This window comes from Kitasatospora albolonga (genome assembly GCF_039535905.1).
Lineage (GTDB): Bacteria > Actinomycetota > Actinomycetes > Streptomycetales > Streptomycetaceae > Kitasatospora > Kitasatospora albolonga.
Genome location: NZ_BAAAYB010000146.1, coordinates 1 through 40,689 on the forward strand (window position 1 = coordinate 1; position 40,689 = coordinate 40,689).

Annotated in this window: 29 protein-coding genes and 2 pseudogenes; 7 read left to right on the forward strand and 24 right to left on the reverse strand. The window is 71.6% G+C overall.

Translation table 11 applies throughout. The features are described 5' to 3' along the window. Positions 1-1,070 precede the first annotated feature (1,070 nt). Positions 1,071-2,960: a flavin monoamine oxidase family protein gene (locus tag ABD946_RS36010; protein WP_345289902.1), complete on the forward strand. Its 1,890-nt coding sequence runs from the start codon at positions 1,071-1,073 to the stop codon at positions 2,958-2,960. Positions 2,961-3,130: 170 nt separating this feature from the next. Then, complete coding sequence (locus ABD946_RS36015; protein WP_345289903.1) at positions 3,131-3,646, forward strand: hypothetical protein; 516 nt, start codon at positions 3,131-3,133, stop codon at positions 3,644-3,646. 41 nt (positions 3,647-3,687) lie between these two features. Here ABD946_RS36015 and ABD946_RS36020 read toward each other — a convergent pair whose 3' ends face one another. Next, positions 3,688-4,080, reverse strand: a complete 393-nt coding sequence (locus ABD946_RS36020) for a hypothetical protein (RefSeq protein WP_345289905.1) — start codon at positions 4,078-4,080, stop codon at positions 3,688-3,690. A 171-nt stretch (positions 4,081-4,251) separates the two neighbouring features. Between ABD946_RS36020 and ABD946_RS36025 the strand changes: the two genes are divergently transcribed. Then, complete coding sequence (locus ABD946_RS36025; protein ID WP_345289906.1) at positions 4,252-4,818, forward strand: hypothetical protein; 567 nt, start codon at positions 4,252-4,254, stop codon at positions 4,816-4,818. Between the two features lie 78 nt (positions 4,819-4,896). Here ABD946_RS36025 and ABD946_RS36030 read toward each other — a convergent pair whose 3' ends face one another. The 9 genes from ABD946_RS36030 to ABD946_RS36070 all read right to left on the reverse strand — a co-directional run bounded on the left by ABD946_RS36030 (position 4,897) and on the right by ABD946_RS36070 (position 16,966). Next, positions 4,897-6,657 carry a glycoside hydrolase family 16 protein gene (locus ABD946_RS36030; RefSeq protein ID WP_345289907.1) on the reverse strand — a complete coding sequence of 587 codons (1,761 nt, stop codon included), beginning with the start codon at positions 6,655-6,657 and terminating at the stop codon, positions 4,897-4,899. A gap of 158 nt (positions 6,658-6,815) precedes the next feature. Next, positions 6,816-7,580, reverse strand: coding sequence for a bestrophin-like domain (locus tag ABD946_RS36035; protein ID WP_345289908.1), 765 nt, complete (start codon positions 7,578-7,580; stop codon positions 6,816-6,818). A gap of 100 nt (positions 7,581-7,680) precedes the next feature. Beyond that, the gene (locus ABD946_RS36040; RefSeq protein WP_345289909.1) at positions 7,681-8,463 is read right to left on the reverse strand and encodes an SGNH/GDSL hydrolase family protein; all 783 of its coding nucleotides are present in this window, start codon (positions 8,461-8,463) and stop codon (positions 7,681-7,683) included. A 70-nt stretch (positions 8,464-8,533) separates the two neighbouring features. Beyond that, a complete protein-coding gene (locus tag ABD946_RS36045; RefSeq protein ID WP_345289910.1) occupies positions 8,534-9,748 on the reverse strand; it encodes a mannosyltransferase family protein in 1,215 nt (404 codons plus the stop codon). Positions 9,749-9,955: 207 nt separating this feature from the next. Continuing rightward, positions 9,956-10,669, reverse strand: a complete 714-nt coding sequence (locus tag ABD946_RS36050) for an MIP family channel protein (RefSeq protein ID WP_345289912.1) — start codon at positions 10,667-10,669, stop codon at positions 9,956-9,958. A 216-nt stretch (positions 10,670-10,885) separates the two neighbouring features. Further along, positions 10,886-12,937: a DUF11 domain-containing protein gene (locus tag ABD946_RS36055; RefSeq protein ID WP_345289913.1), complete on the reverse strand. Its 2,052-nt coding sequence runs from the start codon at positions 12,935-12,937 to the stop codon at positions 10,886-10,888. A 50-nt stretch (positions 12,938-12,987) separates the two neighbouring features. After that, a complete protein-coding gene (locus ABD946_RS36060; protein WP_345289914.1) occupies positions 12,988-15,105 on the reverse strand; it encodes a lectin-like domain-containing protein in 2,118 nt (705 codons plus the stop codon). A 26-nt stretch (positions 15,106-15,131) separates the two neighbouring features. Continuing rightward, positions 15,132-15,629 (reverse strand): LPXTG cell wall anchor domain-containing protein, encoded by a 498-nt coding sequence (locus ABD946_RS36065; protein WP_345289916.1) that lies wholly within the window; start codon positions 15,627-15,629, stop codon positions 15,132-15,134. Continuing rightward, positions 15,626-16,966 carry a hypothetical protein gene (locus ABD946_RS36070; RefSeq protein WP_345289917.1) on the reverse strand — a complete coding sequence of 447 codons (1,341 nt, stop codon included), beginning with the start codon at positions 16,964-16,966 and terminating at the stop codon, positions 15,626-15,628. Before ABD946_RS36070 ends, ABD946_RS36065 begins: the two co-directional genes overlap by 4 nt. A 712-nt stretch (positions 16,967-17,678) precedes the next feature. Here ABD946_RS36070 and ABD946_RS36075 point away from each other — a divergent pair. Together ABD946_RS36075 and ABD946_RS36080 are read left to right on the forward strand one after the other, a co-directional pair. Then, positions 17,679-18,809, forward strand: coding sequence for a C40 family peptidase (locus ABD946_RS36075; protein ID WP_345289918.1), 1,131 nt, complete (start codon positions 17,679-17,681; stop codon positions 18,807-18,809). A gap of 484 nt (positions 18,810-19,293) precedes the next feature. Further along, positions 19,294-19,881 (forward strand): annotated as a pseudogene (locus tag ABD946_RS36080) (PP2C family protein-serine/threonine phosphatase); the annotation flags it as partial. On the opposite strand, the gene ABD946_RS36085 reads toward ABD946_RS36080, so the two are convergent. The 14 genes and pseudogenes from ABD946_RS36085 to ABD946_RS36150 all read right to left on the reverse strand — a co-directional run bounded on the left by ABD946_RS36085 (position 19,822) and on the right by ABD946_RS36150 (position 36,699). Then, positions 19,822-21,339, reverse strand: a complete 1,518-nt coding sequence (locus tag ABD946_RS36085) for a glycosyltransferase family 87 protein (RefSeq protein WP_345289919.1) — start codon at positions 21,337-21,339, stop codon at positions 19,822-19,824. The pseudogene ABD946_RS36080 and the gene ABD946_RS36085 overlap by 60 nt on opposite strands. 103 nt (positions 21,340-21,442) lie before the next feature. Next, on the reverse strand, positions 21,443-22,120 hold the full coding sequence (locus tag ABD946_RS36090; protein ID WP_345289920.1) for a UDP-N-acetylglucosamine 2-epimerase: 678 nt from the start codon (positions 22,118-22,120) through the stop codon (positions 21,443-21,445). 55 nt (positions 22,121-22,175) lie between these two features. Then, positions 22,176-22,538 (reverse strand): annotated as a pseudogene (locus tag ABD946_RS36095) (UDP-N-acetylglucosamine 2-epimerase); the annotation flags it as partial. Between the two features lie 158 nt (positions 22,539-22,696). Further along, positions 22,697-25,171 carry an SdrD B-like domain-containing protein gene (locus ABD946_RS36100; RefSeq protein WP_345289922.1) on the reverse strand — a complete coding sequence of 825 codons (2,475 nt, stop codon included), beginning with the start codon at positions 25,169-25,171 and terminating at the stop codon, positions 22,697-22,699. A 52-nt stretch (positions 25,172-25,223) separates the two neighbouring features. Further along, the gene (locus ABD946_RS36105) at positions 25,224-25,601 is read right to left on the reverse strand and encodes a hypothetical protein (RefSeq protein WP_345289923.1); all 378 of its coding nucleotides are present in this window, start codon (positions 25,599-25,601) and stop codon (positions 25,224-25,226) included. Positions 25,602-26,084: 483 nt separating this feature from the next. Beyond that, a complete protein-coding gene (locus ABD946_RS36110; RefSeq protein ID WP_345289924.1) occupies positions 26,085-27,449 on the reverse strand; it encodes an XrtP-associated glycosyltransferase in 1,365 nt (454 codons plus the stop codon). Next, positions 27,449-28,054 carry an exosortase/archaeosortase family protein gene (locus ABD946_RS36115; protein ID WP_345289925.1) on the reverse strand — a complete coding sequence of 202 codons (606 nt, stop codon included), beginning with the start codon at positions 28,052-28,054 and terminating at the stop codon, positions 27,449-27,451. Before ABD946_RS36115 ends, ABD946_RS36110 begins: the two co-directional genes overlap by 1 nt. Before the next feature lie 104 nt (positions 28,055-28,158). Then, the gene (locus ABD946_RS36120; RefSeq protein ID WP_345289927.1) at positions 28,159-31,266 is read right to left on the reverse strand and encodes a hypothetical protein; all 3,108 of its coding nucleotides are present in this window, start codon (positions 31,264-31,266) and stop codon (positions 28,159-28,161) included. 307 nt (positions 31,267-31,573) lie between these two features. After that, on the reverse strand, positions 31,574-32,320 hold the full coding sequence (locus ABD946_RS36125; protein ID WP_345289928.1) for a hypothetical protein: 747 nt from the start codon (positions 32,318-32,320) through the stop codon (positions 31,574-31,576). Between the two features lie 37 nt (positions 32,321-32,357). Further along, complete coding sequence (locus ABD946_RS36130) at positions 32,358-33,653, reverse strand: right-handed parallel beta-helix repeat-containing protein (protein ID WP_345289929.1); 1,296 nt, start codon at positions 33,651-33,653, stop codon at positions 32,358-32,360. Between the two features lie 133 nt (positions 33,654-33,786). Continuing rightward, the gene (locus tag ABD946_RS36135; RefSeq protein ID WP_345289930.1) at positions 33,787-34,707 is read right to left on the reverse strand and encodes a Dyp-type peroxidase; all 921 of its coding nucleotides are present in this window, start codon (positions 34,705-34,707) and stop codon (positions 33,787-33,789) included. Between the two features lie 252 nt (positions 34,708-34,959). Next, the gene (locus ABD946_RS36140) at positions 34,960-35,118 is read right to left on the reverse strand and encodes a hypothetical protein (protein ID WP_345289932.1); all 159 of its coding nucleotides are present in this window, start codon (positions 35,116-35,118) and stop codon (positions 34,960-34,962) included. Between the two features lie 266 nt (positions 35,119-35,384). Next, entirely contained in the window at positions 35,385-35,855 is a 471-nt protein-coding gene (locus ABD946_RS36145) for an SsgA family sporulation/cell division regulator (RefSeq protein ID WP_345289933.1), read from the reverse strand. 100 nt (positions 35,856-35,955) lie between these two features. After that, positions 35,956-36,699, reverse strand: coding sequence for a hypothetical protein (locus ABD946_RS36150; RefSeq protein WP_345289934.1), 744 nt, complete (start codon positions 36,697-36,699; stop codon positions 35,956-35,958). A gap of 302 nt (positions 36,700-37,001) precedes the next feature. Here ABD946_RS36150 and ABD946_RS36155 point away from each other — a divergent pair, with 302 nt between their 5' ends. Then, on the forward strand, positions 37,002-37,394 hold the full coding sequence (locus ABD946_RS36155; protein ID WP_345289935.1) for a LuxR C-terminal-related transcriptional regulator: 393 nt from the start codon (positions 37,002-37,004) through the stop codon (positions 37,392-37,394). Between the two features lie 141 nt (positions 37,395-37,535). Next, complete coding sequence (locus ABD946_RS36160; RefSeq protein WP_345289937.1) at positions 37,536-37,817, forward strand: acyl carrier protein; 282 nt, start codon at positions 37,536-37,538, stop codon at positions 37,815-37,817. The last annotated feature ends 2,872 nt before the right edge of the window (positions 37,818-40,689 follow it).

A 40,689-nucleotide genomic window follows, 5' to 3' on the forward strand; every position in this document is an offset into this window, starting at 1 on the left:
GTGCGCGTGTGTGTGTGTGTGGGGTGTGGGGGTGTGTGAGTGTGGGTGTGTGTGAGTGGTGCGGGTGTGGGGTGAGTGTGCGTGGGGAGTGTGTGTGGTGTGTGCGTGTGGGGGGTGGGGTGTGTGGTGTGTGTGGGGTGTGTGTGTGTGGTGTGCGTGTGTGTGGGGGTGTGGGGTGTGTGTGTGTGTGTGGGGGTGTGTGTGGGGTGTGGGGGGGGTGGGGTGGGGTGTGTGTGTGTGGGGCGGTGTGTGTGTGTGGGTGTGTGGGGGTGTGGGGTGTGTGTGGGGGTGTGTGGTGTGTGTGTGGGGGGGGTGTGTGTGGGGTGGGGTGGGGTGGGGTGGGGGGGGGGGGGGTGGGGTGGGGTGGGGTGGGGTGGGGTGTGGGGGGGGTGTGGGGTGGGGTGGGGGTGGGGTGTGGGGTGGGGTGTGTGTGGGGTGTGTGTGGGGTGGTGTGGGGTGGGGGGGGGGGGGTGGGGTGGGGTGGGGTGGGGTGGGGTGGGGTGTGGGGGGTGGGGTGGGGTGGGGTGGGGTGGGGGGGGGGTGGGGTGGGGTGGGGTGTGTGTGGGGGGGGGGTGGGGGGGGTGTGGGGTGGGGTGGGGGGGTGGGGTGTGGTGGGGTGTGTGTGGGGTGGGGGGGGGAGCGGAGGGCAACGTGGCGCAGCGTGTGTGTGTGTGGGGATGCGTGTGGGGCGCGTGAGCCGCGCGCGAAGTGAGTGTGCGGGGCTCCCGCACCACTGCTCAGGCAGCCGACGAGCAGCACCGCCGCCACGGTCGCGCCGCATCGGCGCCGGACTGCGGCCTGGCTGTCGCGGCGCACTTCGGCACCTTCTCGGCAAGCGATCACCCCGCCATGCTTGCCCGACCTCTCCCACGGCCCGGCGCCCCGACGCTCCGAGCAGCGCCAGATTGACTCGATCGGCTCAGACAACTGTTCGCCCACGTCTGAAATGGGCACCCCACAAGGCCTCCGAATCGTCCGTCCCGGGCCCCGCTCCGGCATTCGGATGACAGTGGGTCGCACCGATGCCCGTCTCCCCATCGGCGCACCGAACGAGTGCCACCCTGACGTTCGTGATTTCACGACGAAAGCTTTTTGCCGTCTCCGGCGCCACCCTTGGCGCCGCCGCACTCCCGGCCGTCTCCGCCGCGACCGCAACTGCCGTCGCCCACAAGGCCGGTGACAGAAGTCCGCACACCACCGATCCGGCCCGTTGGGAGGCGGCCCTGGTCATGGCCCGGCGGATCCTGCTCACCGACGAGCACCACGACGACCTGACGCTGCGTTACTTGAAGCTGCTGACCGGACGGACGGCACTGACCCCCGGCCGAAAACGGGACGTGATCGTCGTGGGTGCCGGCGTGGCCGGGATGGTCGCCGCCCGGGTCCTGCTGGCCGCAGGCCACGAGGTCCGGCTGCTGGAGGCGAACCGGAACCGGGTCGGCGGCCGGGTCAAGACCTTCCGCGGCGAGGTCTGGCAGGACCCGAGGCTGCACGCCGAGGCCGGCGCCATGCGGATCCCGTCCAGCCACGTGCTCACCCTGGCACTGGCCGACCATCTCGGTGTCCGGCGCCGGCCGTTCCACCTGGTCGACGTCCCCCCGGCGCCGGACGCCGTCTCCGGGGACAGCCAGGTGGTCTACCGCTCCTGGACGGGTGAGGAGTTCGCCACCGGTGGGCGCCAGGCCTACCGGGCACCGAGGGGGTGCGGAGGCCGGCTGATCCACGTCAACGGGCAGACCGTCACCAAGGCCGCCTACGAGAACGACCCCGGGCCGGTGAACAAGAGCTTCGGCTGGGACAGCGGCAGCACCGCCGCTCAGGCCTTCGACGAGGCACTCGCCGCGGCCCGCTCCTACACCCAGACCCTTGGCAGCGACGGCAGTTGGACCGACAAGCCGATCGACCAGCGGGTCGAGGGCATGGCCCGGCTGCTCTACGAGCTGGACGACTACTCCCTGCTGCGCTATCTCTCCGAGAAGGCGGACTGGGGCGACGCCCAGCTCCAGGCGGTCGGCACCCTGGAGAACTTCACCAGCCGGCTCTCCTACGGCTTCCTCCACACGGCCTTCGACGTCGCCGACATCAACCCGGCCGTGACCTACTTCGAGTTCGAGGACGGGACCGACGCCCTGACCACGGCGCTCGCCGAAGGACTGGACATCGAGCAGGACCGGGTCCTCACCGAACTGACCGTCAGGGACGGCCGGGTCACCGTCGTCACCATGCCGGAGACCGGTTCCGAGGACGAGGCGTGCGAGGGTTCGACCGGCGGTGAAGCGAGGACGTACGAGGCGGACGCCGTGGTGCTCGCCGTCCCGTTCGCCGCCCTGCGCCACGTGGACTTCGAGCCGATCCTGCCCTACGGCAAGCGCCGGGCGATCAACGAACTGAACCACGACACCGCGCACAAGGTCCTGGTGGAGTTCACCGAACGCTGGTGGGAGTGGGACGAGCCCACCTGGCGCGACCGGCTGGGCGCGGACTACCACCCCGCCCCGCACGGCGACGCCGAGCCGGCGGTGGGCGGGGGCTGCGTCTCGGACCAGGCCAGCCGGTTCGTCTACTTCCCCTCGCACCCGAGCGACCACGGCGCACCGGGCGGGGTCGTCCTCGCCGCGTACAACTGGGCCGAGGACGCGCTGCGCTTCGACGCCCTCACCCCGGCCGACCGCCACACCGAGGCGCTCGACCACCTGGCCGACCTGTTCGGCGACCGCATCCGGCGCTACGCCACCGACCGCCACGTCTCGCAGTCCTGGCTCCGCAACCGCTGGGCGCTGGGCGAGGCGGCGATCGAGACCCCGGGGCAGCTGATCAGCCTCGGCCCGCACGTCGCCACCCCGGTGGACGGCCGGATCTACTTCGCGGGGGACCACTGCCAACCGCGCTACCACGCCTGGATCGCGGGCGCGATCGCCTCCGGCGTCGAGGCGGCCGTCCAGCTCAGCGCCGACGCCTGATCCGACGGACCGTCACGGATCCACTCCCTCGGTGGTGGTCGGCTCCGTGGGGAGCCGACCACCACGCGGATCAGGGGCTCGAACGGTCGGCAGGATCGTTTCCTTCGGCTGTTCGGGGGCCTCTGGGCGGCACCGCACCGCCGGCCCGGCCCGTCCCTCGTTGACCGGGCATGACTACCCTCCCCCCACCCGGCACGCTCACCCCGGACCGCACGCAGGGACGGATCGCCGCGTTCGACCTGGTCCTGGCCGTTCTCGCCCAGGACGGCCAGGCGGTCACCACCGTCATCCGCCACCTGCGCACCACCGCCGACCCGGGCCGGTACGCGTACTCCTGTGAGCAGCAGCTGAACGAACTCCTCGCCGACGCACTGACCCAGGTCGGCCTGCTCTCCGGCGGACCGGCCGCCACCGCGCGTCCCCATCATCTCCTCGCCGAGCACCTCGCCCGACCCGGCGTCCTGCACCACCCGCCCGAGACCACGCAGGCCGTGGCCGCCCTCGCCGTCGGCGACCTCGGTCCCATGAGGCGCCTGCACGGCACGCCCGGGCTGCTCGCCCGGGCCGTGGCGATCGTCGGGCTCGGCCTGGCCGTACGGTCGCCGCACTGGTTCAGGGGTCTGCTGCGGGCCGACCGGGAGCAGCTGGTGCTCATTCCGAACGGGCGCAACTCCGAAAGGCCTTGATCCGCCCCGCCACACGGGACGGGCCGCGCCGGCGCCCGACCCTACGACCTCATAGGTACCGGGTCCGCCGGAACTCGGGTTGGCTGGGCACCGACGCCGGGACCGGGGTCCCCCACCGACCCCAACGGAGGCGGCTCCGGCGTCCGGCACTGCCGCGCCGGCGGCAGTGCCGTCCCGTCGAGACTCCGGAGGCCGAACCAGGCCACCAGCAGCGGCAGCAGCGTGCAGCTGACGCCCAGGGCCAGACCGATCACCAAGCCGGTGCTCAGACGGCCGTCGACCGCGTCCCCGACCCGCTGGGACCACCAGCGCGGGACGGTCGCCGCCAGGAGGAAGTAGGCCGCGACCAGGACGGCCAGCGCCACGGTGCCCAGCAGCAGCCGCTTGCCCCAGTCGGGGCCCGTGTCCGGCTCCCCGGCCCGATCGGATCTCATGCGTCGATGCTGGCATCCGCGTGCGCCGCGACGCCTGCCGCACTACTCGGTTCGGGCGAGCGCGCCGTGCCGCGGGGGTTCGGCAGCGGGAACCGGGAGGGACGTCTGTCTACGGTGGACGGGCTTTCGCACACCATTCCGGTGTCGTCCCGTCCCTGGGGAGTTGGTCCGATGATTCGTAGATTGGCGACGGTGGCAGCCGTCTGCTCCGTCCTGGCGACCGCGGTCGCCGCGGCGCCCGCCGCGGCGGCGCCCGACCGGCCGGGGGGTGGCGCGGCGGCTGCCGCGTTCCATCCCGCCGCGCACCACCCGGCGCCCCCGGCCCAGCGGGCCGGGGCGAGTCAGCTCAGCGTTCGCGTCCCCGAACCCCTCCCGGCCAGGGCCGGTGAGAAGACCAGCGTCCGGCCCGTGGTGAAGAACACCGGCGAGGACCGGAGCGCGGCGTTCACCGTGGTGGTCGTCCTCCCCGAGGGCGTGCTCCCCGAGGAGACCCTCCCCGACGACACGTTCTTCCCCGACAACTGCGAGGTGGACGTCCTCACGGTGGTCTGTCACTACCCCAAGGGCCTACTCCCGGGGAACACGGCGGTGGCCATCATTCCGGTCCGGATCGCCGCCAACGCCACCGGCGTCCTCAACGGCGGCATGGCCCTGGTCGGCGAGGACACCGTGCCGGACTCGGTCGACGTCGCGCCCTTCGACATCGCGGTGGCCGACACGGTGCTCACCGACGACTAGCCGCGGGCCGGCCGACACGTCGGCGGGGCGGTGACCCGGTGCCTGACGCCGCGTCACCGCCCCGCCGTCGTCCTGGGCTCAGCGGTAGACCCGGACGTAGTCCGAGGCGAAGCTCACCGTGCCGCCCCTCGGGCCCGGGTGGAAGTCACCGGAGCAGAGTGAGAGGTTCAGGATCAGGTAGGCCGTCCAGTTGGCGCCCACCCCCGCCTTGTCCTCGAAGACCTTCACGTCGTTGACGTACCAGTCCACCGTGTTGGCGCGGTAGTGGGTGCCGATGGTGACCCACTCCCCGGGCTTCACCGCCGAGTCGTCGTTCCAGTACTTCTGGGGCAGGGGCTTGGTCGAGACGACGTGGTTGGTCAGCTCCAGCAGGTTCGGGTTGTCGGGGTGGTACTCGAAGGAGTCGATCTCGTTGCCGCCCTGGTGCCAGGTCCACAGGGCCGGCCAGGCGCCCAGCTCCTTCGGCATCCGGATCCGGGTCTCGGCGTAGTCGCCGGTCTTCACCATGAACCGTTCGGCCGTGTTCTCGGTGGTGATCAGGCCGGTGTCCCAGGCCTTCTTGCCGCTGGGGAGGGTGAAGGTGCTCGCCTGGGCGCTGAAGACGGCCACGCCGTCGGCCACCGCGACCTTCTGCGGGTCGATCCGGTCGAGCTTGTCGTCGTCCGGGTTGTAGGTGCCGTACCGGTAGGCACTGCTGGTCGTCTTGTTCCACTTGGCCGCGGCGACGTCCGCGTCGAACTCCTCGCGCCAGATCAGCTTCTTGTCGGCCACCGGCGCCGCCGGGTCGGCGGTGGAGGAGCCGGTGACGGTGAAGGTCTGCTCGGGCAGGTTCCGCCAGGTGCCGTTCTGCTCCTGGTAGTACCCGAACAGCCGGTAGGTGCCGGCCGGGAACGACCGGGTGCCGGTCTTGATCGTCACGTCCTCGGTGCAGACCTGCTGGTTCGTCACCGCCCCGGGGAAGTCCAGGTTGTTGTCGGCCGCGTCCCGCACCCCGACGCCCATCACCGCCGCCGTGAAGCACTTCGACGCGTGCAGCGTCAGCTGCCCGGCCACCTGCGCGCCGGCCGCCGCGTCACCCGGGGCGGCCCGGTCCAGCGTCACCACCAACGGGGCCGCCGCCACCGTGAAGGTCTGCTCCGGCAGGTTCTTCCAGGCCCCGCTCTGCTCCTGGTAGTAGCCGAACATCCGGTACGTCCCCGCCGGGAAGGACCGCATGCCGGTCTTGACGGTCAGGCCCTGCGGGCAGATCTGCTGGTTCGTCAGGGCGCCCGGGAAGTCCAGGTTGTTGTTGGCCGCGTCCCGCACCCCGATGCCGACCACCGCCGCCGTGAAGCACTTCGAGGCGTCCAACGTCATCTGACCCGCCACCGGTGTGTTCGGCTCCGCGGTCGTCGGCCCCAGCCGGTCCCCCTTCACCACCAGCGGGGGCTCGGCGATGGTGAGCGTCTGCTCCGGCAGGTTCTTCCACCCGCCGCCGAGCTCCTGGTAGTAGCCGAACATCCGGTACGTCCCCGCCGGGAACGACCGCGTGCCCGTGGTGAGCGTCACCCCCTGCGAGCAGATCTGCTGGTTCGTCAGGCCACCGGGGAAGTCCAGGTTGTTGCCCGCGGCGTCGCGGATGCCCACGCCCAGCGAGGCCACCGTGACGCAGGCCGAGGACTTGACCGACAGCTGGGCCGCGACCGGGGTGTTCGGTGCGGCGGTGGTGGGCGTCAACGACACCTGCGTCACCTGCGGCGACGCGGCCGGCCGGGTGGCCGCCGTCGCCACCGGGGCGGCGAGCAGCAGACTGCCGGTGAGCGCGCCGATTCTGACGGCGCGTGGGAACGAACTGAGCACGGGGATCTCCGAACGGACACGGACGGGCGGACGACGAGCGCCCGGGCCGGACCGACCCGGACAAATCGAACGCTAAGTACGGCGCGTACCCACCACAACCGCACGACTCCATCCGGTGACGACCGTCCTGACGTGCCGTCATCCCTCCGCCACGGGCATCACCCCCGTGGCGGAGGGAGCTTGTCGAGGAAGACCTGGAAGGCGGTGGGGGCCACGCGTGTGACGCCGGCGAACGGGTAGTTCATCTCCTTGATGGTGATCAGGGAGACGGCGACCACCGAGGTCAGCGCCAGCGCCATGACGAGGTGGAGGGCACGGTTCGCCACGCCGAAGGCGACGCAGAACCCCACCGTCACCAGGGCCCCGTCGATCAGGGTGATCCAGAGCAGCGGCGGCACCGAGTGCCGGATCTCGTTCAGCCGCTCGCGCCGCCCCGAGGCCAGGTCCTCCAGGTGGGAGAGCGCGTGCTCGTAGAGGGCCTGGCTCCGCGCGTCGGCGGACGGGTTCAGGGCGAAGGTGCCCTCCCGCATGCGGTACAGGACCGCCGTGGTCCGCTCGTCGCTGCGGCGCTCCGCCATCAGCGGCCATTCGACCTCGACGACCCGGTGGGCGTACTCCAGGGTCAGCCGCTCCAGCGGTGCGCCCTGCTCCACGGGCACCTCCCGGGAGATCCAGTACAGGCCGGCCAGCGCGTCGGCCTCCCGGAAGGTGGCCTCGCGGGCCCGGGGGATGTTGTCCCAGACCGCCACCACGACGAAGGCCAGCAGCACCGCGTAGATCGCCGCCACCGCCGCGAACACGAAGCTGGTCACCTCGTTGTAGCGGGCACGGCGCTGGTGCGGAAGGTACCGGTTCACGACGATCACGAGGAGCGCTGCCAGTAGCAGCGCCATCAGGTACAGCCCCAGGTCCACCCGGCTCATGCCGCTGTGGGTACCACCTGGACAGGCTCCGGAGACCGGATGTCCCCCGAACGGCACAAGGTGCTCGCCGGCGCCCGCGGCACCCGGCGGGCACCACCGTTCAGGCCAGGACGAACGCCTGGTTCCGCGCCGGGAGGAGCGGTTCGAGGGAACCGGCCCAGACCTTGGCCATCTTCGCGTAGCCGGTGACGTTCGGGTGGACTCCGTCGCCGAGGTCCGCCGTGGTGAGCGCCGTCGCCATGTCGACGAAGGTGAGCGGGATGCCCTCGCCCGCCAGCTTCTTGGCCACGGCCTGGACGCCCACGTTGTAGGCGTCCACCGGGAGGCGGGGGTTGGCGATGGGGATGATCGAGGCCAGGTGGATCCTCGCCTTGGGTGCCTGCCGGTTCACTTCGCGGACCAGCTTCTCCAACCGCTCCGGAGCACCGGCCGCGAGCCCGAGGCGCATGTCGTTGGTGCCGATGTGCAGGAGGATCTGGTCCGGTGCCGCCTTGGCCACCAGGCTGCCGCGGGTCACGACGGTCTCGAGCTGCTGGATCGTGTACCCGGAGTAGCCCTCGTGCCGCAGCTCGGGGGCGAACGCCGAGGTCTGCGAACCGACGAAGCGGACGTCACGGCTCGGGGCCTGGATGAGCGGCAGCAGCGGCTTCCGGTACCCCGTCCAGTCCCCGCTGCCGCCCCAGCCCGCCGTGATCGAGTCCCCCAAGGGCAGGATCTTCACCAGGGTGGCCGCCCGTGCCGTCCGTTCCGGGCCGCCGTCGGCCGCCGGTGCGGCGTGCGCGACGCCACCCACCATCAGGACGGCGGCGGCACCGGCGAGCAGGCTGGTCACCCGCCGTCGGGACGGGCCGCGACCGCCGTGGCGGTCAGAGGTGTTCTTCATGGATGCTCCGTTCTCTTGCGCGGTGGTGACCGTGCGGGCCGCACGGTCCGCATCGACCCGCACCGGCCGCTCAGCCGCTCCAGCGGCCGGAGAAGAAGGCCAGGGCGACCACGGTGGACAGCGGGGCGACGACGGTCAGGTAGCCGGTGGTGAACCGCGGCGAGGCGAGGCTGCGCTTGGCCAGCACGATCCAGAGCGGCCACCACAGGAGGGTGGCGCGCGGGACGGACATGTACCAGAAGGAGCTCGCCAGCGCGGCCAGGTTGAGCAGGACGTAGACCGCCTCGGCCCACCGGCGACGGGCCGTCAGCACGGCCAGCAGGAGCAGACCGGCCACCGCCGCGCACAGCTCCAGCTGGAACTCGGCGGCGAAGCTGATGGGCTGCGTGTGGCTGAACGCGCTGTTCCAGGTGTGCTGCCAGGTCTCCCAGGGAGCGTAGAACTCCCTTCCCCAGCCCTTCTGTTGGGCGTGGGTCCAGGCCGACCAGTCCCCGGTGCGGGTGTAGAGGTACCAGTGGAAGTGGGCCACCGGCAGGAACGGGAACAGGAACCACAGGCCCTCGCACCACTGGCGCCACGTCGCCCGTCGGGCCCGGCCCGCCACCACGAACTGCACCACCAGCGCGGCGACCAGGAAGAGCCCGCTCACCCGGACGGCGGTCGCGAAGGCGGCCAGCAGCGACGCGGCCCCCCAGTCGCCCCGGCGGGCCGCGAGCCAGGCCGGCAGCGCGAAGGCGAGGAAGAGCGACTCCGAGTAGCCGAGCGCCAGGAAGACGGCGCACGGCGAGAGCAGCAGGAGCAGCGCCGCCCGTCGGCCGGCCGCCGCGTCCGCCAGTTCCTGCTCGGCGATGCGCGCCAGGGCCAGAACGGCGACGGCCCCCGCGACGAACGAGACCAGCAGCCCCGCCACGGTCCAGTCCGGCACCACGAAGTGGACCAGGCGCAGGCAGGCCGGGAAGCCGGGGAAGAAGGCCTCCCGGTGGTCCCAGCCGGCCTGCCACGGGCCGGACCGGCCGGGGAAGTAGCCGTTCTTGGCGATGGCGAGGAAGTGCGTCCAGTCCCACCGCTCGAACGGGGTGAGCACTCCGGCCGGGTGCCGCACTCCCCCGTCGGCCGAGAACACCCACCGCGCGCAGTGGGCGAGGGCCCAGAGGCCGATCCGGCTCGCCGCGTAGAGCCAGAGGACGTCACGGTCCCCGGGCCGCAGCCACCGGCTCCGGGTCGCCTCCGGCGACCTGGCGGGGGACGGGATCAGCGCGGTTCGTTCGAGCAGTCCGGTGAGCATCGAGGGCCTTCTGGAGCGGTCGGCAGTGCGCGGCGCCAGCGTACGAACGCCCTCCGCCGATCACGCCGCGCCCCGCGCACGCCCCGCCCACATTCACCTGGGCGCCGCAACCCCTGGGGTGGACGGCGTCACCCGAACGGCCCGGTCCGCACGCGACGACGGGCCGGTGCGTCGGTGACGCACCGGCCCGTGGGAACCCACCGAGGCTCAGACCCGGACGGTGGTCCGCGCCTCGACGGGCAGCCGCTCGGAGTGGGTCAGTTGGTGCACCCCGGCGGCGATGGCGCCGCCGACCAGCGGGGCGAGCAGGAAGAGCCACACCTGGGAGAGCGCCTGCCCCCCGGCGAACAGCGCCGGGCCGAGCGAGCGGGCCGGGTTGACCGAGGTGCCGGTGAGCGGGATGCCGACCAGGTGCACCACGACCAGGGCCAGCCCGATCGGCAGGCCGTCGAAGCCGGTGACGGCGAGCCGGTGGGTCACCGAGAGGACCACGTACACCAGGAGGAAGGTCAGCAGCACCTCGGTGAGGAAGGCGCCGAAGAGGTTGATGTGCACCTCGGAGCGGTCGCCCCAGCCGTTGCTGCCGAGCTTGCCGCTGGTCTGCACCCCGGGTATCTGCTTCGCGAGCAGCAGCACCAGCGCCGCGCCCGCGATCCCGCCGAGGAACTGCGCGATCCAGTAGGAGACGGCGGTCCGACCGTCGATCCGGCGGGCCAGCAGGAAGCCGAGGGTGACCGCCGGATTGACGTGGCAGCCCGAGACGGGACCGATGGAGTAGGCCAGGGCGAGCAGTGTGAAGCCGAACGCCAGCGCGATCCCCACCGTTCCGATCCACTGGCCCGCGACCACCGCCGCACCGACCGCGAACAGCACCAGGACCAGCGTTCCGAGGAACTCGCTGATGAGTGCGCGCTTTTCCATCTGTCACTCCCGAGGTGTAGCCGAACCCCCGCCGACCACCCTCTCGGCTCAATCGGGGGCCCGCATCTCGAACGGACCGGGCTCGAACGGGCGAACGAAGCGGCAGTTCCCAGGCTTGAAGGCCGTCTGACCTGCATGGACGTCCCATGACGCGGAAACCTCCCCCGCCGATCGGCGGGGGAGGTTTCCAGCTGGTCGGCGGGGTGGCCGGGGCCGTCAGGACGGCCGCTTGTCGATCTCCAGGTCGGCCTCCGGGCCCCGGACGGTGTTCCCCGGCGGCCCGGCCGGGTTGCTGGTGTTGTTGTCGGGGGCCGGGTCCTCGGTGGTGGCGGTGGCCTTGGCGATGTTGCGGATGTCGGAGCCGTTGCCGACGTACGCCGGGTCGAGCTGGACGGTGAAGACCCAGCGGTGCGAGGTGCCGGAGGCGATGGCCGCCGGTCCGCAGCTGACGACCCGTCCGGAGGCGGTGCAGCCGTCGGCCGAGGAGACGAAGAGCAGCTGGGCGGGGAGGGTGTCGCCGATCGTGACGCCGAGGGCGTCGGAGGGGCCGTTGTCGGTGGCGGTCACGGCGTACTGGAAGGTCTCGCCGGGGGCGATCGGGGTGGTGGTGACGGTCTCCTTTGCGGTGCTGACGTCGGCCTTGGGCGGGCCGGCCTTGTCACCGGGCAAGCCGGAGGTGGAGCTGTCGTTGTCGGTCCTCGGGTCGATGTTGTCGGCGGTCACCTTGGCACTGTTCTTGATGGTGGTCCCGTCGCCCCGGTACGAGGGGTCGAGCCGGACGGTCAGGACGTACTGCTCGCTCTCGCCGACCTTCAGTGCGGTGGGCCGCTTGCAGGTGACCACCGAGCCGGTCTCGGTGCAGCCGGCCGGGGTGGAGGAGACGTAGCTCAGTTCGGCGGGGAGCTTGTCGGCGAGGGTCACGCCGTACGCGTCCGCCGAGGGGCCGTTGTTGACCACGGTGATCAGGTAGTCGAAGGTCGCGCCGGGGGTCGGTGCCGAGGTGCCGACCGCCTTCTTGGTGACGCCCAGGTCCGCGGTCGGCGGGTTGACCTTGGAGCCGGGCGGGCCGGCCGCGTTGCTGGTGTTGTCGGCAGGCACCGGGTCCTTGGTGGCGGAGGCCACGGTGGCGGTGTTGAGGATGTCCGAGCCGTCCCCCTTGTAGCCGGGGGCGATCTTCACCTTGAGGGTCCAGGTGAGGGAATCCCCCGCCACCAGGGTCGGCTGCGGGCCGCAGTTGACGGTCTGTCCGTTGGCGGTGCAGCCGTCGGGCGAGGAGACGAAGCTCAGCATCGCCGGGAGCTTGTCCGTCGCGGTCACCACGGTGGCGTCGGACGGGCCCTTGTTGGTGGCGGTGATCCGGTAGTCGAAGGTCTCGCCGGGGGCGACGGGGGTGTCGGAGCCCGCCTTCTTCACGGCGCTGAGGTCCGCCGCGGCGCCGCCGAGGCCGCCCGGCAGGTCGGCGGGCTTGCTGGTGTTGTTCCCGGGGACGGGGTCGGCCGCGTCGGACTTGGAGGTGGCGGTGTTCTTCAGGTCGGTGCCGTCGCCCCGGTAGGAGGCGGCCAGCAGGACCTTGATCCTCCAGGCCGTGGCGGCGCCGGCGGCCAGCTTCCTCACCGGCCCGCAGGTCACGTCCTGGCCGGTCGCGGTGCAGCCGTCCGCCGAGGAGACGAAGGTGAGCCCGGTGGGCAGCTTGTCGGTGACCATCGCGTTCGGGGCGTCCGAGGGCCCGTTGTTGGTGGTGGTGATCAGGTACTCGAACTCGGTGCCCGGCACGACCGGCCCGGCGCCCACTCCGGTCTTGGTGGTGGAGAGGTCGGACTTGCGGTCGAACGGACCGTCAGGCCGCACCGGTGCGTTGGTGTTGTTGGTGGTGGCCGGGTCGTGGGCGTCCGAGGCGGTGCTGGCGACGTTGCCGAGGTCCGAGCCGTCGCCCTCGTAGGAGGGGCTCAGCCGGACCACCATGCTCCAGCTCTTGGTCGCGCCGACCGCCAGTTCCGGCGCCGGGCCGCAGGTGACCTTCTGTCCGACCGCGGTGCAGCCGTCGTCGGAGGAGACGAAGGTGATGCCCTCCGGGAGGGTGTCCTTGGCCGTGACGTTCTTGGCCACCGACGGGCCCTTGTTCTTGGTGCTGAGGGTGTAGGTGAAGGTCTCGCCCGGCGCCACGGCCGACGCTGCGGCGGCCGGCCCCAGCGCCAGCAGCGTGCTGAGCACGCCGGCCGTCAGCCGCCGGGTCGGCCACCGGTACGTGGTGGGTCTGGTGGTGTGCATCGGTTCCTGTTCCACGGGTGGGTCAGCGGCGGACGGCCGGTGACGGGTCGTCAGGGGGAGCTCTTGCCGAAGTCCAGGTCCGCCTCCGGGGAACGGACGGTGCCGCCGGGCGGTCCGGCCGGTCTGCTGGTGTTGTTCGGGGTCACGGGGTCGGCGGTGGTCGCGGTGGCCGTCGCGGTGTTGCGGACGTCCGAGCCGTCGCCGCGGTAGCCGGGGTCGAGTCGGACGGTGAAGGTCCACGTCCTGATCGCCCCGGGGGCGAGCGGGTCGGTGCTCGTACAGGTCACGGACTGTCCCGACGAACCGCACCGGTCGGTGGAGGAGACGAACGCCATCGTGCTCGGGAGCAGGTCGAGCGCCTGGAGGCCGACCGCCTGCGAGGGACCGGCGTTGGTGACCGTCACCTTGTAGTCGAAGGTCTCGCCCGGGGCGACCGGGGTGGTGCCGACGGCCTGCTTGGTGACGGACAGGTCCGCCTGGGCTGCCGCCACGCCGCCCGGCGGCCCGGCGGCCGGGCTGGTGTTGTTGGCGGGGACCGGGTCCACGGCGTCCGAGGAGGAGGTCGCGGTGTTGAGGACGTCGCTGCCGTCGCCCGTGTAGGCGGGGTCCAGCCGCACGGTGACGGTCCATGAGACCGCCGCCCCGGAGGCCAGGTTCGCGACGGGGCCGCAGCTGATGCTCCGTCCGTTGGCGGTGCACCCCGGCGAGGAGGAGACGTACACCAGCGGGCTGGGCAGCACGTCCGTCATGGTGGCCCTGGTGGTGTCGGCCGGGCCGCGGTTGGTGGTGGTGATCCGGTAGTCGAAGGTCTGCCCCGGCACGACCGGGCCGGTGCCGAGGGCCGCCTTCCCGGTGGCGATGTCGGCCGGGCCCGCGGTGATCTCCGTGACGGCGGTGGCGGTGTTGTCGGCGGGGTTGAGGTCGGTCCGGTTCGACGGTGCGGTGACGGTGGCGGTGTTGCGCAGGGTGGTCGGGGAAGTCGGGGCCGTGCCGGTGACCGTGTACGTGGCGGTGCCGTTGCGCTTGAGGTCGGCGGTGGTGTCGATCGTGTTGCCGGTGCCGGAGACGGCTCCGCAGGTGCTGCCGGTGGAGGCCACGCAGGTCCAGGACACCGAGGTCAGGCCGGGCACGGTGTCCTGGACCCGGGCGCCGCTGACGTCGTTGGTGCCGTCGTTGGCGGCGGTGACGGTGTAGGTCACCCGGTCGGCTCCGGCTCTCGCGGAACTCGGGGCTCCCGTCTTGGTGATGGAGAGGTTGGCCGGCACGTTGATGGCGAGGTCGGCGACCTCGTGGTTGTTGGTGGCCCCGCCTGTGCCGGCCGAGAAGCCCACCCTGAGCGTGCTGGGGAGCTTCGGCTGGTCGGTGACGGTGTTGATGTCGAAGTCCGTGATCAGCTGGGTCATGGCGGTGTCAGGCCCGCTGTTCGACCAGAGCGAGAGCACCCACTTCGTGCCCTTGGGGAGCAGGGAGAGCCTGATGGTCCGCAGGTTGGCCCGGCTGCCGGTCTCGACCGAACCGCCGGGGCCGTTGGCACTGGTGCCGAAGCGGTAGCCGGTGGTCTTGTTGCCGCCGCCACGCAGCACGATCTTGTTCGCGGCCAGGCCGGGGCCGCTGTTGCCGGTCACGTTGGCCGAGAAGTTGCCGAACTCGTCGATGCCGATCCCCAGGAAGGCCCCGGGCACGCCGTTCGTGCTGCACGAGTTCGCCGTGCCGCTGCACGCGTAGCCCAGGGCCCCACCGAGGGCGCCGGTGCCACGGGCGGCCGCGCCGTCGGCGAGGAAGAAGGCCATGCCGTCGCCGCGCTTGTTGTCGTAGCTGGTTCCGCCCCAACTGGCGTACTGGAACTCGGCGATGATGCCCAGGTCGGCGGGGAAGGAGTCGTTCATCAGCCAGGCGCCGGTCTGGCTGGCGCTGGTGTTGGTGAGGCGCATCCAGCCGTTGTCGAAGGTCACCGCGCCGGTGGTGGTGCCGCTGTTGGTGGCGGAGTCGAAGGGCTCCCGGACGGGGAAGGCCACGGTGGCCCGGTGCACCGTACGGTTCCCCGGGTCGGCGTGACCGGGGGTGCCGACCGTCACGGCGGCTATCAGGCCGAGGCCCAGCACGGCGGCGGCGAGGGCCTTGAACGGACGTGGCCGTCGGCGCCGACGGCGCAGCGGGGAGGGCTGCACGTGTCCTGCCCTTTCGGTGGGACGGCTCATGTCCGGGGCCGCCGACGACGGGCGACCGTCACCAATCCCGCACCGGCGAGGAGCGCGACCGAGGCGGCGACCGGCAGTCCGGTCGGCAGGTGGCTGCCGGTGTCGGGGAGCGGTTGCGGACCGGGGGTGGGGGTTGGCGGGGGCGGGGGCGTCGGCCTGACGGTGGGTTCCGGGCTCGGGCTCGGGCTCGGGCTCGGGCTCGGCGGGAGCGTGACGGGCAGCGGGCCACCGTCCGGGCCGGTGGTGGCCGGCCGGTTGGAGTTGTTGGCCGGGTCGGGGTCGGGGGTGTCCGAGGTGGCGGTCGCGATGTTGTCCACCGCCACGCCCGTGCCCCGGAACTGCTCCGCCAGCCGCACCGTCAGCTCGAACCGGACCGTCTCACCGGCCGGAAGGGGCCCCGGGGGGCGGCAGGTGACGGTCCGACCGACGGCGCCGCACCCGTCCGGCGCGGAGACCAGGACGAGCGGGGCGGGGAGCGGATCCGTGACGGTCACGCCGCGCGCGTCGGAGGGCCGTGGTTGCGCACTCCGACCCGGTAGGTGAACACGTCGCCGGGCGAGACCGCCTGCCGTCCGGAGCCGAGGACGGCCCGTTTGGTGGTCTCCAGATCGGCGCTGCCGCCCAGCGTGGCGGCGTTCCAACTGGCGCTGTCGTTGGTGGAGTTGCGGTCCTCCGGGCTGCTGACGACGGCGCTGCCGCCCGCGAGCGGGGCGTTGGGCGGGGCGGACGGGGCGACGTCGACCGGGAAGTCCACCGCGAACGGACCGTCAGCGGCCCGGCGAAGGCCCGGGGCGACGGTGCAGCGCATCCGGCGGCCGCCCTGCTCGGCCTCGCAGCCGGGAGGGAGCCCGCTGTCCGGCACCCTGGTCCGCTCCGGCATCGTCACCGTGACGGCGGCGGGCTGCCGCCGGGTGGACGGGCCGAGGTTGCTGACGGTGAGCCGGGCGGTGCTGCGCCGGCCGGGCTGGACGGCTGTGGCGGAGGCGACGGTGACGGCGTGGTCCGCGGTCGGTGGCCCCGGCCGGACGGAGCCGTCGAGGTTCGGCAGGCCGGTCAGCGCGGCGGTGTCGTTGGCGGGCACCGGGTCCGCGGTGGCCGAGCTCACGGTGGCCCGGTTGACCACGTCCGCACCGTCGCCCCGGTAGTCCGGATCGAGCCGCACCGTGAGGGCGTAGGTCTTGGGGGTGTCCTGCGCCAGGCGGTCCGCGACCGGGCAGGACAGCTCGGCGCCGTAGGCGTCGGCCGGCCGGTGCAGCCGTCGGCGGAGGAGACGAGGCCAGGGCGGGCGGCAGGCGGTCGGCCACCACCACCCTGGGCCGCCTCGGAGGGGCCGTGGTTGACCACCGTGAGCAGGTAGTCGAAGGTCTCGCCGGGACCGGCCGGCCCGGTCGCCGCGTGCTTCTTGGTGATCGCCAGGTCCGCCGTCGGCCCGGTGACGGATCCGCCCGGCAGCCCGGCACCCGGCCGGGGCCCGGTGTTGTTGGCCGGGCGCGGGTCGGGGGTGCCGGCGGCCACGCTCCCCTGGTTGGCGATCTCCTCCCCGGTCCCGGAGTACGCCGGGTCCAGCCCGGACCAGGATGACCCACGAGGCGGTGGTGCCCGGCACCACCAGGGGTCGCGGGCCACAGGTGACCTTCTGCCCGCGGGCGGCACAGCCGTCCTCGGAGGAGACGAACAGCAGTGGCCGGGGGAGGTTGTCCGTCACCACCACGTCGCGGGCCGCCGAGGGGCCGTGGTTGACCACCGTGATGGTGTAGCGGAAGGTCTCCCCCGGGGCGACGCGGTGCGGTCGGCGGCCTGCCCCAGGACTGCAACCGGGCCTGCGGCACACCGTCCGGGAGGTGACCCCCGGCGTCCGGGACGGGCGAAGGAGCGGGGCACTGCGAGGAGCTGACGGAGAGTCCGGGCTCCGGTGGGCCGTCCCCGGGCGGTACCGCCCGGGTCACCGTCACCTCCCGGCCCGGCGGGAGGTCCCCCTGCCAGACCGGCTCGCCGGGCCCGGACCGGACCGCGAGCCCGGAGCGCGGGGCGGCACCGCCGTTCGCCAGGGAGAGGAGCAGCGGACCGTCCGGCTCCGACGTCCGGCTCCGACGGCTCGTCAGCCCGTCGGCCCCGTCCGTACAGCCGCCCTCCCCCGCGACGGCCGGCCCGCCCGTCGCGGTGCCGAGCACGGCCAGGGCCAGCAAGGCGGGCAGGAAGCGGCGGGCCCGCCTCGTCCGCGCGCGGCGCCGAGCCGTCCTCGGCACCTCCGGTTCCGTCACGTGTCTTCTCCAGCCGACAGGTCCCTCGCAACGCTCGGTCAGTACCCGGTCAAATACGGTGATATGACTATTCATCGGGCCGTCACCGGAGTGGGTGCATTCCCGGACCCCGACGGCCCATCCCTCCGGGGCGGCCGCCGCCGGTGCCGCCGGGGCCCGTTCGGCCGTGCCCGGGTCACCCGGTCGAGGGAGGCCCAGAGCGCTGCTCCCCCGCCGGTCCACCGCGCTCTGTCTCCTTGGGACGGGTGAACTCCCCTTCGACGAACGGTCCGCGCGGCGGCCGTGCCGCGCGTCTGGCCGCGGCCGTGGTCCTCGGCACCGTGGCCGCCTTCTGCTGCGGCACCGCCCACGCCCGCCCGCTCCCGGACCCCCACGCCGTCCGCCTCCGCCGTCCGCCCCACCGAGGAATTCGTCCCGGCCCTCGGTCCGCTCGGCCCCGACGGCCAGCCCGCCGAAGTGGCCGCCCCCGGCCCGGCACCGTCCGTCGAGACCCTGAGCGACTGGGTGGCCACGGCTCAGGGCATCGAGCTGGCCGAGGGCCGGCTCCCCGCCCTGCGGGCCGAGTCCGAGCGCCTCGCCCGCACCGCCACCGCCAGCGAGGCACTGGCGGACGCCGGCCGGATCCGGCAGGAGATGCTGGGTGACCTGCTGAGCGCGCTGGCCCGGGCCCAGTACACCGGCGGAGGGCTGACCAGGCTGGCCACCTTCCTCAACTCCACGCCCGCCCAGAGCCTGGAGCGCTGGCGGGACGACCAGCTCGGCGCCGCCGCCCTGGCCCACCGCTACCGGGAGGCCGAGGAGGTGTACCAGGCCCGTGCCCAGGAGGCCGGCCTCGCCCGGGCGGCGGCCACCACCGGAGCCGCCGAGGTCGACAAGGCCGGGGCCCTGCGCGACGAATTGACCAGCCGTCAGGGGCGGCTGCGCTCCGACCTCGCCGACCGCTTCGGCGACGGCAGCTGGAAGCCCGGCCCGTACGACGCCGCCGCGCTCCCGGACGAGCGGCCGGACGCCACCGCCCAGCAGGCGGTCGCCTACGCACTGAGCAAGATCGGCAGCCCGTACGTCTGGGGGGCGGTCGGGCCGGGCGAGTTCGACTGCTCCGGCCTGACCTCACAGGCCTGGGCCGCCGCCGGGACCACGATCCCGCGCACCAGCCAGGAGCAGTGGGCCCACCTCCCCCGGGTGCCCGAGCACACCCCGCTGCGGCCGGGCGACCTGGTGATCTACTTCGCGGACGCCACCCACGTCGGCCTCTACGTCGGCGACGGTCTGGTGGTCCACGCACCCCGGCCCGGGACGGTCGTCCGCCTCACCTCGCTGCACCGGATGCCGGTGGCCGGGGTGGTGCGCCCAGCCTCGACGCCGGACGGGCAGCCGGCCGGCCGGCCCGTCGCGGAGCCGGTCCTCGGCTGACGGTCACTCCACGAGCGCTTCCGGCTCGCGCGGGCGCGCGCCGACGTGAGACCAATGGCTCATGTCCCTCACGCGCCTGGCCCGAGCAGCGGCACCTCTCCGGCTGCCGCTGCTCGTCCTGGCCGTCATCGCGGGGACGGACGTCCTCACGGGTCGGGACACGGTCTTCTACCCGTTCCTGATCCTCTGCCCCGCGCTCGCCGCGCTCACCGCGACGCCCCGTGGCGTGGTGGTGGTCGGCGCCGTCTGCCTGCCCGTGCGCCTGATCCTCTACCGGTACGACCACCCCAACGAGCTGATCACCTCGACGGTCTTCGTGGTCAACACGGTGGTGTTCCTGGTGGCGATCGCCCTGTGTGCCTACCAGGCGCAGGTGCGCCTGCGCCGCGAGACCACGCTGGCCCACGTGACCTCGGTCGCGCTCGCCGCCCAGGAGGTCCTGCTGCCGACGCTGCCGGGCACGGTCGGCTCGGTGCGCATCGGGATGCGGTACTTCGCGGCGGCGGCCGAGGCCAGGATCGGCGGCGACCTGTACGCCGCCGTGGACACCCCGTTCGGCACCCGGATCCTGATCGGTGACGTCTGCGGCAAGGGGCTCGGGGCGGTGCGGACCGCTTCGATCGTGCTGAACGCCTTCCGCGAGGCGGCGGTGGACCACGCTCAGCTGGAGACGGTGGCCGACCGGGTCGACGTGAACGTCACCCGCTTCGGCGAGGGCGGCGAGTTCGTCACCGCCCTGCTGGTCGAGGTCCACGACGACCACCTGGTCCTGCTGCACCGCGGGCACGTGGCGCCGATCGTGGTCGGGCCCACAGGGGTGCGCGACCTGGAGCCGCCCGAGCCCGGCACACCACTCGGGCTCGGTCTGCCGGGCGACGACGGGAAGGCCTGGTCAGTGCCCTTCCGGCCGGGCGAGGTCCTGGTCCTGGTCACCGACGGCGTCCTGGAGGCGCGCAACGCCGAGGGCGAGTTCTATCCGCTGCACGACCGGCTCGCGGTGCTCCTCACCCCGTCACCACCCGAGCTTGCGTGGGGGACGGCGGACCTGGAGCGGGCGGTCGACCGCATCGGCGCCGACCTGCTCGGGCACGCGCACGGGAAGGCCCGGGACGACGACGCCGTCGTCATGCTGGTGACCCGCGGCGGCCGGGACTGACGGGCGGCGGCGGGCGGCGCCGAGCACGAAGACGTCCGGGGCCCGGTCGAGCACGCCGCCCGAGGGGTCGTCCGCGCCGTCGCGGCGGACCGGGTCGAGCTCGGGGCGCAGCACGTCGCGGACCACCATCACGCACAGGTAGAGCGTGCCGAGCAGGTGGACGCAGATCGCGGCCTGGTACCAGTCCTGGTCGATGCCCCACACCTTGGAGTCGATGGCCCGGGCCAGGTAGGACCAGATGCCGAGGAAGTAGAGCACCTCGCAGGCCTGCCAGATCAGGAAGTCCCGCCGGCGCGGGCGGGCCAGCGCGGCGAGCGGGATCAGCCAGAGCACGTACTGCGGCGAGTAGACCTTGTTGGTCAGGACGAACGCGGCCACGATCAGGAACGCCAGCTGGGCGAAGCGCGGGCGGCGCCGGGCGGAGAGCGCCAGCCGGCAGATCCCCAGGCAGGCGGCGATCAGCAGGCCGGCGACCCAGGTGTTGAGGCTCTCCAGCTGGGCGTTCCGCTCCTGCATCAGGATCAGCCAGAACGAACCGAAGTCCTCCTTGCGGGCCTGGCTGAAGGTGTAGAAGGTGGCCCAGCCCTCGGAACTCGCGTACATCACTGGGAAGTTGACGAACAACCAGCCGACCGCCGCACCGGCCAGCGCCTGCCGGAAGTCACGCCACTTTCCGGCCCGCCAGCAGAGCAGCAGCAGCGGGCCGAGCAGCAGGAAGGGGTAGAGCTTGGCCGCGGTGGCCAGACCGATGAACACCCCGGCTGCTCCCGGCCGTTCGGCGGACCAGTACGCCATCGCGACGGCGGCCAGCGCCACCGCCAGCAGGTCCCAGTTGATGGTGAGGTTGAGCGCCAGCGCCGGGGCCAGGGCGAACAGCAGGGCGTCCCGGCGGCCGCGGTGGGCCCGGAGCAGGGCCACCACGGTCACCACCGCACAGGCCGTCAGCATCCCGGCGTTGACCAGCCAGAACCACTGCTCCCGGGCCCTGGTCTCCCCGGTGACCGGTGTCAGCCAGGCCGCCACCTGCATGAACAGGCCGGTCAGCACCGGGTACTCCAGGAACTGCATGTTCGGCGTGGGGTTCGGCAGACGGTCCAGGTACGGGTGGAGGCCCGCCGCCAGCCCCCGCCAGCTGTACAGGTGCGGGATGTCGCTGTAGCAGGCGTGGGTGTACTGGTCCGCCGCGCCGAAGAACCAGTCCCGCCGGTAGCAGGGCAGCTTCTGCAGGATGCCGAGCAGGCAGGTTCCGAGCACCAGCAGGACCGGCAGCCGTGCCGGGGCCCAGGGGCGGACGGCCGCCGGCGGGGGCGGGTCGGTCGGGGAGTCGGAGCGGGAGGGCAGCCCGGACGTGTCGATCCGGTCACTCTGTGTCATGACCCCATGGTGCTCCACTCCCCCACCCGCCCCGGGCCCAGGCCGACGGCTCCACGGCCGCTACCACCCCGATGGACCACTGGGGGTGCGGCCCGGGCACACCTCAGTGCAGGTAGTCGGCCGCCAGGGCCGCGATGCGGGCCGAGGCGCGTCCGTCGCCGTACGGGCTCGGGACGGAGGCCAGCCGGGCCGGCAGTCCGGTGTCGCCGATGAGGGCGTGGGCGAGGCGGGAGATCTCCGGGCCGGGCGCGACCAGGTGGGCGAAGCCGGCGGTGATGGACTCCGGGCGCTCGGTGGAGTTGCGGACCACGATGAGCGGCTTCTTCAGCACGGTCGTCTCCTCCTGGAGGCCGCCGGAGTCGGAGATGAGCAGCCGCGCGGAGCTCGCCAGCGCCAGGTAGGTGCGGTGGTCGAGCGGACCGGTCGGGCTGAGGCGGTCGAAGTCCGCCTGGAGGCCGTGGCGGGCGGCGGCGGCCCGGGTCCGCGGATGCGCCGCGAAGAGCACCGGGAGCGGGAGCTTGGCGAACTGGGTGAGGATCGCCGAGAGCCGTCCGGCGTCGTCGGTGTTCTCCGGCCGGTGGATGGTGGCCAGCACGAACCGGCCGTGGTCCAGGCCGTACCGGGCCAGCAGCTCGGCACGCTGGGCGGCCCCGGGGACGGCGGACCAGGTGGCCTCGACGATGGTGTTGCCGGTCACCACCACGCGGGTCGGGTCCACGCCCTCGTTGAGGAGGTTCTCCCGGTCCTGCCGGGTGGGCGCGCAGTGCCAGTCGGCCAGCACCCCCCACCATCATCCGGTTGATCTCCTCGGGCATCGCACGGTCCCGCGAGCGCAGGCCCGCTTCGACGTGGATCACCGGGATGCCCGCGTACTGCGCGGCCTGCGCTGCGGCGGCCGCGGTGTTGGTGTCGCCCTGGACGATCACCGCCGCGGCGGGCCGGCGGTCGAAGTGCTCGCCGAGGCCGTCGATGATCCGGGAGAACTGCCGGGACCTCGACTGGCCGCCGACGCCTTCCAGCTCGACTTCCGGAGCGGCCAGGCCGTTCAGGAAGGAGCCGGACATGTCGTGGTCGTAGTGCTGACCGGTGTTGACGAGGTACCCCTGCGCACCCAGGAGCTCGACGATGTGGGAGACCTTGACGATCTCGGGCCGGGTACCGACGACCACGGCGACACGCGGAGAGCAGATGGCGGCCATGGACGGCCTTCCTTTCGGGCGGGAGGTGAGGGAGGGTCCGGTGCACGGGCGGGACCGGACCGCGGCCGCGGACGGAGCTTTCGTTCGGCTCCGTCCGCGGCCGCGTGGCACTTCCCCGGGCCGGGGTCGTCCCGGCCCGGGCGGGGTCGGGCCGGGGCTCAGCCCTGGCTGTCGTTCCCCTTGGTGACGAGGGAGCCGAACTGCTCCGGGCCCACCGCGCTACCGAACGCGGGGGTGCGGAACTCCACCGTCGCGTTGGCCGGGAGCTTGCCGCCGTCCTGCGTGGAGCGCGAGAGCGGCGGGCGGGCGGTGACCGAGCCCTTCGTGGTGAACACCAGCGTGGACTTGTCGACACCGGCCGGGAGACCGGTCCAGCCGTCCGGGGCGATCTCCATGGAGAGCTTGTACTTCGTGTTGGGCTTCACCCAGAAGTCCCACCGACCCTGGGCGTCGGTGTTCTTCACCGCGATCGGCTCGTCCTTGGCGTCGTACAGCACCAGCTCGACGTTGCCCAGCGGGGGCTCCGAGGGCTGCTGGATGCCGTCCTTGTTGGTGTCGAACCAGACCCGGTTGCCGATCTGCAGCGGCAGGATGGCCGGCACCGGGATGTCCCGCGGCTGCAGCAGCGCCAGGTCACCCATGCCGTTGGCCTTGCCGAAGGTGGACGTGCGCCAGGTGAGGATCGGGTACGGCTGGTAGCCCGTGTTCGGCGCCTTGCCGGTCGTGTTGTTGAACCACCGGACACCACCGGTGTAGGCATTGGCGTCGCTGGTGGCCAGGGGGTCGGTGGCCGTGCTCACCACCTTGTCGTTGAAGGAGTCGTACGCCAGACCGCCCTGCGGGATGTGGTTGGTGGTGTAGGCGTAGGAGTCGCTGAAGAAGCCGTCGCTCGGGTTGACGTTCGGCCGACCGAGCCTGTCGTAGTACGGCCTGCGGCTGCCCTCCATCGTCGTGGACGGGTTGTCGACCGTGCCGGGGCACGCCTTGTTCGAGCCGTCGTCCCAGACATAGGAGCCGTTGACCAGGCAGGCCTTGCGCAGGTCACCACCGGTGCCGCCCATGTCGGCGAGCGAGAACGGCGCGTCGACCGGGCCGTAGTCGTTGTTGCCGAGCTGGTCGCCGAACCGGTCACGGAGGGCGATGATCATGTTGCCGGACTTGTCGAACTCGATCTCGGACAGGATCGGCTGCGCGTAGTTGTTCCACGTGCTCTTGCCGAACCAGGTGGCGGTGCCGTCCGGCAGCCACGGGTTCCAGTGGGTCTTGTTGGTCCCGCCCACGCACACCGTGCAGATGTCCGCCCGGTTGTAGTCCAGCGGCTGGCTGAGCACCGGCGTCGGGTCGAACGCCTTGGTCGCCGGGTCGTAGCGGAGCACGACCGCCTTCAGCCCCGCCCGGGAGGCAGGGGTCGCAGCGGCCGTAGTGCCGGAGAAGAGCGACTCCGCCGAGCAGACGCCTCCGACGTAGACCTTGCCGTCGCTCGGGTTGATGCCGACGCCCCAGGGGCGCCAGTCGTTGGCGTCGGTGCACTGGTTGGGGATCGCGACGTTGGAGCTCGGGGTGGCCGGGGCCGGCTGCGGAGCCGGGCTCTTGGCCACTGTGGCACCGGAGACGTCGAGCGTGAAGAGCTCCTTGGTGTTGAGGTTGACCCCGTACATCGTCTTCTCGTCCGGGGTGAGCTCCAGGGCGCCGAGGCCCTCCTTGCTCGTCTTGTTCCAGACCGCGAGCGAGTCGCGGTAGAACGGGTAGTTCGCGTCCCCGGCCTTCGGGAACCGGTGCGTGGTGCTCCCCGCGTTCGGCACGGTGGCGATCTGCGCCGACTTCTTGGTCACCGGGTCGGTGGCGTAGATCGCACCGGAGCCGCCCGGCCCGTAGAAGGTCGAGCGCCGCAGGAACGCACCCGTCATGTAGAGCTTCTTGGTGTCGCTCCACACCACGCCCCAGGTGGCACCGATCTCGGGCATCGTGGCGATCACGTTGGGCGAGGCCTCGATGCCGGTCGCGTCGGGGGCCCAGGTGATCAGCGCCGGCATGTCGCTGGTGGCCACACCGGGTGTGGGCTTCACCGTCGATCCGAGGTAGATCGGTGCGGCGAGCTGCGTGGGCGCCTTCGGCTTCGGGTTCGGCGCGACGGCGTCCGGCTGGACCACCCCGATGGTCAGGGAGGCGTTCTTGCCGCCGGAGACGTCGACGAACTCGACCGAGGAGGAGAGCGGCGTACCGGTCTGGTCGCCGTCGGGCAACTCGTCGGGCACCGGCGTCTTCCGGGGCCCGTAGGCGGGGGCGTACCACCACGGTGCGGCCGGCTCCAGCATCTCCACGCGGTACTTGCCGGTGGTCAGCGTGGCCATCGTGGCGGCGGTGAAGGTCGCCACGCCGTTGGCGTCGGTGGTGCCGGTGACCTTGGTGTTGGTGTCGTCCGTGACCGTGATGGTCTGGCCGGCCACGCCGGGCTTGCCGGCCCGGAAGGTACCGCTGGAGTCGGTGTCGTGGATCACCGTGACGGTGATGGTGCCGTCGCCCGCGGCGGCGACGGCGGTGGTGACGGGGACCAACAGGCCGCCGGTGGTGGCCAGGATGGCGGCCAGGGTTCCGGCCCGCACGCGGCCGGTGGCCCTACGGGTGTTGCTCACTGCGTCGGTCTCCTCACGTCTGCTCGGTGTCTCGGGCTGTCGTCGGTGGTGTTCACGCCGCCTGCCTCGCCGGGAGCCAGGCGGTGGACCCCTTGGAGCGCCGCCACAGGACGAAGCCGGTGCCGAGGCCGACGACGGCGAGCGAGCCGGTGAAGGTCGCCACCGGGCCGTCCCCGAGCAGCGGGAAGGCCGGCGAGGGGTAGATGCCGATGTCGTACCGGTGGTCGTTGCGGCCGGGGCCACCGGTCTGGATGGGGACGTTGCCGTTCTGGTCCGCGTTGCTGTCCACCGAGATCCCGGCGATGCCGGGGCCGGTGGTCTCCGCGCGGAGCTGCGAAGCGGCAGCGGCCATCACGTAGTTGAGGGTGGTGGGTTCGAGGGCTTCCGCCCGGTACCGGTCTGACGCGACGTCATCGACCGGACGGAACATGGCGGGTGAGAGTGTCTCGACCGCCTGGTGCAGGACGGCAGGCGCGGTCACCAGCACGGCTGCGGCCCCGACAATGGGCCAGCAGATCACCGTGAAGCCGGTCACCGCGCGCCGCCACCGAGGGGATCTCGATCGGTACGCAGCAAAACGCACGATATGTCCTCCGAGTCTCGCGTGGACTTGTGTCACCAGAAAGCCGTCGGTCGTCCACTGGCGGACGAAGCGACCGGCGCACAGGGGCATTCGACACCCGCAAGTGCCCCCACCGGGCTCGCGCGCGCCCACTGCACGCGGAGATTCACCGGTATGCCGCAACACTCCGGAGTGACGCAAATCAGCCGAGAATATTGCCATTGGGCCATCGGGGAAATCTGCTGGTCAGCGCATTGGCGCACGGGAAACCGAGCGCAAAAAAAGCCCCCGTCCGTGCGGACGGGGGCGTTCGTACAACCGGGGGATCTGCTTTCGCGTCCGGCCCGGGCCTCAGGCTTCTTTCGCGATCGGGCCGTCGAAGGAGATCTCGGCGTTGCGCCGGGTCTTCGACCATCCGCTGCGGCCGGTGAGAATGCGCATCATCGCTTTCCACGAGGTCACGTAGAACTTGTAGGTGTACAGGACGTACGCCATTCCCCAGCCGGCGGCGCGCCACCAGCCGCTCTGCCGTTCGTTCGCCGCGACGTAGAGGAACGCCCAGACCGCGAACTGCCCCGCCCCGACCACCAGGTAGGCCGCGAACAGGGCCCATCCGCCGTCCATCAGGAAGGACTGCAGCCCGGCCGGGTCGAACAGGGCGGTGATGCCGACGGCCAGCAGCGGCAGCGGGTAGACGAAGGTACCGAGGATCTGCAGCCAGGGCTGGATCAGGTAGTAGGTGAGCTCGGAGACGCCCGCGTTGGTCACGTGGTAGGAGGACCAGGCGTCCGGCATGTAGCGCGAGCACTGCATGTTGCCCTGGCCCCAGCGGGTCCGCTGGGTGATCAGGCGCTTCAGGTCGAACAGGCCCTCCTGCTCGACGTAGGTGTCCCGGGTGTACTCGTTGCGCCACCCCGCCAGCAGGACGTGCAGGCCGAGCTCGAAGTCCTCCAGCAGCGAACCCCGCCAGGGGATGCCGTTGCCCTCGTCGATGTCCCGCAGTGCGGACAGGCGGGTGAACTGGCCGTTCCCGCCCATGCCGACGGTGCCGATCCGCCGGCGCACCAACTGCAGCGCGGCGATGGGCACCCGGAACTCGATGTCCTGCATGCGCAGCAGGGTCCGGGCGAACAGGTTGGCCGCCCGGCCCTTCTCCGGCAGCAGGTGACGCTCGTTCAGGTTCAGGATCCGCACCTCGATCTGCACCGCCCCGACCGTGGGGTCACCGAAGAGGTGAGGCGCGGCGCAGACGTCGAGGCACTCGGGGGCCGGCAGGCCGTCGGCGTCGAACACGCCGACCACCACGCCGTGCGGGTCGGCGTCCGGCGGCAGCCAGGCCTCCAGCGCCCGGTACGCCGCGTTCAGCGCGTCGCCCTTGCCGGTCCGCGCCTCCGGGCGCTTGCGGGACACCAGGTGGACCCGGTCGTCACCGGAGGCGAAGGCCTCGACGATCGCACCGGTCTGGTCGTCCGAGTCGTCGTCGATCACCCAGAGGTGGGCGCCGGGGAACTTGCCGCGCAGGCCGGTGACGGTCTGCCCGATGACGGCCTCCTCGTCCCGGCACGGGATGAGGAAGTGCCACTGGAAGTCCTCCGACCGCCCGGGCGCCTGCGGGCGCCAGCCGCGGTAGGCGCGGATCAGCGTGGCGACGTAGAGGATGAAGATGCCGCACAGGACCAGCGACAGGCTCTGCGCGATGGCGATGAGCAGCTGCATCAGGCCGCGCTCCCGTCGGGCGTGGCGTGCCGCGGGCCGTTCTCCAGCTTGCCGCCGCGGACGCCGTAGCGCAGGAAGGCGCCGAGGGCGGCGACCATCGTGATCATGCTGAGCAGGGAACCGCCGAGCGTGTGCGACCAGAGGTAGCCCTGCTGGCCGTAGTGCACGGTGACCAGGGCGATCAGCACGAGACGGATCAGGTTGCCGACGGCCACGATGGTCGCCGCCAGGAGCAGTCCGCCGAGGACCTCGCGGGCGGTCCGTCGGGCGGAGAGCAGGACGGCGGCCGCCATCAACAGGAAGGGGGGCACCAGCAGGGCCGAGCTGCACGACTGGGTGACGTCCACGCCGACGATCTTCGCGTCGTCGAAGTTGACGAGCAGCGCGGTCTTCACCGCGGCCGTGGTCTCGTCCATGACCTGGGAGTACAGCCAGGCGGCGGCCCTGGCCTCCAGGGCCCGGAGGTACTCATTGAAGATGATCATGCAGGCGCCGGCCACCGACAGGGTGCCGGCCATCGTGACGGAGGCCGGCCACGGGCGGGTGGGCTGCTCGGATTCAGGGCCCGGCGGGAGATGTCCGGCGGGCACCGCGGTCAGGGTCATCGAGGTCCTCGTGAGTCGTACGCGGAACAACGGGTGGCACGGAGAGGCCCGGGGCGGGACCACCGATGCGGTGCTCCCGCCCCGGGCTGGCGGATGGAACGGGGTTAGCCGTCCAGGCCCTTGCGCTTGCGCTTCACGACCACGGTGAGCGTGCCCGCCGCGAGCAGGCTCGCCGCGGCGATCTCCGCCCAGAGCAGGTTCACGCCCGTGTCCGGGAGCGGCGGCTTCGGCGGCTTCGGCGGCTTGCTCGGGGTCGGGCTAGGCGTCACCGGCGGGGTCGGGGTGGGAGTCGGCGTGGGAGTCGGGGTCGGGGTCGGCGTCGGCGTGGGAGTCGGGGTCGGCGTCGGCGTGGGAGTCGGCGTCGGCGTGGGAGTCGGCGTCGGCGTCGGCGTCGGCGTCGGCGTCGGGAGGTTCCGCGCCGGCACCGTGATCGGCACGTCGTTGGAGATGACCGGGAACACCAACTCCCGCGCGTGCAGGCTGAAGTTGTTGGTGTAGATGTCGCTGCCCGCGTTGCCGGTGGGCTTCAGCACCAGCTGCAGGTCGCGCGACTGACCCGCCGCCAGCGTCCGCGGGTCGTTGACCATGACCGCCGTGACGGCCGCGTCGTCGGTCGGGCAACCGGCCTGGCCGAACTCGGTCTTGGCGCACCACTTGGTGGCGCCGCCCGCCTTGTTCGTCGGGTCGGCCGGGTCGGACTTGATGCTTCCGTGCGCCGCGGCGGTGAACTTGAGGGTCACCTGCGGGTCGGCCGGCAGCGCGTTCAGCGACTTGAACGCCAGCGTCCCGGTGAACCTCGTCGCCGGGGTCCGGTTGTCACCGATCCACGGGAGCTCGTCGATGATGTCGAGGCCGGTCAGCGGAAGGGTCTGCGGGTTGTTGTAGGTGAGCTTCCAGACCAGGTCCGAGTCGGTCGGCACGATCGGGGTGTCGGTGGACTTCTTCACCGTGACGCCGGTGCCCGCGACGATGGTCAGCGCACGCTTGGCCTGGCGCAGGTCCTCCGGGCTGAGGTCGTCAGGTGCGGAGACCACGACCTTGTTCTGGTACGTGCCGTCGGCCGCGTTCGCGTCGGTCGCGACCTTGTAGGTGATCGGCGCGATCGTGGAGTTGGCCTTCTGGGCCGGCAGCACCCAGGTGACGGTCGTGGTGCCGTCGGTGTTCTTGACCGCCGACTGCTCCGCCACCGAGGCGGAGCCGGCGACGTAGGCGAAGCCGGCCGGCAGGGTGTCGACGACCGTGAGGTCCTGGTCGTGCGGCACGTCCGCGTTGGACTTCAGCGAGGGGTAGAGCGCGTAGGTGAACGTCTGGCCCTTGAGGACCTGGCGCTGCTGGTCCGGGGTGTTCAGCGCGTCGGAGCCGGGGTCGACGGTCTTCTTGTCGATCCGGGCCAGCACCGGGGTGATCAGCAGGTGGTCCGCCAGCGGGCCGCTGGCGTAGTTCTTCTTCGGGTCGATGACACCGTCGGCCCCCTTCGGGGCGTACGCCGGCCTGGTGTCGTTCTGCCAGCTCCCGCTCAGCGGCTTGAGCGCGGCCGCGTTGCGGACGATGTCGCCCTTCTCCAGGCCCGTGCCGTTGACGGTGAGGAAGGTGTAGAAGTCCCGGGCACCGCCCTTCGGCAGCGTGGTCTTGAAGCGGACCTTGCCGACCGCCGCGACACCGCCCGGCACCTCCTCCGGGGTGGCGAACCACGGCCCGTCGGCGTCGTCGCACGTCCGCTTGAGCTGGGCACCCGCACCGATCGGGTCGAGCTTCTTCCCGAGGGCGGTGGCCGGCACCGAGTTCTTGTAGGCGGCGTACTCGATGACCACGGACGGATCGGCCGGCACGGCGGTGGCGTACTTGCCGGTGGCGTTGATGCCGTTCTCGGCCGGAGCCTTGCTGATCGTCTGGTTGCCGTCGCCGAAGACGTCGCAGGCGATGAAGTTCGGGTTGTCGTCGGTGTCCGTGGAGTTCATGAAGACGTGGGACCGCACGTGGGTCCCGGGGGTGACCAGGGCGTTGTTGTCCTTCTTCTTCGGCGCGGTGCCGGGCGGGCCGCCGGCCACGCTCTCGTACTCCTTGCCGAAGGAGCCGGTGCCGTTGACACCGACGGTCTGCGAGTTGTCCTCCAGCGGCTCGGTGTTGCCGGTGCCGTAGTTGGTCTGGCCGCTGACCGAGGTGGGCGAGAACCCGGTGTACGTGTTGGTCAGCAGCGCACTGCCGCCGCTCGAGGCGGTGAGGGTGTCCAGCTCGGTCTGCGGGACCCAGATCCGCAGGTAGCCCGCGCTGATGACGCCGGAGCTCTTCGGCAGGTCGGTGCCGTCCGCACCCTTGGTCGGGTAGGAGGGCGGGGTGGAGACCGCGTCGGCGATGGTGACGTCGACGTTCTGGCCCGGGGCGCCCTGGACGCAGCTGTAAGTGCCGCTGCCCGCCGTGGTGTTGACCGCCGTGCCCATGCCCGCCACGCCGTACGCCGCGTTCGAGATCGTGGCGTCGTTGGCGCCGCAGGCCGGCTTGGCCGGGTCCCAGGTGTAGAGCCGGGCACCGGTGCTGGCCGACCCGTTCATCAGCTTCGAGATGTCGTCGGTGAACTTCATCGGCGAGACCAGGGTCTCCTGGCCGAGCTTGCTGAAGTCACCGCGCGCCGGGTCGACCGTGCGGGCCTCGACCACGATCGGCATGGTCAGCAGTCGGCCGGCCTCACCGTTCGGGCCGCTGGCGGGCTTGTCGCCGTAGCTGTACTTGCCGTCCTTGACCAGGTTGTACTTGGGCAGCGCGCTGACCGTGGTCTCCGGGGAGGTCGAGCTCGAACCGCCGCCCTCCGCGTTGTCCGCGGTGCCCTGGACCGAGATCTTGACCTTGTCGTTGTTCTTCGCCGTCCCCAGGATCTGCAGGACCAGCGGCACCTGCTCGGTCTGCGAGGTCATGTCGGGCAGCACGCACGTGAGCGTGCTGCCCGAGATCCCCGAACCGGTCCCGGTGCACTTCTGCGGGAGCACGGTCCACTTGGTGTTGGCCGGTGCCTCCACCGTGAACCGGGGCCGGTTGGCCGTGCCGGTCAGCGCCTGGATCTCGACCTGATAGGCGATCGAGTCGTTGGTGCGCACGATGCCGTTCTTCAGGCTGCTGTCGAGACCCGGCCCATCGGAGGCGGTGGGCTCACCGGACCCGTCCTGCACCACGGCGGCGTTCACCCCGATGGAGACCGTTGCGGCGCTGGCCAGTCCCACCGCGGACGAGCTCAACAGGACGAGAAGACCCGTCCCCATGGCGACCCTGCGCGGAGACAGGATTCTCCGGTCAGGTGCAGTCCACCTCTGCATACGTCATTCCCTTTCGCGACACCTTGTCACGGAAAAATGTCACGGCATCTAGGCTTGGAGCCGCGCCTCAAATGGAGCCGAGCAGCTGATATGACATGAAGTCACTGATCACCCACTGCGACCGGCCACATTCGTAACGCGGCTCAATGACGCTCCTCGCTCATTTACTCACCGTGTCGCCCGGCGGCCACCCGGTCAGCCCACGCACCACCGCTCAGGGGCTGGGTGCGGCCGCCGGGGATTCCGATGGAGCCCGTTCCGACAATTGGGCTGAATCGGCGATCTGCTGATTCCCCCAATCGGAGAAATCCAAGCTGAACATCCCATTTTCGATCGGGGCGCGGAATCGGCGGAGCTGCCCGCCGGAGTCCAACCAGAACTCGGGGGACACCGCGGCGGCGGCCAGCTTCTCCTGCCCCTCCGCGCGCTGCCCCGGCCCCCGGAAGACGTCGACCTCCTGCTGTTCCACCCGGTCCTTCCGCAGCCACATCGCCCCTCCGGAGCCCAGCAGAACGGGATTCTCGGGTCGGTCGGAGGGAATCGCGAGCACCGTCCACATGGCCCGCTCGACCACCGATCCGGTGGGATTCAGCGGACGCGTCTTCCATTCGGCATTCCCCTGGAGCGCACCCGCGTCGAGGCTCTTGAACGCCAGCGAACCGGAGTTCCAGACCATCGTGTAATGGCCGACCGAACCGTCCGCCTCCTTGTTGGTCACGGTCGCCTCCGCCACGTGGTTCTTCCAGTCCACCTTTCCGGTCATCGACTGGTAGAGGCCCGAGCCGGACAGCACCGAGGAGAAGTGCGCCCCGCCCGTCAGACCGGCCGTGAACCGGACCGTGGCGAGCCGGTCGAGCTTGGTCGACCCCTCCGCCACGTCGTTCGCCGGGTCCTTCGCGGGGCCGTCGTCACTCCCGGGCCCGCAGCCGGCCGCCGCGAGCACCGCCAGCGACGCCAACACCCTGAGCCACCTGACGCTCCGCCCTGTCCGCACTCCGTCACCGCGCATCGCCGGGCACCGCCTTCGGGTCGGAGGGCAGCGGCGCCGTCGCCGGATCGGCCAACAGCGGCGGATCGCCCACGGCCGGGCCGCCGCTCGCCCCGGGAGCACCGGGCTGCGGGCCGGGCACCGGGACGTCGTGGAAGGAGACTCCGGGTGGCACGGTCCCCGTTCCCGTGGGCGCCGTCCCGCCGGCCGCCGCCGGGCAGGGGCCGGACAGCAAACCCTCGGGCGTGGCGCTCGTCGCGGCGTTGCCCGCGAAGCAGTTCCCGCTCGCTCCGGCGTCCGGCTTGCCGGTGAAGGCGATGTCAACTCCGTTGCCGCTCAGGGAGTTTCCGGTGGCCTTGTTGTCGATCGGCTTGAAGCCGTTGGCGGTCGAGACGATGATGCCCGCCGTCGGATTGCCGGTCACCAGGTTGTTGACCACCACGTTGGCGACCCCGCCACCGATGCCCAGGCCGATGCCGAAGCCGCCTTCGGCCTGCTCGGGCGAGAGGCCGTCGGCGTTGTCCGTCACCACGTTGCCCGCGAACACCGCCCCGTGCTGGGGAGCCAGGGCCTCCAGGGTGTCGGACCCCATGCTCACCCCGACCCGGTTGCCGGAGAACCGGTTGCCGACCACCTGCAGCCCGGCCGAGGCGTTGGTGAACTCGGCGCCGATGGCGTTGTGTTCGGCCAGGTTCCCGCGCAGCAGCGTGTCGCACGGGTCGCACTGGCCCACGTAGAAACCCGAGTCGGCATGGCCGGAGGCGTAGGAGTGCTCGATCAGACCGGCCCGGGTGTCGAAGGCGTAGATGCCGTACAGGCCGTTGTTGTGCACCGTCACGTACGAGGCCCGGAATCCGCGCATCGCCGGGAACCGGGTGGTGTCCATCGCCTGGTACTCGCCACTGCTACCGCCCCGTCCCTGGAAGTTGGGGTCGGTCACGCCGGTGAACAGCAGGCCGTTGAAGAGGTTGTTGCGGATCGTCAGGTTCTCCACCACGGAGCCCGCGCCGGTCACCACGACCCCGTCCCCGCGCTTGAACTCGCCGTCGATCACCACCGAGTTGCGGTCGGTGCCGCGCAGGACGATCCGTTCACGGCTGACCCGGACGCTCTCCCGGTAGACCCCCGGCGAGACCAGGACCTGGTCGTCCGGCCGGGCCCGGTCGACCGCCTGCTGGATCGTGGGCGCGTCCTCGGGCACCCGGATGACGGCCGGTGGCGGCGGGGGCGACTGCCCGCCGTCGGAGGAACAACCGGCGGCCCCGCCAAGGGAGATGACGGCGGCACCGGCGAGCAGGCCGGACATCCAGCGCCGCCTTCGGCGCCGATGAACAATCATGACTGTGTCGGACATGTCGCCAGATATACCAGCACGGCGTGACCGGACCCTCACGCACCGTCAGCCGCTCGGCCCCTTGCCATGGGCGGGCCTCACCGCCTCAGCGGCCGAACAGCCCTTCTCCCGAGCCCGGGGGCACGTAGAGGACGGCCGAGGCCCGGTGCTCGACGAACGGGGTCAGCGCGTCCCGCTCGGCCATGCGCTCCTGCACCCGGACGAACAGGGCCGGGTCCTTCATGTAGGCGCAGAACAGCAGACCCTGGTCGTCCGGCCCGTCCGCGTAGTTGTATCCCCGGCGCAGCATGCGCGCCCCGCCGTCGAGGCGCGGGTTGGCGATCCGGATGTGCGCGGTGGCCGGGATGAGGTAGCGCCCCTCCGGGGTCTTGGCGTGGAAGTCCGGCTCGTCGTGCTCCCGGCTGCCGCCGAGCGGCCGCCCGTCCTCCCGCTGCCGGCCGATCACCGCCTCCTGCCGCTCCAGCGGCAGTTGGGCGAAGGCCTCCACGGACATGACGATGCGTCGGTAGACCAGGTAGGTCCCGCCGGCCTGCGGCCCGTCCTCCAGCCAGATCCACCGGTCGCCCGAGGGGCCGGGGTTGGCCGTGCCGTCCTTGAAGGCGAACAGGTTCCGGGGGGTCTCCCCGGTCGGTGTCGGCGGCAGGTACCCGGCTTGCCGCCACCGGGCACTCAGCAGGCCGACGGCCTGATGGTCCATCAGGCCGGCTGCCTTGCCGATGACTTCGCGGTCCGCTCCGCTGACCTGGAGCAGGACGTCCGCCCCGCTCCGGCCGGGATCCAGGCGGTCGCCGGGCAGTGGAGGCAGGTCCCGGAACCCCTCCGGAACGTTCAGCGGGACCCGCTGCGACAGGCCCGGACCGACCCCGAGGACGGTGACGACCGAGGCCCTGCGAGCCGTGTCGTTCCAGGCTCCGACGAGCGCTTCCAGGGCCTTCGCCGCCCGTTCGCCGGCGGCGCCGGTCAGGTCGTAGGCGAGCAGCAGCACGTGCGGCAACGGCGGCGCCACGAGCCCGGGCTGACGCACCGTCGGCCGGGACTCCGGCGGCGGGACCGGGCCCCCCGCCGGGCGGGGTACGGACCGGCCGGCGTACCAGGCCGTCGTGCCGACGGCCAGGGCGGCTGCTCCCCCCAGGAGGGCGCGCCGGGGAGTGCTGGATCGGTTCGGCTGAATCGGATGCACGGCGGTGATTGAACCCGTCGGGGTGGCGCCCACGCGAGCCCGGAACCACGCGGAAGGTCCGAAACTCCCCCGATGTCACTACGGCTTCCACCCGCACGGGTGAGCCGGCACTGCTCCATCCGCGTGCGGCGCTACGGCAGCCCCGCCCAGCCGCCGCCAGTCCCGGACGATCAGCACGACGGCCACCAGGGCGGCAAGGGTAGCGGCGGCGAAGCCGACCTGCATCAGGATCCTCATCGGGCACCTCTCCGGGCCGCCGTCAGCACGTGCCGCGGCATTGGGTGCCGCCCCGGGCCAGGATGTGCACCGGCTCCCGGGGCGGCTCGGTGGCGATCCTCACACGATCCACACATCCGGGGGAACAGCCGTGGACCCATCGGTGTCCGAAACAGGACCAAAGTCCCGGTGCACCCCCGCCGACCTGCGGGTTCCTCGACCCGATGCCCCGCCGGACCCCCGCCGGACGGCGGGTACGACAGGGCCGGCCGGTGACGCCCCGTCAGTCACGGCCGGGCCCCGGGCGGCCGCCGGAGGTCCGAGGGCAGTCGGTCGACGCCGAGGTGGCGGTGCTCGGATCCGGTGGGAACGAGGCGCTCCGCAGCTGCCAGGAAGTCCTCGACGTCGGCCACCGGGGCCAGCAGCAGTGCGCTGCTCTCGACTCCGCAGAGCACCATCACGAGGTGCTCGGGGTCCCCGACGCCGGGAGGGAAGATCCTGACGTCCCCGATGCCGGCACGCTCCCGCAGGCCGGTGACCAGCAACTCGCGGGCGAAGGTCCAGCGCACCACCGCCGCCCCCGGGGCGGCCTCGCAGTCGAGGTGCACCGCGTACGGGTCCGCCGCCAGATAGCACAGCTGTGCCGCCAGGGTCACCGGCTCGCCCGACGGCGCCACCAGGGTCAGCACGGTCGGCCGGGCACAGCGGCCCCGGCCACGCCGCCGACCGAGCAGCCGGCGGCCCGGCTGGCTGCTCACCCCGCCTCCCCGTCACGGGCGGGCGACGCTCCCCCGGCGGTGCCGGTGGCCCGTCCGACCGCCACCACGACGGTCGGCCCGGCCACCCCGGCCACCCCGGTCATGCTTCCCGTGCCGCTTCCAGCGACGCCAGCACGACGCCCTGCTGCTGCGGGACCGCCAGTCCGGTCATCCGGATCGCCCGCAGCGTCTGCCCGCTCACGCACATCCGGCAGAGCCCGACCACCGGGTACCCGCCGCCGACCAGGACCCCGGTGGACGCCTCGTCGCCGTAGACCGGGCGCAGGCAGCCCGGGCAGGCCACCGCCTCCTCACGCTCCCAGAGCCCGGGCGGCACGTCGGTGTCGAGCGCGGCGATGATCGGCTCCATCGCGACGCCCGCCTCGGCCCACAGCGAGAGCGGCAGCTCGGCCCGTCGGATGACCTCGAACCCCCCCGCCTCCTCCGGCCCGTCGGGCCGGAGCGCGACCAGGATCCCCAGGCCCGACGGGGCCGGGTCGGGGAAGAACGCGACCGGTCCCGGGACGTCCTCGGGCTGCGCCAGCGCGTACTGGGCGCCGTCCCGGAAGGCCGCCGCGAGCTCGCGCAGGATCCGGCCGTCGGCGTCGTTGCGGAGCCTCAACTGCCAGATGCCGACGTCCCCTTCGGCCTCGGCCGGCGAGGCGGTCAGCAGCAGCCCGTTGCCGGCCGCGCGCACGTCGAGGTGCATCAGCCCGCGCGCCGCGTGCACGCCGCTGCCGAACCACTCCGTCGCGCTGGTGCGCTCGGCCGCCTGCCGCCTGCGCTCCCTGCTCTCCCTGGCCTTGCTCACCTTGCTGTCCCTGCGGGGCTTGGACACCGTCATGCTCGTCCTCGGGTCTCTCGCGGGAGCCCGTCCGGCGGGCCGCTCCCGCCCGGACCCGCCGCCGTCCTGGCGGGCTCAACGCGTGCGCCCACCGCAGGACACGTCCGGATACTCCGCTCGGAGCCATGCCCGGGGGCGCGGACTGTAGCAGCGCACCCCGTTCTCCGCCGGGAATTCGACGGAAATTCGGAAGCCACGCCGAAAACATCCCTTCCGCCCGGGCTTGCCGTCATTCGGCCGGGAGAATCAAACACGAGGACCACGGAGAACCATGCATATGATCCGAACCTTCAGGAGTTCAGGTGGACTGCACCGAGCACCCCTTTTCCCAGCCGTCCGGACCCTCGTCGGTCCACCTCCGCCTGGTCGAGGAGATCCGCGCCAGACTCACCCTCCTCGAGGAATCCCTGGCGCACCTCCAGCGGCCCGCCGAGCGCCCCGAGGTCACCGTGCCCGCCCAGGGAAGCCGTACCCCTGACCATTGCTTCGCGCAGGTCGGACCGGCTCAGGGAAGGCTGACGGCGCGCGAGGAGCAGGTCCTGGAGCTGCTCCTGCTGGGCCGGACGAACCGCCGGATCGCCACCGCGCTCGGCATTTCCGAGAACACCGTCAAGAATCACTGCCACGCGATCTTCTTGAAGTTCTCGGTGGGCGACCGGTCCGAACTCCTGGTCAAGATCCTGGGGAGCACCTGACCGCCGCGCCCCGGCGGTACCGGCCGATACGACCAGTACCGTCCTACTACCACCGGACTACCGTGACGGGGATGGTTCGACGGTGAATGTGGTGCAGCATGGTGAACACCGTTTCCGACCAGAACCATCACGGAGAACAGCATGCCCGCCGGCACCGAGGAAACCATTCACCCGGCCGTCGCCACCATCGTGGCCGGGGTGGCCGAAGTCCCCCTGGCGGAGGTGACCCCGGACAGCACCCTGCGCGAGGACCTCGAACTCGACTCGCTCGCCATGGTCGAGCTCCTGGCCGTCGTCAACGAGCGCCTCTCCGCGTCGATCCCGCAGGACGAAGCCTCCTCGCTCGTCACCGTCCGGGACCTGGCCGAGCGGGTCACGGCCGCGGCGGGTCCGCACCCCGTGCAGAGCGGTTCCCTCGCATGAGGGTGGCGCGCCCCGGGGTGGTGATCACCGGTCTGGGGAGCGTGACCCCTCTCGGAGCGACCACCGCACGGCTGTGGGACCGGCTGCTCACCGGCGCTTCGGGGGTCCGGGCGCTGCACGAGCCGTGGGCGGCCGGGCTGCCGGTGTCGTCTTATCGCGCGGGCAGGTACCGCCGTTAGCTGGCGCGTCGCGCGCGCCGCACGTCGGATGTCCGGTAGTCCGGTGAGGGCCGCCTCTAGTGCCGTTGACCGCTCGCGCCAAGCGTCAGCCCTGCGGGTCGACGTCGGCCGCGCCTGGAGCCTGTGCCTGAGCGCGATTTTCGTAAATCGTGTCCGAGTCCGGCCGCCGGACGCTGCTCCGCCCCGTATATGAGGTGGGCGGATGCGATCGTCGGCTGCGGCCCTGGGGTCACAGTGCGACGATAGCTGCGAGCATGAGCCGTACTGAACGGCCTGCGGCGGATAGGGGCCGGTCGATGCGGGTCTGCCCCCTTGAGGTTTCTGGTTCTTTTTATTGATACGCGATCGCCGATGTTCGGGGCTGGCAACAGGGGCGCGGGCATTCGCCCTAGGGATGGCGGGAGCTCTTCGCCGTCGGGGCGCCGAGGCCAGGGGCTGGTCGGGGTAGCACATCTCAGGTGAGGCGCACTGGCGGTGGGCGAGGCGTCCGGCGGCCGAGCCGTAGCTGCTCGGACTAGGAGGCCATCCGCTGCCTGGGCGGTCTGGGCCATTGTCGCAAGTGACTGCAGGGCCGTGGGCTCTGACACGCCGCTCCTTGCGCCGCGATGAATCGTCCCTCTTCGTCCGCCTGTGCAACGACGAAGGCCCGCCGGACTCGCCTTGCTCCGTTCCGTATCGCGCTTAATTGAGCCCGGGACGGCTTCGATTGCTTTGCGTCCTGGCGCGCGGGCTGGCGGGCATCGTGCGTGCCTGGAGGACTGCGCGAGTTGTCGGCCGGCCCTCATCGCGCGCAGAGCGAGGCCGGGCGCGTCTTCTGCTGAGGTGCATCGTTTCGAGCGGGCGTCTCTGTCGGGGCAACAGTGGCTCAACATTGTCCCATCAGGGTCCCTGCCGCTCGCGCGACCGGCTCCGGGCTGGGCTGGGTAGGTGCGATGAGGGCTGGGTCCTCTGCTCGACAAAACGGCAGCCCCTGCTGGATGCCCACCCAGTAGCGCTCGACGCTCGATTGGGCTTAAACGCTATCCAGCCACCTCGACGGAGGCGACTAAGGAAGTATCTCACACTGGCGAGGGGCTTACGAGTGCCGAGTGTGCCCTATTCGGCGTGCATGCCGTTCACGTCTGAGGCTGGCGGGCGCCACGCAGGCCGGCCCGGATTGCCGTGAGGGCGCTTCACTTCAAGCGGGCTGTAGGCCCTCGGTCCACAAGTCTGCTTGGCGGGGCCGGGAGCGTCGAGTATCCGTCTATCTTACACCTGCACTGTCGGCTTCCCGATCTTTTTCGACCGGGTATCTCGTTCACGCCGGTGGGGCTAACACGCAGCTTGTCGAAGGCGTCGCTACGAACTCGGGGGCTTGGTGCGGTCCTTTCATGGAGGACTCCCGTAGGCAGAATAAGGGGCGACACAAGCCCGCGGGCGAGGCATGCACGTCGACGGTCCGCTGTGCCGCTCTCATAAATCAACTCCCTGCTGGCTTCGCGGCCATCAACGTGGTCGTCGCACTGCTCCGGCATCCGTACACGGGTGGCGTGGTAGAGTCGACTTGGCGTCTCTCATTGTTAGCGTGGGCCGTCGGGGCGCTTGCTATGTCTCGTCATCGCGTCTCTCTTTCCCGGTGTGCGGCTTGCCTGTCGTGCGGTCGTGTGCCCTTTCTGTTGCGCGGACTGCGTGGCGAAACCCGCCCGCTCGTGCGCGGGGCGCACTAACTCTACTGGCTGGGGGCTAGATGCGACGCGGCCACCGCTGCCCGATGACACTCCCCTGGCCGGTCTGCCCGTCTCCGACTCTTCGCTGCTCCGGTCAGCTGCTCGTGGTCGCAGGGACGGATCCTCGAGTACCTATCGGAACGTCCTGCTTTCCAACTGCGCGCACTGGCGCGCAGTGAACCGAAGTGCGGCACGGTGTTCCGCGTCTCTGAGGAGGTCAGACACACGCCTCCGGCCGTCGTAGGTTGCTGCTGATGGGTAGCACAGCCCGGCGCGAAGCTCGACCCGCCATATCGGCCTGCGCGGAGTCATCACGGCAGCGAGGCGGACCGACTCCAAGCGCTAGCTAGTCTGGACGCCCCTTTTGCGAGGGTGCTGGCAGGGGAGGCGCGGAGCGGCGGCATCTACGGGAACACCGGTGCTCGGCGTCGGCACGTCGTGCTGGGCTGCCATCAGGGCTTCGCGGTCGATTAGAGTTCAACTTCTCGACCTGGCTTGCGCGGACTCGCCTGCTTCCGGAGGTAGGGTGACGGCCTGGCTCCAATCGGTTCCTGCCGTCAGGACGGTACGTGTTCTGCACGTACGGCGACTGAGACCGAGCGGCATCCGCTCTTCGGCCGAGTTGGCCGGACTCGCAGTGCATCACCCACAGTTCGGCGCTGGCTGCGGCCGACGGATAGCTTGGATGCTCTTCGACGCACCCCCTGTCATTGTCTGCTCCCCTGGTCGCCATCTGGCGGTCCGCCGCAGGTCGCTAATCGTGATCGTTGGCCGTCCAGCCGTACCTCGCTTCGCCGGTGGGGCACTCTGACGGCGCGTGCTAGTGACACCACGAGCTGTGCGTAGGCGCGAGCACCCACCAGCAAGGTGCTCGAGAGTATTTGCCGACGGCGCGAGCGCCGTGGTCCCACCACCTCGTGCTCACATCCCGTAACCGTTCGGACAGCGGTCGTGTCGCGCGATGCTGTACGGGCTGCCGGTGTTCAT

Excerpts from the sequence above, each read along its gene's own strand:
- ABD946_RS36015 (WP_345289903.1), top strand. The coding sequence starts at position 3,131 with ATGACTACCCTCCCCCCACCCGGCACGCTCACCCCGGACCGCACGCAG.
- ABD946_RS36020 (WP_345289905.1), bottom strand. The coding sequence starts at position 4,080 with ATGAGATCCGATCGGGCCGGGGAGCCGGACACGGGCCCCGACTGGGGC.
- ABD946_RS36025 (WP_345289906.1), top strand. The coding sequence starts at position 4,252 with ATGATTCGTAGATTGGCGACGGTGGCAGCCGTCTGCTCCGTCCTGGCG.
- ABD946_RS36035 (WP_345289908.1), bottom strand. The coding sequence starts at position 7,580 with ATGAGCCGGGTGGACCTGGGGCTGTACCTGATGGCGCTGCTACTGGCA.
- ABD946_RS36040 (WP_345289909.1), bottom strand. The coding sequence starts at position 8,463 with ATGAAGAACACCTCTGACCGCCACGGCGGTCGCGGCCCGTCCCGACGG.
- ABD946_RS36045 (WP_345289910.1), bottom strand. The coding sequence starts at position 9,748 with ATGCTCACCGGACTGCTCGAACGAACCGCGCTGATCCCGTCCCCCGCC.
- ABD946_RS36050 (WP_345289912.1), bottom strand. The coding sequence starts at position 10,669 with ATGGAAAAGCGCGCACTCATCAGCGAGTTCCTCGGAACGCTGGTCCTG.
- ABD946_RS36055 (WP_345289913.1), bottom strand. The coding sequence starts at position 12,937 with ATGCACACCACCAGACCCACCACGTACCGGTGGCCGACCCGGCGGCTG.
- ABD946_RS36085 (WP_345289919.1), bottom strand. The coding sequence starts at position 21,339 with ATGACACAGAGTGACCGGATCGACACGTCCGGGCTGCCCTCCCGCTCC.
- ABD946_RS36105 (WP_345289923.1), bottom strand. The coding sequence starts at position 25,601 with ATGTTCCGTCCGGTCGATGACGTCGCGTCAGACCGGTACCGGGCGGAA.
- ABD946_RS36110 (WP_345289924.1), bottom strand. The coding sequence starts at position 27,449 with ATGCAGCTGCTCATCGCCATCGCGCAGAGCCTGTCGCTGGTCCTGTGC.
- ABD946_RS36115 (WP_345289925.1), bottom strand. The coding sequence starts at position 28,054 with ATGACCCTGACCGCGGTGCCCGCCGGACATCTCCCGCCGGGCCCTGAA.
- ABD946_RS36130 (WP_345289929.1), bottom strand. The coding sequence starts at position 33,653 with ATGTCCGGCCTGCTCGCCGGTGCCGCCGTCATCTCCCTTGGCGGGGCC.
- ABD946_RS36140 (WP_345289932.1), bottom strand. The coding sequence starts at position 35,118 with ATGAGGATCCTGATGCAGGTCGGCTTCGCCGCCGCTACCCTTGCCGCC.
- ABD946_RS36150 (WP_345289934.1), bottom strand. The coding sequence starts at position 36,699 with ATGACGGTGTCCAAGCCCCGCAGGGACAGCAAGGTGAGCAAGGCCAGG.
- ABD946_RS36160 (WP_345289937.1), top strand. The coding sequence starts at position 37,536 with ATGCCCGCCGGCACCGAGGAAACCATTCACCCGGCCGTCGCCACCATC.